The sequence below is a fragment of the Acidovorax benzenivorans genome (assembly GCF_028680575.1).
Classification (GTDB): Bacteria; Pseudomonadota; Gammaproteobacteria; order Burkholderiales; family Burkholderiaceae_C; genus Acidovorax; species Acidovorax benzenivorans.
The window spans coordinates 1-57,095 of record NZ_JAPCKI010000022.1 but is presented as its reverse complement, the minus strand read 5'-3'; the positions used below and the strand labels follow the sequence as shown (position 1 = coordinate 57,095).

At 64.0% G+C, this 57,095-nt stretch carries 51 protein-coding genes (1 of these 51 running past the window's edge); 34 read left to right on the top strand and 17 right to left on the bottom strand.

Going from position 1 to position 57,095, the window contains the following annotated elements; translation table 11 throughout:
* The 6 genes in view from cyoB to OIN59_RS23500 are tightly spaced (at most 4 nt apart) and all read left to right on the top strand, a layout consistent with a single transcriptional unit that may run on beyond the window.
* Positions 1-734: the 3' end of a cytochrome o ubiquinol oxidase subunit I gene (gene cyoB, locus OIN59_RS23525; RefSeq protein WP_274114424.1), read on the top strand. It extends 1,270 nt beyond the left edge of the window; 734 of the gene's 2,004 nt are visible here — the last part of the coding sequence; its start codon lies beyond the left edge, outside the window; the stop codon is at positions 732-734.
* The gene (gene cyoC, locus OIN59_RS23520; RefSeq protein ID WP_274114422.1) at positions 727-1,362 is read left to right on the top strand and encodes a cytochrome o ubiquinol oxidase subunit III; all 636 of its coding nucleotides are present in this window, start codon (positions 727-729) and stop codon (positions 1,360-1,362) included. The genes cyoB and cyoC overlap by 8 nt, the downstream gene beginning before the upstream one ends.
* Positions 1,363-1,803, top strand: a complete 441-nt coding sequence (cyoD, locus tag OIN59_RS23515; RefSeq protein WP_274114421.1) for a cytochrome o ubiquinol oxidase subunit IV — start codon at positions 1,363-1,365, stop codon at positions 1,801-1,803.
* The gene (locus tag OIN59_RS23510) at positions 1,803-2,621 is read left to right on the top strand and encodes an SURF1 family protein (protein ID WP_274114420.1); all 819 of its coding nucleotides are present in this window, start codon (positions 1,803-1,805) and stop codon (positions 2,619-2,621) included. Before cyoD ends, OIN59_RS23510 begins: the two co-directional genes overlap by 1 nt.
* Positions 2,596-3,927 carry an ATP-binding protein gene (locus OIN59_RS23505; protein WP_274114419.1) on the top strand — a complete coding sequence of 444 codons (1,332 nt, stop codon included), beginning with the start codon at positions 2,596-2,598 and terminating at the stop codon, positions 3,925-3,927. Before OIN59_RS23510 ends, OIN59_RS23505 begins: the two co-directional genes overlap by 26 nt.
* 4 nt (positions 3,928-3,931) lie before the next feature.
* On the top strand, positions 3,932-4,492 hold the full coding sequence (locus tag OIN59_RS23500; protein WP_274114418.1) for a response regulator transcription factor: 561 nt from the start codon (positions 3,932-3,934) through the stop codon (positions 4,490-4,492).
* A gap of 108 nt (positions 4,493-4,600) precedes the next feature.
* On the opposite strand, the gene OIN59_RS23495 is transcribed toward OIN59_RS23500, so the two are convergent.
* From OIN59_RS23495 to OIN59_RS23475, 5 genes are all read right to left on the bottom strand, one after another.
* Entirely contained in the window at positions 4,601-5,590 is a 990-nt protein-coding gene (locus OIN59_RS23495; RefSeq protein WP_274114417.1) for a putative transporter, read from the bottom strand.
* Between the two features lie 249 nt (positions 5,591-5,839).
* Positions 5,840-8,431 carry a bifunctional aconitate hydratase 2/2-methylisocitrate dehydratase gene (acnB, locus tag OIN59_RS23490; RefSeq protein WP_274114416.1) on the bottom strand — a complete coding sequence of 864 codons (2,592 nt, stop codon included), beginning with the start codon at positions 8,429-8,431 and terminating at the stop codon, positions 5,840-5,842.
* Positions 8,432-8,538: 107 nt separating this feature from the next.
* Positions 8,539-9,180, bottom strand: coding sequence for a hypothetical protein (locus OIN59_RS23485; RefSeq protein WP_274114415.1), 642 nt, complete (start codon positions 9,178-9,180; stop codon positions 8,539-8,541).
* A gap of 32 nt (positions 9,181-9,212) precedes the next feature.
* Positions 9,213-10,280: an HpcH/HpaI aldolase/citrate lyase family protein gene (locus OIN59_RS23480; protein WP_274114414.1), complete on the bottom strand. Its 1,068-nt coding sequence runs from the start codon at positions 10,278-10,280 to the stop codon at positions 9,213-9,215.
* 20 nt (positions 10,281-10,300) lie between these two features.
* Complete coding sequence (locus OIN59_RS23475; protein ID WP_274114413.1) at positions 10,301-11,287, bottom strand: malate dehydrogenase; 987 nt, start codon at positions 11,285-11,287, stop codon at positions 10,301-10,303.
* Positions 11,288-11,523: 236 nt separating this feature from the next.
* Here OIN59_RS23475 and OIN59_RS23470 point away from each other — a divergent pair, with 236 nt between their 5' ends.
* The 16 genes from OIN59_RS23470 (at position 11,524) to OIN59_RS23395 (ending at position 28,892) form a co-directional block, all read left to right on the top strand.
* Entirely contained in the window at positions 11,524-12,312 is a 789-nt protein-coding gene (locus OIN59_RS23470; protein WP_274114412.1) for a GntR family transcriptional regulator, read from the top strand.
* A gap of 133 nt (positions 12,313-12,445) precedes the next feature.
* Positions 12,446-12,880, top strand: coding sequence for a succinate dehydrogenase, cytochrome b556 subunit (gene sdhC / locus OIN59_RS23465; RefSeq protein ID WP_274114411.1), 435 nt, complete (start codon positions 12,446-12,448; stop codon positions 12,878-12,880).
* Between the two features lie 63 nt (positions 12,881-12,943).
* Entirely contained in the window at positions 12,944-13,309 is a 366-nt protein-coding gene (gene sdhD / locus OIN59_RS23460) for a succinate dehydrogenase, hydrophobic membrane anchor protein (RefSeq protein WP_274114410.1), read from the top strand.
* Positions 13,310-13,334: 25 nt separating this feature from the next.
* Entirely contained in the window at positions 13,335-15,143 is a 1,809-nt protein-coding gene (gene sdhA, locus OIN59_RS23455) for a succinate dehydrogenase flavoprotein subunit (protein ID WP_274114409.1), read from the top strand.
* A gap of 25 nt (positions 15,144-15,168) precedes the next feature.
* A complete protein-coding gene (locus OIN59_RS23450; protein ID WP_274114408.1) occupies positions 15,169-15,873 on the top strand; it encodes a succinate dehydrogenase iron-sulfur subunit in 705 nt (234 codons plus the stop codon).
* A gap of 18 nt (positions 15,874-15,891) precedes the next feature.
* Entirely contained in the window at positions 15,892-16,212 is a 321-nt protein-coding gene (locus tag OIN59_RS23445) for an FAD assembly factor SdhE (RefSeq protein WP_274114407.1), read from the top strand.
* Between the two features lie 78 nt (positions 16,213-16,290).
* Positions 16,291-17,601 carry a citrate synthase gene (locus tag OIN59_RS23440; protein WP_274114406.1) on the top strand — a complete coding sequence of 437 codons (1,311 nt, stop codon included), beginning with the start codon at positions 16,291-16,293 and terminating at the stop codon, positions 17,599-17,601.
* 220 nt (positions 17,602-17,821) lie between these two features.
* Positions 17,822-18,088: a metal/formaldehyde-sensitive transcriptional repressor gene (locus tag OIN59_RS23435; RefSeq protein ID WP_055402789.1), complete on the top strand. Its 267-nt coding sequence runs from the start codon at positions 17,822-17,824 to the stop codon at positions 18,086-18,088.
* A 41-nt stretch (positions 18,089-18,129) separates the two neighbouring features.
* Positions 18,130-19,245, top strand: a complete 1,116-nt coding sequence (locus tag OIN59_RS23430) for an S-(hydroxymethyl)glutathione dehydrogenase/class III alcohol dehydrogenase (protein ID WP_274114402.1) — start codon at positions 18,130-18,132, stop codon at positions 19,243-19,245.
* Positions 19,246-19,331: 86 nt separating this feature from the next.
* Positions 19,332-20,198, top strand: coding sequence for an S-formylglutathione hydrolase (gene fghA / locus OIN59_RS23425; RefSeq protein ID WP_274114400.1), 867 nt, complete (start codon positions 19,332-19,334; stop codon positions 20,196-20,198).
* A 296-nt stretch (positions 20,199-20,494) separates the two neighbouring features.
* Entirely contained in the window at positions 20,495-23,422 is a 2,928-nt protein-coding gene (locus tag OIN59_RS23420; RefSeq protein ID WP_274114398.1) for an EAL domain-containing protein, read from the top strand.
* Positions 23,419-23,604 (top strand): hypothetical protein, encoded by a 186-nt coding sequence (locus OIN59_RS23415; RefSeq protein WP_274114396.1) that lies wholly within the window; start codon positions 23,419-23,421, stop codon positions 23,602-23,604. Before OIN59_RS23420 ends, OIN59_RS23415 begins: the two co-directional genes overlap by 4 nt.
* Complete coding sequence (locus OIN59_RS23410; protein ID WP_274114394.1) at positions 23,601-24,485, top strand: HDOD domain-containing protein; 885 nt, start codon at positions 23,601-23,603, stop codon at positions 24,483-24,485. The genes OIN59_RS23415 and OIN59_RS23410 overlap by 4 nt, the downstream gene beginning before the upstream one ends.
* Positions 24,482-25,564, top strand: a complete 1,083-nt coding sequence (locus OIN59_RS23405; RefSeq protein WP_274114392.1) for an ATP-binding protein — start codon at positions 24,482-24,484, stop codon at positions 25,562-25,564. The genes OIN59_RS23410 and OIN59_RS23405 overlap by 4 nt, the downstream gene beginning before the upstream one ends.
* Positions 25,561-26,952, top strand: coding sequence for an HD domain-containing phosphohydrolase (locus tag OIN59_RS23400; protein WP_274114391.1), 1,392 nt, complete (start codon positions 25,561-25,563; stop codon positions 26,950-26,952). Before OIN59_RS23405 ends, OIN59_RS23400 begins: the two co-directional genes overlap by 4 nt.
* A 212-nt stretch (positions 26,953-27,164) precedes the next feature.
* Complete coding sequence (locus tag OIN59_RS23395; RefSeq protein ID WP_274114390.1) at positions 27,165-28,892, top strand: phosphoethanolamine transferase; 1,728 nt, start codon at positions 27,165-27,167, stop codon at positions 28,890-28,892.
* Between the two features lie 35 nt (positions 28,893-28,927).
* On the opposite strand, the gene OIN59_RS23390 is transcribed toward OIN59_RS23395, so the two are convergent.
* Positions 28,928-29,962: an NAD(P)H-quinone oxidoreductase gene (locus tag OIN59_RS23390; protein WP_274114389.1), complete on the bottom strand. Its 1,035-nt coding sequence runs from the start codon at positions 29,960-29,962 to the stop codon at positions 28,928-28,930.
* 137 nt (positions 29,963-30,099) lie between these two features.
* On the opposite strand from OIN59_RS23390, the gene OIN59_RS23385 reads away from it, so the two are divergent.
* The 4 genes from OIN59_RS23385 (at position 30,100) to OIN59_RS23370 (ending at position 33,340) form a co-directional block, all read left to right on the top strand.
* Positions 30,100-30,969, top strand: a complete 870-nt coding sequence (locus OIN59_RS23385) for a LysR family transcriptional regulator (RefSeq protein ID WP_274114388.1) — start codon at positions 30,100-30,102, stop codon at positions 30,967-30,969.
* Positions 30,970-31,124: 155 nt separating this feature from the next.
* On the top strand, positions 31,125-31,412 hold the full coding sequence (locus tag OIN59_RS23380) for a GNAT family N-acetyltransferase (protein WP_274114387.1): 288 nt from the start codon (positions 31,125-31,127) through the stop codon (positions 31,410-31,412).
* 213 nt (positions 31,413-31,625) lie between these two features.
* Positions 31,626-32,666: a DMT family transporter gene (locus tag OIN59_RS23375; protein WP_274114386.1), complete on the top strand. Its 1,041-nt coding sequence runs from the start codon at positions 31,626-31,628 to the stop codon at positions 32,664-32,666.
* Positions 32,667-32,719: 53 nt separating this feature from the next.
* Positions 32,720-33,340, top strand: a complete 621-nt coding sequence (locus tag OIN59_RS23370) for a class I SAM-dependent methyltransferase (RefSeq protein WP_274114385.1) — start codon at positions 32,720-32,722, stop codon at positions 33,338-33,340.
* A gap of 452 nt (positions 33,341-33,792) precedes the next feature.
* On the opposite strand, the gene OIN59_RS23365 is transcribed toward OIN59_RS23370, so the two are convergent.
* The 3 genes from OIN59_RS23365 to OIN59_RS23355 all read right to left on the bottom strand — a co-directional run bounded on the left by OIN59_RS23365 (position 33,793) and on the right by OIN59_RS23355 (position 36,516).
* Positions 33,793-35,136, bottom strand: coding sequence for an FAD-dependent oxidoreductase (locus OIN59_RS23365; RefSeq protein WP_274114384.1), 1,344 nt, complete (start codon positions 35,134-35,136; stop codon positions 33,793-33,795).
* A gap of 17 nt (positions 35,137-35,153) precedes the next feature.
* Positions 35,154-35,459, bottom strand: coding sequence for a c-type cytochrome (locus tag OIN59_RS23360; protein ID WP_274114383.1), 306 nt, complete (start codon positions 35,457-35,459; stop codon positions 35,154-35,156).
* Between the two features lie 157 nt (positions 35,460-35,616).
* On the bottom strand, positions 35,617-36,516 hold the full coding sequence (locus OIN59_RS23355; protein ID WP_274114382.1) for a LysR family transcriptional regulator: 900 nt from the start codon (positions 36,514-36,516) through the stop codon (positions 35,617-35,619).
* Positions 36,517-36,605: 89 nt separating this feature from the next.
* Here OIN59_RS23355 and OIN59_RS23350 point away from each other — a divergent pair, with 89 nt between their 5' ends.
* From OIN59_RS23350 to OIN59_RS23340, 3 genes are all read left to right on the top strand, one after another.
* A complete protein-coding gene (locus tag OIN59_RS23350; RefSeq protein ID WP_274114380.1) occupies positions 36,606-37,697 on the top strand; it encodes a sodium-dependent bicarbonate transport family permease in 1,092 nt (363 codons plus the stop codon).
* A 220-nt stretch (positions 37,698-37,917) separates the two neighbouring features.
* The gene (locus tag OIN59_RS23345; RefSeq protein WP_274114378.1) at positions 37,918-38,100 is read left to right on the top strand and encodes a hypothetical protein; all 183 of its coding nucleotides are present in this window, start codon (positions 37,918-37,920) and stop codon (positions 38,098-38,100) included.
* Positions 38,101-38,451: 351 nt separating this feature from the next.
* Positions 38,452-40,098 (top strand): IPTL-CTERM sorting domain-containing protein, encoded by a 1,647-nt coding sequence (locus tag OIN59_RS23340; protein ID WP_274114376.1) that lies wholly within the window; start codon positions 38,452-38,454, stop codon positions 40,096-40,098.
* Positions 40,099-40,219: 121 nt separating this feature from the next.
* On the opposite strand, the gene OIN59_RS23335 is transcribed toward OIN59_RS23340, so the two are convergent.
* Positions 40,220-41,473 (bottom strand): PA0069 family radical SAM protein, encoded by a 1,254-nt coding sequence (locus tag OIN59_RS23335; protein ID WP_274114375.1) that lies wholly within the window; start codon positions 41,471-41,473, stop codon positions 40,220-40,222.
* A 212-nt stretch (positions 41,474-41,685) separates the two neighbouring features.
* Between OIN59_RS23335 and OIN59_RS23330 the strand changes: the two genes are divergently transcribed.
* The gene (locus OIN59_RS23330) at positions 41,686-42,888 is read left to right on the top strand and encodes an ammonium transporter (protein WP_274114374.1); all 1,203 of its coding nucleotides are present in this window, start codon (positions 41,686-41,688) and stop codon (positions 42,886-42,888) included.
* A 149-nt stretch (positions 42,889-43,037) separates the two neighbouring features.
* Positions 43,038-44,969 (top strand): phospholipase D family protein, encoded by a 1,932-nt coding sequence (locus tag OIN59_RS23325; protein WP_274114373.1) that lies wholly within the window; start codon positions 43,038-43,040, stop codon positions 44,967-44,969.
* Positions 44,970-44,976: 7 nt separating this feature from the next.
* Here the strand turns inward: OIN59_RS23325 and OIN59_RS23320 are convergent, their stop codons facing one another.
* Positions 44,977-45,954: a tRNA dihydrouridine synthase gene (locus tag OIN59_RS23320; protein WP_274114372.1), complete on the bottom strand. Its 978-nt coding sequence runs from the start codon at positions 45,952-45,954 to the stop codon at positions 44,977-44,979.
* 253 nt (positions 45,955-46,207) lie between these two features.
* On the opposite strand from OIN59_RS23320, the gene OIN59_RS23315 reads away from it, so the two are divergent.
* Positions 46,208-46,741: a hypothetical protein gene (locus tag OIN59_RS23315; protein ID WP_274114370.1), complete on the top strand. Its 534-nt coding sequence runs from the start codon at positions 46,208-46,210 to the stop codon at positions 46,739-46,741.
* A 16-nt stretch (positions 46,742-46,757) separates the two neighbouring features.
* Here OIN59_RS23315 and OIN59_RS23310 read toward each other — a convergent pair whose 3' ends face one another.
* The 3 genes from OIN59_RS23310 to OIN59_RS23300 form a co-directional block, all read right to left on the bottom strand.
* On the bottom strand, positions 46,758-47,924 hold the full coding sequence (locus tag OIN59_RS23310; protein WP_274114368.1) for a class I SAM-dependent methyltransferase: 1,167 nt from the start codon (positions 47,922-47,924) through the stop codon (positions 46,758-46,760).
* Positions 47,925-48,091: 167 nt separating this feature from the next.
* Positions 48,092-48,613 carry a GNAT family N-acetyltransferase gene (locus OIN59_RS23305; RefSeq protein ID WP_056642754.1) on the bottom strand — a complete coding sequence of 174 codons (522 nt, stop codon included), beginning with the start codon at positions 48,611-48,613 and terminating at the stop codon, positions 48,092-48,094.
* Between the two features lie 339 nt (positions 48,614-48,952).
* A complete protein-coding gene (locus OIN59_RS23300) occupies positions 48,953-49,558 on the bottom strand; it encodes a hypothetical protein (RefSeq protein WP_274114365.1) in 606 nt (201 codons plus the stop codon).
* 163 nt (positions 49,559-49,721) lie between these two features.
* On the opposite strand from OIN59_RS23300, the gene OIN59_RS23295 reads away from it, so the two are divergent.
* The gene (locus tag OIN59_RS23295; RefSeq protein WP_274114363.1) at positions 49,722-50,357 is read left to right on the top strand and encodes a response regulator; all 636 of its coding nucleotides are present in this window, start codon (positions 49,722-49,724) and stop codon (positions 50,355-50,357) included.
* Positions 50,344-52,251, top strand: a complete 1,908-nt coding sequence (locus tag OIN59_RS23290; RefSeq protein WP_274114361.1) for an ATP-binding response regulator — start codon at positions 50,344-50,346, stop codon at positions 52,249-52,251. The genes OIN59_RS23295 and OIN59_RS23290 overlap by 14 nt, the downstream gene beginning before the upstream one ends.
* Here the strand turns inward: OIN59_RS23290 and OIN59_RS23285 are convergent.
* The 3 genes from OIN59_RS23285 to clpB all read right to left on the bottom strand — a co-directional run bounded on the left by OIN59_RS23285 (position 52,223) and on the right by clpB (position 56,832).
* A complete protein-coding gene (locus OIN59_RS23285) occupies positions 52,223-53,662 on the bottom strand; it encodes a coniferyl aldehyde dehydrogenase (RefSeq protein ID WP_274114359.1) in 1,440 nt (479 codons plus the stop codon). The two genes, OIN59_RS23290 and OIN59_RS23285, sit on opposite strands and share 29 nt — an antisense overlap.
* A 140-nt stretch (positions 53,663-53,802) precedes the next feature.
* On the bottom strand, positions 53,803-54,159 hold the full coding sequence (locus OIN59_RS23280; RefSeq protein WP_274114357.1) for a hypothetical protein: 357 nt from the start codon (positions 54,157-54,159) through the stop codon (positions 53,803-53,805).
* Positions 54,160-54,225: 66 nt separating this feature from the next.
* Positions 54,226-56,832: an ATP-dependent chaperone ClpB gene (gene clpB, locus OIN59_RS23275; RefSeq protein WP_274114355.1), complete on the bottom strand. Its 2,607-nt coding sequence runs from the start codon at positions 56,830-56,832 to the stop codon at positions 54,226-54,228.
* Positions 56,833-57,095 lie beyond the last annotated feature (263 nt).

Here is a 57,095-nt window from a genome sequence, read left to right as displayed (position 1 = left end):
TGTTCCTGATCGCCCACTTCCACAACGTGATCATTGGCGGCGTGGTGTTTGCCATGTTCGCGGGCATCAACTACTGGTTCCCCAAGGCGTTTGGCTACAAGCTGGACCGCACCTGGGGCGTGTACTCCTTCTGGCTGTGGCTGGTGGGCTTCTGGGTGGCGTTCACGCCGCTGTATGTGCTGGGCCTGATGGGTGTCACGCGCCGTGCCAACCACTTTGAAGACCAGTCGCTGCAAATCTGGTTCGTGATCGCTGCCATCGGTGCGGCCATGATTGCCGCAGGCATTGGCTGCTTCCTGATCCAGCTGGTGGTGAGCTACCTCAAGCGCGAGCAACTGCGCGACTGGACGGGCGACCCCTGGGACGGCCGCACGCTGGAGTGGGCCACCTCATCGCCCCCGCCCAACTACAACTTTGCCTTCACCCCCGTGGTGCACGAGATCGACGCCTGGTGGGACATGAAGAAGCACGGATACAAGCGCCCGCTGGGTGGTTTCCGGCCCATTCACATGCCCGCCAATACCGGCGCCGGTGTGGTGATCTCGGGGCTGTCGTTGGTGTTCGGCTTTGCGCTGATCTGGCACATGTGGCTGCTGGCAGGCGTGTCGTTTGCCACGCTGCTGCTGGCCGCCATCGTCCACACGTTCAATTACCAGCGTGACTTCTACATCCCGACATCCGAAGTGATCTCCACCGAAGAAGCCCGCACACTCCAACTGGCCCGCCATGTCTGATATCCGCATCCACGCTGGCGCCGCAGCAGGCGCCCTGGCCCCGCGCGCGTACCACCTCGCGCACGAGCCCCATCCCGAAAACGGCACCGCCCTGGGCTTCTGGCTGTACCTGATGAGCGACTGCCTCATCTTTGCCGCCCTGTTTGCCACCTACGGCGTGCTGGGCCGCAGCTATGCGGCAGGCCCTACCGGCGCCCAGCTGTTTGACCTGCCTTTGGTGGCCATCAACACGGCCTTCCTGCTGCTGTCCTCCATCACCTTCGGCTTTGCCATGCTGCGCAAGCAGCTGGGCGACGTCAAAGGCACGCTGCTGTGGCTGGGCATCACGGGCCTGTTTGGTCTGTGCTTCCTGGGGCTGGAGCTGTACGAGTTTCAGCATCTGATCCACCAAGGCGCTGGCCCTCAGCGCAGCGCCTTCCTGTCTGCCTTCTTCACGCTGGTGGGCACCCACGGCTTGCACGTCACCTTCGGCCTGGTCTGGCTGGTGGTGCTGATGCTGCAGATCAACAAGCACGGCCTGATCCCCGAGAACAACCGCCGCCTGATGTGCCTGTCCATGTTCTGGCACTTCTTGGACGTGGTCTGGATCGGCGTATTCACCTTTGTGTACCTGATGGGGGTGCTGTAAATGAGCGCACAACACGCAACACACGCGCACGATGCGCACGGGCACGACGATCACCACCATGACGCGGGTCCCCACAGCACCTTCTCCGGCTACATGATCGGGTTTGTGCTGTCCGTCATCCTCACAGCCATCCCCTTCTGGCTGGTGATGGCCAAGGTGATTGCCGACCGCAACACCGCCGTGCTGGTGCTGGGCGGCTTTGCCGTGATCCAGATCCTGGTGCACATGGTGTTCTTCCTGCACATGAACGGCAAGGTCGAAGGCGGCTGGACTCTGCTGTCCACCATCTTCACGGGAGTGTTCGTGGCCATCGCCATTGCGGGCACCTTGTGGGTGATGTTCCACATGAACGCCAACATGATGCCGGAGCACCCCACCCCCACGCCTCCCACGCCTCCCACGCCTCCCACGCACGAAGCATCAGGGCACGCCACACCTTGATGCCTGCAGCCCACGCCACCATGGCCCTACCGCGCCGGGGGTTGCGCCGCGTGGTCCTGCTGGTGCTGGGCATTGCCTTGTTCCTGGGCTTTGTGTCACTGGGTACCTGGCAGGTTCAGCGCCGTACCTGGAAGCTGGACCTCATCGAGAGGGTGGACCAACGGGTGCATGCCGCTCCGGTCGCCCTGCCCCCCGTGGAGCAATGGCCGGACATCAACGCCGCCCGGCATGAGTACCTGCCCGTGGTCTTTCAGGGCCACTGGTTGCCCGGCAAGACGGTGCTGACGCAGGCAGTCACCGAGCTGGGCGCGGGGTTCTGGGTGATCACCGCTCTGCAACGGGGTGACGGAACCCAGGTGCTGGTGAACCAGGGCTTTGTGCCCCAAGAGCAGCGCGCCCAATGGCTGGAAGCCCCGCCCTCTGCCGGTAGCCCGGCCTCCGTGCAGGGGCTACTGCGCATGTCCGAGCCGGGCGGTGGCTTTCTGCGCACCAACGACCCGGCGCAGCAGCGCTGGTACTCACGCGACGTGGCGGCCATCAGCCGCGCGCTGGATCTACCTCAGGCCGCTCCGTTTTTTGTAGACGCCGGACTTCCGGCTGCAACAGCGGCTGCCTCAGCCGCCCCTAGCTGGCCCCGCGCGGGCATGACCGTCATCCGGTTTCACAACAGCCATCTGGTGTACGCCCTGACCTGGTATGGTCTTGCGCTCATGGTTGTGGTGGCGAGCTGGTATGTGGCACGCTACGAGCGCCGCATGGGCGCGCAGGCTGCCAGCCGCCTACCGACCAACGATGAACACCCTCCCACAACGCCCTGACCCCGTCCCGCCCCCCGCGCAGCGCAATGCGCGTTCAGCCGACGCGGCTGCCGGTATCAAGAACCTGCAGCAACTGATCGAGCTGCGCTGGATTGCAGTGGTGGGCCAGGTGTTCACCATCGAAATGGCGCACTACAGCCTGGGGTTGAAACTGCCGCTGCAGGAGATGCTGCTTGTCGTCGGCTGCCTGGCGGTCTTCAATGTGGTGAGCTTGCTGCGCCTGCGCACGGGCCGCGTGGTGCGCAACGTAGAGCTGTTCCTGGCGCTGCTGATTGATGTGGCAGTGCTCACCGTGCAGCTGTACCTGAGCGGCGGCACCAGCAACCCCTTTGTGTTTCTGTACCTGCTGCAGATCACGCTCGGCGCCGTGCTGCTGCGCGGTGCCTACATCTGGTCCATCGTGATCATCACGGCCCTGTGCTTTGCGGCGCTGGCAGACCATCACCTGCCGCTGGCCCTGCCCCAAGACCTGCACCAGGGCCTGTCGAGTCTGTATGTGCTGGGCCTGCTGGTGTGCTTTGTGCTCAACGCCACGCTGGTCATGGTGTTCATCACCCGCATCAACCGCAACCTGCGCGAGCGTGATGCCCGCCTGGCAGCAGCGCGCCGCCGCCGCGTCGAAGAGGAACACATCGTGCGCATGGGCCTGCTGGCGTCTGGCGCCGCGCACGAGCTGGGCACACCGCTGTCCACTCTGGCAGTGATCCTGGGCGACTGGCAGCATGACAAGCGGATGGCCACCAACGCAGCGCTCAAGGAAGACATTGCCGAGATGCAGACCCAGGTACAGCGGTGCAAAAGCATCGTGAGCGGCATCCTGCTCTCAGCCGGTGAAACGCGCGGCGAGGCATCGGTGCAGACCACCGTGCGCACGTTTGTGGATGCGCTGGCGCAGGAATGGCGCAGCACCCGCACCATTCCCCAGTTTGACTATGACAACGACTTTGGTGCCGACACCCCCATGGTGTCGGACACCACCCTCAAACAAATGGTTTTCAATGTGCTGGACAATGCACGTGACGCTTCACCTGGCTGGGTGCGGTTGACCGTCACGCGCAATGCAGACGCCTTGCGCATGACCGTGACCGATGCAGGCCCCGGTTTTGCACCCGACATGTTGTCCAAGTTGGGTACCCCGTACCAGTCTTCCAAAAACCGCCCCGGCGGTGGTCTGGGTCTGTACCTGGTGCTCAATGTGGCCCGAACCCTGGGAGGCAGCGTCGCAGCACACAACCGCCCCGAAGGGGGCGCGCAGGTGACCATCGAGCTACCCCTGGCCGCCATTGCGCTGCCCGAGAAGGTATGAATGAATGAAAGAACCCGCCGTGGACACTGAAGAAGCGCAACGACAGCTGCTGATCGTCGAAGACGACGAAGCCTTTGCGCGCACGTTGACACGCTCGTTTGAGCGGCGCGGGTACAGCGTGTTGCAGGCCGCGAGCTTTGCCGATGTGGAGGCACTGCTGACGCAGCACCAGCCCGGCTATGCGGTGGTGGACCTCAAGCTCAAGGGCGAGGCCTCCGGCCTGGCCTGCGTGCAGACGCTGCACGCCGCTGACGACGAGATGCTGATCGTGGTGTTGACCGGTTTTGCCAGCATTGCCACGGCCGTAGAGGCGGTGAAACTGGGTGCCTGCCACTATCTGGCCAAGCCCTCCAACACCGACGACATCGAAGCTGCTTTTGGTCTGAAAGCAGGCAATGCCGAGGTGGAGCTGACCAACCGCTCCAGCTCCATCAAAACCCTGGAATGGGAACGCATCAACGAGGTGCTGGCAGAGACGGGCTTCAATCTGTCAGAAGCCGCGCGGCGCCTGGGCATGCACCGCCGCACGCTCACGCGCAAGCTCGAAAAAAAGCAGGTGCGTTAGCGCCAAGGGCCCACGCGCCCGTGTACAGCGGGGCAGGCGCGGAGCGCACCGCTGCTGAACAGCAGCATGCACCGCTATCGCGCGCTCCGGCCGGCTCCGTCACGGCGCTCAAGCAACCTCCGGCACCGCCTTCAGCATCTGCTGCTCAAAAGCGCGCAGGCGCTTGTAGATCGAGATCTGCTCCACCACCGTGCTCCAGTTCAGCACCAAAAACTGGAAGGACTCCAGCACCTTGTCAAAGGCCCGTGCAATCTGCTGCATCACGCCCAGGGTGATCACGCCCGCAATCAGTGTCGGGCCCAGAGCCACCAGGGGCACCAACACGCTGACCTGCAGGTAAGACCACTTCACCACATCGAAATACAGGTAGTGAAAAAACAGCCGGAAGTAGTTGCGGCGCACGCCCGCGAACAGCTCGGCTGCGGTGGGTGGCGAGGCACGGTTCGGATCGTCCTCACCCAACACCAGCTCCTTGCGGTACGCCGCCTCCACGCGCTGGTTATGAAACTCCAGCCCCGGCAGCTTCACGCCCACGCAGGCCAGCACCAGCGTGCCGCCCAGTGACCAAGCCAGTGCCACCCAGACCAGAGAGTGCGGAACGGCACCGATCAAAGGCAATGCCGTGACTTTGTCGGAGAGCGTCCACAGCACCGGTAAAAAGGCCCCCAGCGTCATGAGGCTGCGCATGAAGCTCAGGCCCAGGTCCTCCATGGTGCGGGCGAAACGCATGGTGTCTTCCTGCACACGCTGGGCCGCGCCCTCGATATGGCGCAGGCGTGGCCAGGCCGCCATGTAGTGTTCGTTCATCGCCTGGCGCCAGCGAAAGATGTAGTGTTTGCTGAAAAAATCCACCAGCACCGCCGTCGTCACATAGATCATGGCAATGCGCGCAAAGGTCGAAAGCTGTCCCCAGAATTGCTCTGCGGTGATGCTGCCAGGTTTGCCCAGAGCCTCCTGAATGAGATCGTAAAAGCTGCCAAACCAGTCGTTGATCTGCACGTCCAGTTGCACACGGTATGCCGTGGCCAAAAGAATGACGACAGAACCCAGGAGAGACCAAGCCCACCAGCGGCGAGCAAAGAAGAATGACTTGAACATCGTGATGCCGTGTTGGTATGGTTCTTCGGAATCTGAGTGCAACACGGAATGAACGTTCCGCGAAGAGCTCAACCTGGTAGCGAGTGATCTGTGATCAGGCACTGCCGACTCATTCGCCATGGCCATCCACTGCATTGGGGCATAACAACCCAGATTCGCAGTGCACAGCGCCACTGATTTGGGCGGCGACAAAAAAAAGCGGCCCCGAGGGGGCCGCTTTGCGCACCTGCATCAACGATGCAAATGCAATCAGGCAGCGACGCCCTTGGCCACGTCCGCGTACTCTTCGATCTGGTCGAAGTTCAGGTACTTGTAGATCGAAGCACCATCCTTGTTCACGATGCCCATGGCGTCGTGGTACTCGGCCACCGTGGGGATCTTGCCCAGCTTGGACGCGATGGCGGCCAGCTCAGCCGAGGCCAGGAACACGTTGGTGTTCTTGCCCAGGCGGTTGGGGAAGTTGCGGGTGGAGGTAGACACCACCGTAGCGCCTTCGCGCACCTGGGCCTGGTTGCCCATGCACAGCGAGCAGCCGGGCATTTCGGTACGGGCGCCGGCGGCGCCAAAGTTGGCGTAGTGGCCTTCCTTGATCAGCTCGCTCTCGTCCATCTTGGTCGGTGGTGCCACCCACAGCTTGACGGGGATGTCACGGCTGCCGCCCAGCAGCTTGGCTGCAGCGCGGAAGTGACCGATGTTGGTCATGCACGAACCGATGAAGGCTTCGTCGATCTTGGTGCCAGCCACATCCGACAGGGTCTTGGCATCATCAGGGTCGTTCGGGCAGCACAGGATGGGTTCCTTGATGTCGGCCAGATCGATCTCGATAACGGCAGCGTATTCGGCGTCCTTGTCGGCTTCGAGCAGGTTGGGGTTGGCCAGCCAGGCTTCCACCTTTTCGATGCGGCGCTGCAGCGTGCGCGCATCGGCGTAGCCATCAGCGATCATGTTCTTCATCAGCACGACGTTGCTGGTGAGGTATTCCTTGACGGGCGCGGGGTTGAGCTTGATGGTGCAACCGGCAGCAGAACGCTCTGCGGACGCGTCAGACAGCTCAAACGCTTGCTCGACCTTCAGGTCTGGCAGGCCTTCGATTTCAAGGATGCGGCCGGAGAACACGTTCTTTTTGCCAGCCTTGGCCACCGTGAGCAGACCCGCCTTGATGGCATACAGAGGAATGGCGTGCACGAGGTCGCGCAGCGTCACGCCAGGCTGCATTTCGCCCTTGAAACGCACCAACACCGATTCAGGCATATCCAGGGGCATCACGCCCGTCGCAGCGCCGAAAGCCACCAGACCGGAGCCAGCAGGGAACGAAATGCCGATGGGGAAACGGGTGTGCGAGTCGCCACCAGTGCCGACCGTGTCAGGCAACAGCAGGCGGTTGAGCCAGCTGTGGATCACGCCATCACCAGGACGCAGGGCCACGCCGCCACGGTTGCTGATGAACGCAGGCAGTTCGCGGTGGGTCTTCACGTCCACAGGCTTGGGGTAAGCGGCCGTGTGGCAGAACGATTGCATGACCAGATCGGCCGAGAAGCCCAGGCAGGCCAGGTCCTTCAGCTCGTCGCGGGTCATGGGGCCGGTGGTGTCTTGCGAGCCCACGGTGGTCATCTTGGGTTCGCAGTAGGTACCGGGGCGCACGCCCTGGCCTTCCGGCAGGCCGACGGCGCGGCCGACCATCTTCTGCGCCAGCGTGAAGCCTGCGGTTGTGGCCACAGGCGCGGTAGGCAGGCGGAACAGGGTGGAAACGGGCAGGCCCAGGAATTCGCGGGCCTTGGCGGTCAGCGAGCGGCCAATGATCAGGTTGATACGGCCACCAGCGCGCACTTCGTCAAACAACACGTCGCTCTTGAGCTTGAACTCGACCACGGTCTCGCCGTTTTTCACGATCTTGCCGTCGTAAGGCAGGATGTCGACCACGTCGCCCATTTCGAGCTTGGACACATCCACTTCGATGGGCAGTGAGCCAGAGTCTTCTTGCGTGTTGAAGAAGATGGGGGCAATCTTGCCGCCCAGCGTCACACCACCAAAGCGCTTGTTAGGCACAAACGGAATGTCCTGGCCCGTGGCCCAGATGACGCTGTTGGTGGCCGACTTGCGGCTCGAGCCCGTGCCCACCACGTCGCCCACATAAGCCACGAGGTGGCCCTTCTTCTTGAGGTCTTCGATGAACTGCATCGGACCGCGCTTGCCATCTTCTTCAGGCTTGAACGCCGCGCCTTCGCGGGTGTTCTTGAGCATGGCCAGGTAATGCAGCGGGATGTCGGGGCGGCTCCAGGCATCAGGCGCTGGCGACAGGTCGTCGGTGTTGGTTTCTCCGGGCACCTTGAACACGGTGACGGTGATCTTCTTTTCGACTTCAGGGCGGGTGGTGAACCACTCGGCATCGGCCCAGCTCTTGATAACTTCCTGTGCCTTGGCATTGCCAGCCTTGGCCTTGGTCGCGACGTCGTTGAAGAAGTCGAACATCAGCAGGGTCTTCTTCAGGCCTTCAGCGGCCACACCGGCCACCTCTGCGTCGTCCAGCAATTCAATCAGCGGATGCACGTTGTAGCCACCGACCATGGTGCCCAGCAGCTCAGTGGCCTTGGCCTTGGAGATCAGGCCCACCTTGATGTCGCCGTGCGCCACAGCGGCCAAAAAGCTGGCCTTGACCTTGGCAGCATCGTCCACGCCGGGCGGTACGCGGTGGGTCAGCAAATCGAGCAAAAAGGCGTCTTCACCGGCAGGTGGGTTCTTGATCAGCTCGATCAGTTCAGCAACCTGCTTGGCTTCCAGGGGTAGCGGGGGAATGCCCAGGGCGGCGCGCTCGGCTACGTGGTCACGGTAGGCTTTCAACATGGTTTTCTCCGGTTGTTTTCTAAAGTGGGGCGTCGTGTGTTTCGAAGGGTTCGGCACCAGGGCCTGCGAACTCCGCACACACTGAGTCGTTGGTTTATCCGTGCGGTTTATTTGGCGACGGGCAAGGGTTCCAGCACGCTCACGGGCGGGTTTTTCTTGATGGCTTCTGCCACCACCACCTGCTCGGGGCTCATGCACTCGTCGGCAAGGCGCTGGCCTGCACGCTGGTTCATCAGCATGGACTTGTTGGCGATCTGCAGCCACACGGCACCACCCTTGGTGTCCTCCAGGCGCACCGTGCCCGTGGTCGTGGCCACTGGCGACATGTAGTACTTGAAGCCCTTGCCTTCCACATGGAAGTGACCTGGGGTTGCGGAGTCAGCCGTCACAGTGACAAAGGCTCCCAGCTCGCAGGGCATGCGCCCCACATGCACGCGCTCGGCAATGGCCAGTTCGGCGGGCGACAGCGCAGCCTCGGCGGCGATGATGCCAGCCGCCACCTGGTTGGTGGCGCTCTTGAGCTGCGTGCGGCTGCTGGTGGGTTCGGACTTGGCGACGGTGCGGCTCTTGGCTGGAGCCTTGGCCGCAGTCTTGGCGTCTGCTGGCTTGGCAGCCGACTTGGCTGCGGGCTTGGCCGCAGGTTTGGCGGAGGCCTTGGTGTCAGACTTGGCCGCTGGCTGGGCCGATGTTTGAGCCAAGGCGAAGGCCGGAGCCAGCAGCATGAGGGCGGAGGCAATGACGAATTTCATGGGAAGTCCTGCGTGGAAATATCCAAGGGTGTTCACGGTGGAACGAGAGCCGATGCGTCAAACCAGTGACGCACCGCAAAGGGTAGCGCGCGCCCCGTACTGTGGGCACGCGCCAGAATCTGCCAATAAAAGCGGTAGCTGGCGCGGTCATGCAGCACGCCATCCACACTGATGGGAGCCCAGTCTGCCAAGGCGGCTGCTGAAATGATCCGGGACGCGGCATCGATATCGTCCTGCTGAGGCGCAAAGGCCTGCAAGATGGTGCGGATCTGTGCCGGATGAATGCTCCACATCCGCGTGTAGCCCAGTTCACGCGATGCGCGGCCAGCAGCACCTTGCAGGGCCGCCATGTCCGAAAACTCGGTAACGACGCAATGGGAAGGCACCTTGCCATGTGCGTGGCAGGCCGAGGCGATTTCGAGCTTGGCGCGCACCACCAGCGGGTGCGCAAACTGCCCAACAGAGGTCATGGCTTGCGCGGGAATGGCGCCCCCATGGGCCGACACAAAGTCCATGAGGCCAAAACTCAGGCTCTGCACGCGGGGATGGGCAGCGATTTCGAAGGCACGCTGCACGGCGGCAGGGGATTCGATCAGCACATGCAGAGGCACATGGGCCGCCGACGCGCGCTCCAGCGCACGCTCGGCCAGCAGCACATCGTCCACTGACTCGACCTTGGGCACCATGAGGTGGCACAGCCTGTGCCCTGCCTCGCCCGCAATGGTGGCGACATCATTGGCAAACGCGGGGTGGTCCACTGCATGAACGCGGGCCGCTACCCGAGCCTCTGGCGCCGCAGTGGCTGCCAGGCTTGCCACCAGGGCCGCATGCGCAGACTCCAGCCCAACGGGCGCGCCATCTTCGCAATCAAGGGTGACATCAAAAACGCAGGTGCCAAACTCCTGCGTCATCTCGGCCTGCAACTGCAGGCTTTTGCGCATGCGCACTTCCACGCCACTGTAGTGGTCGCAGACCGGCAAAAAACCGGTCTGCGCCTGTGCGCCAAGCAACACATCGCGCGGATGGACGGACGCAGCGCCCCGCCCCAGTGCGGGGGCTTGGGCGGCCCGAAGGCCCGATGCCACAGGCGTCGGCTGCATTGCGTCGTTCACCGGCTTGCTTACAGCAGGTGCTTGACGCCGTCTTGCTCGCCTTGCAGTTCGGCCAGCGTGATGTTGATGCGCTCTTGCGAGAACGCGTCGATTTCCAGACCTTCAACGATCTTGTACTCGCCGTTTTCGCATGTCACGGGGAAGCCGAACATCGTGTCCTTGGGAATACCGTATTGGCCGTCCGAAGGAATACCCATGGTGACCCACTTGCCGTTGGTGCCCAGGGCCCAGTCGCGCATGTGGTCGATGGCAGCGTTGGCGGCCGAAGCTGCCGACGACAGACCACGGGCTTCAATGATGGCGGCACCACGCTTGCCCACGGTGGGCAGGAAGGTGTTGGCGTTCCATTCCTGGTCGTTGATCATCTTGGCGACGCTTTCGCCGTTGATGGTGGCAAAGCGGTAGTCGGCGTACATCGTGGGCGAGTGGTTGCCCCAGACGGTCAGCTTTTCGATGTCAGCCACAGCCTTGCCGGTCTTGGCAGCGATCTGGCTGGCAGCGCGGTTGTGGTCCAGGCGCAGCATGGCCGTGAAGTTCTTGCGTGGCAGATCAGGGGCCGACTTCATGGCGATGTAGGCGTTGGTATTGGCAGGGTTACCCACCACGAGCACCTTCACGTTGCGCGAAGCCACGGCATTCAGGGCCTTGCCTTGTGCCGTGAAGATGGCGCCATTGACAGCCAGCAACTCGGCACGCTCCATGCCGGGGCCACGTGGGCGCGAACCAACCAGCAGTGCGTAGTCGGCATCCTTGAAGGCAGTCATGGGGTCGCTGTGCGCGGTCATCTCGACGAGCAACGGGAAGGCGCAGTCGTCCAGTTCCATCATCACGCCCTTGAGCGCTTTTTGAGGACCTTCGACAGGGACTTCGAGCAATTGCAGGATGACCGGCTGGTCCTTGCCCAGCATTTCGCCGGAGGCGATACGGAACAACAGTGCGTAACCGATTTGGCCAGCGGCGCCGGTGACAGCTACGCGAACGGGCTTCTTGCTCATGGTGAAAACTCCAGGAAGTGAGGAAAACAGGTGTGAGTGCAACGCAAGCACCAGCGCCTGTCACCAGTAGCCCGTGCCCCGCAAAACAGCATTGGAGTTTACCCCTGATTGGACGCCTCGGTCAATTTGTCTTATGTCTTATATAAGATATGATTGCACCCCGTTTGTCGTCCGATTGTCATGTGGCAACCGCACCGCCACAGCACAACCCACGCACAACCAACAGACCTCACACCATGTCATCGCTTCCGTTCGCAGCCGACAACCCCGCCGCCCCGCAAGGCACGGCGGGGGTCGCCACGCCAGCGTTCAGCCCGCTGTACCAGCAGATCAAGGGACTGATCCTGCAGAGCCTGCAGCAAGGCGAATGGAAGCCTGGCGAGGCCATTCCGAGCGAAATGGAACTGGCAGCGCGCTTTCGCGTGAGCCAGGGCACGGTGCGCAAGGCCATTGATGAGCTGGCGGCCGAAAACCTGGTGATGCGTCGGCAGGGCAAAGGCACCTTTGTGTCCACCCACGCCGAGCAACATGTGCAGTACCGCTTCCTGAAGCTGCTGCCCGACACCGGAGACGCCCGCGTGGAGGGCCCTGCGCAGCGCCGCGTGATCGACTGCCGCCGCGTGCGCGCCAATGCCGATGTTGCCCGCGCCCTGGCGCTGCGCAGCGGCGATGCTGTGACACAGGCCCGACGCATCCTGTCGTTTGCCGGGGTGCCCACCATTCTCGAAGACATCTGGCTGCCGGGGCAGGCCTTCAAGGGCCTCACGGCCGAGCAGCTCGCCAACTACCAGGGCCCCACCTACGCCATGTTCGAACTCGACTTTGGCGTGCGGATGGTGCGGGCCGAAGAAAAAATCCGCGCCGTGCTGCCCGACGAGGAGCAAGCCCAACTGCTGCAGATCACCCCCGTGACCCCGCTGCTGAGCGTGGAGCGGATTGCTTACACCTATAACGATGTTCCCATGGAGTTACGCCGTGGGCTGTATCGCACGGATACCCACCATTACCGCAATGAATTGAGCTGACAACAGGCTGGCACCCGAGCATTAACGTCGAAAATTTCAAGCCCGGCGAAACCCTTGTGTTGCGTTGCAATAGAATTTTGCGTTCTTTGCATCTTCAAATTACAAAGCAGTTACATCCACGAAAGCACCAGAAATGACAGAACTAGCCAAAAAACGGCCTGAATTCCGCAACATCAATGCCTTCAAGGACTTGACCACCTACCGCATGCCACCTGCAGCGTGGGTTTCGATCTTGCACCGCGCCAGCGGACTGATCATGTTCCTGCTGCTGCCTTTCATCATCTGGATGTTCGACACCTCGGTGTCCTCCGAAATCTCGTTTGCCAAATTCTCGGCGGCCTTCAACATCGGCCTCGGCTTCGTGCCCGGCTGGTTCATCAAGCTGGTCGCCCTGGCTCTGATCTGGGCCTACCTGCACCACTTCACTGCCGGCCTGCGCCACCTGTGGATGGACGTGAGCCACAGCGCTGTGAACAAACAATTCGGCAAGTCCTCGGCCTTTGTCGTCCTGGCCATCAGCATCTCGCTGGCTCTGGTGCTGGGCGCCAAGCTTTTCGGCCTGTACTGATCAACCCACAAAACCAGCGGGCTCTGCCAGCCAGTGCCCGCTGAAGAACGAGAGGAAATTTCCATGTCCGTCAATTACGGTTCCAAGCGCGTCGTCGTCGGCGCCCACTATGGCCTGCGCGACTGGCTCAGCCAGCGCGTCACGGCAGTCCTGATGGCCCTGTTCACCCTGGCCTTGCTGGCCCAGGTCATTTTTTCCAAGGGCCCCATCGGCTACGACAAATGGGCCGGCATCTTCTCGGCCCAGTGGATGAAGGTGCTGACCTTCTCCGTGATCATTGCGCTGGCCTGGCACGCCTGGATCGGCCTGCGCGAAATCCTGATGGACTACATCAAGCCCGTAGTCCTGCGCCTGGCGCTGCAAGTGTTCAGCATTGTCTGGCTGGTCGGCTGCGCCGGCTGGGGTATCCAGGTTCTGTGGCGTCTCTGAATCCCGCGACTGAAGGCAAAAAATAATGAGCTACACCAACGCTAACATCACCAAGCGCAAGTTCGACGTCGTCATCGTCGGCGCAGGCGGCTCCGGCATGCGTGCCGCGCTTGAACTCTCCCGCGCGGGCCTGAACGTGGCCTCGCTGTCCAAAGTGTTCCCCACCCGCTCGCACACCGTGGCGGCACAAGGCGGCGTGAGCGCATCGCTGGGCAACATGTCCGAGGACAACTGGCACTATCACTTCTACGACACCATCAAGGGCTCCGACTGGCTGGGCGACCAGGACGCCATCGAGTTCATGTGCCGCGAAGCACCCAAGGTGGTGTATGAGCTGGAGCACTTCGGCATGCCGTTCGACCGCAACCCCGACGGCACCATCTACCAGCGCCCCTTCGGCGGCCACACAGCCAACTATGGCGAAAAGCCCGTGCAACGCGCCTGCGCCGCTGCCGACCGCACCGGCCACGCCATGCTGCACACGCTGTACCAACAGAACGTGAAGGCCAAGACCAATTTCTTTGTCGAATGGATGGCTCTGGACCTGATCCGCGACGCCGACGGCGACGTGGTGGGCGTGACCGCCCTGGAAATGGAAACCGGCGACCTGTACATCCTGGAAGCCAAGACCGTGCTGCTGGCCACCGGTGGCGCAGGCCGCATCTTTGCGGCATCGACCAATGCCTTCATCAACACCGGTGACGGCCTGGGCATGGCGGCACGCGCCGGCATCGCGCTGCAGGACATGGAGTTCTGGCAGTTCCACCCCACCGGCGTGGCCGGTGCTGGCGTGCTGCTGACCGAAGGCTGCCGCGGCGAAGGCGCCATCTTGCTCAACAGCAATGGCGAGCGCTTCATGGAGCGCTACGCGCCCACGCTGAAAGACCTGGCACCGCGCGACTTCGTGTCCCGCTCGATGGACCAGGAAATCAAGGAAGGCCGTGGCTGTGGCCCCAACAAGGACTACGTGCTGCTCAAGCTCGACCATCTGGGCGCAGACACCATCCACAAACGCTTGCCCTCGGTGTACGAAATCGGCGTCAACTTCGCCAACGTGGACATCACCAAGGAACCGATTCCTGTGGTGCCCACCATTCACTACCAGATGGGCGGCGTACCGACCAACATCAATGGCCAGGTGGTGACGCAGGCCAACGGCATCAACAACTCCGTGGTGAACGGCCTGTACGCGGTGGGCGAATGTGCCTGCGTGTCGGTACATGGCGCCAACCGCCTGGGCACCAACTCGCTGCTGGACCTGCTGGTGTTTGGCAAGGCCGCTGGCCGCCACATCGTCGAGTTCAACAACAAGAACAAGGAGCACAAGCCCCTGCCCAAGGACGCGGCCGACCGCACGCTGGAGCGCCTGAACCAGCTCGACCAATCGAGCGAAGGCATCTACGCGCAAAACCTGGCAGGCGACATCCGCTCCACCATGCAGCAGCATGCCGGCGTGTTCCGCACCCAGGCCAGCATGGATGAAGGCGTCAAGAAGATCGCCGACATCCGCAGCCGCGTGGGCAGCGTGACCCTCAAGGACAAGTCCAAGGTGTTCAACACCGCCCGCATCGAAGCCCTGGAAGTGGACAACCTGATCGAAGTAGCGCAAGCCACCATGGTGTCGGCCGCTGCCCGCAAGGAATGCCGTGGCGCCCACACCGTGTACGACTACGAGCACCCGGCCGACCACGCCGAGTTCCCGCTGGGCCGCAACGACCAGGAATGGATGAAGCACACCCTGTGGTACAGCGAAGGCAACCGCCTCGACTACAAGCCGGTCAACCTCAAGCCCCTGACGGTGGACAGCGTGCCCCCCAAGGTCCGCACGTTCTAAACAGTAGCCCCACGAGAGAAGAAACATGCAAAAGCGCACATTCCAAATCTACCGCTACGACCCGGACAAGGACGCCAAGCCTTACATGCAGACCATCGAGATCCAACTCGACGGCCATGAACGCATGCTGCTGGACGCGCTGGTCAAGCTCAAGGAACAAGACCCAACGCTGTCGTTCCGCCGCTCGTGCCGCGAAGGCGTCTGCGGTTCGGACGCCATGAACATCAATGGCAAAAACGGCCTGGCTTGCCTCACGAACATGAACACCCTCCAGGGCACCATCGTTCTGAAGCCCCTGCCCGGCCTGCCGGTGATCCGCGACCTGATCGTGGACATGACGCAGTTCTTCAAGCAGTACAACTCGATCAAGCCTTACCTGATCAACGAAGAACTGGCCCCCGACCGCGAGCGCCTGCAGTCGCCCGAAGAGCGCGAAGAGCTCAACGGCCTGTACGAGTGCATCCTGTGCGCCAGCTGCTCCACGAGCTGCCCCAGCTTCTGGTGGAACCCCGACAAGTTCGTGGGCCCTGCCGGTCTGCTGCAGGCCTACCGCTTCATCGCCGACAGCCGCGATGACGCCACCGCCCAACGCCTCGACAATCTCGAAGACCCGTACCGCCTGTTCCGCTGCCACACCATCATGAACTGCGTGGACGTGTGCCCCAAGGGCCTGAACCCCACGAAGGCCATCGGCAAGATCAAGGAACTGATGGTGCGTCGCGCCATCTGACCAGGGTCCAGGACCGTCATGGGTGCAACCGCCATCACCGCCCCCTCGGCAGCCTCTGTGCTGCTGACGGAACGCGAACTCAGCAAGCTGCACTGGCGCTGCCGGCGCGGCCTGCTGGAAAACGATTTGTTCATCGAACAGTTCTTTACCCGTTTCGAGCCAGAGCTGAACCAACGCCACGCCCAGGGCCTTGCGGCCCTGATGGACCTCGCCGACAACGACCTCCTGGACCTGCTGCTTTGCCGCAAGGAACCCAGCGAGACGCTGGATGCGCCCGAGGTGCATGAAGTGCTGGGCATGCTGCGGCAAAGCGGCGGCGCCCCCGTGCTGGGAACCTGACGAGCGGGCTTTCTCACTCTGAATGGCTCCCAGCCCCACCAGACCGGATGATCATCGGCAAACCAAAGGAAAGTAACAATGAAGCTAGCTGACAACAAAGCCACCCTGTCGTTCAGTAACGGCAGCCCCAGCGTGGACCTGCCGGTCTATCAGGGCAGCATCGGCCCGGACGTCATCGACATCCGCAAGCTGTATGCGCAGACGGGCATGTTCACCTATGACCCGGGCTTCCTGTCCACAGCAGCCACCCAGTCGGCCATCACCTACATCGATGGCGACAAGGGCGAACTGCTGTACCGCGGCTACCCCATTGAGCAGTTGGCTGAGAACTGCGACTTCCTGGAAACCTGCCACCTGCTGCTGTACGGTGACCTGCCCAACGCAGCCCAGAAGACCGACTTCACCAGCCGCGTGACCAACCACACCATGGTCAACGAGCAGATGCAGTTCTTCCTGCGTGGCTTCCGCCGTGACGCGCACCCCATGGCCGTGCTGACCGGCCTGGTGGGCGCCCTGTCGGCCTTCTACCACGACAGCACGGACATCAACAATCCGCAGCACCGTGAGATCGCCGCGATCCGCCTGATCGCCAAGATGCCCACGCTGGTCGCCATGGCCTACAAGTACGGCATGGGCCAGCCCTACATGTACCCGCAGAACCACCTGAGCTACGCAGGCAACTTCCTGCACATGATGTTCGGCACGCCCTGCGAAGAGTACAAGGTCAACCCCGTGCTGGAACGCGCGCTGGACCGCATCTTCATCCTGCACGCTGACCACGAGCAAAACGCCTCGACCTCCACCGTGCGCCTGTGCGGCTCGTCGGGCACGAACCCGTTTGCCGCCATCGCCGCTGGCGTGGCCTGCCTGTGGGGCCCCGCACACGGTGGCGCCAACGAAGCTGCGCTGAACATGCTGTACGACATCCAGGCCCAAGGCGGCGTGGAAAAGATCGGCGACTTCATCAAGCAGGTCAAGGACAAGAACTCCGGCGTCAAGCTCATGGGCTTTGGCCACCGCGTGTACAAGAACTACGACCCCCGCGCCAAGCTCATGCAAGAGACTTGCAATGAAGTGCTGGCCGAGCTGGGCCTGGAAAACGACCCGCTGTTCAAGCTGGCCAAGGAACTGGAAAAGATCGCCCTGGAAGACGACTACTTCGTGCAGCGCAAGCTCTACCCGAACGTGGACTTCTACTCCGGCATCGTGCAGCGCGCCATCGGCATCCCTGTGAACCTGTTCACCGGCATCTTCAGCCTGGCCCGCACCGTGGGCTGGATCGCCCAACTGAACGAAATGATCGGCGACCCCGAGTACAAGATCGGCCGCCCACGCCAGCTGTTCACCGGCTCCGTGCGCCGCGACGTGCCACCACTGGCCAACCGCTGATCGGTACGGCGCCCCGCGCCGTCCGCTCGCAACCATCAAGCCCGCAGGCAGTGCCTGCGGGCTTTTTTCATGGTCTATCGGTAGTGGTTGCCAGCAGAAAGGCCAGATACTCCCCCTGAGTAATAGGCCTTTTACCGCCCATAGTGCAATAGGAATGTGCGCTTGTCTTTTATACTACTACCCAGTACACCGTTGATCACTGGCCATCCATCGCCCGCTCATGCCCCACACGCCCGAAGACAAGCAACGCGCCATCACCCGCCTGCGCCGTATCAAAGGCCAGGCCGAGGCGCTGGAACGCGCTGTGGAAGCCGGCAGCGACTGCGCGCCCATCCTGCAGCAGTTGGCCGCCATGCGCGGCGCCGTGCACGGGCTGATGGCCGACCTGCTCGACAGCCATGTGCGCGAGACGCTGGCGGAAAAACCGGCACCGTCGCAGCAAGCCATTGACGAGACTCTCGCCTTGCTACGGTCGTACCTCAAATAAACCACCCCACACCCCACCCGATTGACCGAAAGGACCACCCCATGAAATCCCGCGCCGCCGTTGCCTTCAAAGCCGGAGAACCCCTGCAGATCGTCGAAATCGACGTGGCCCCGCCCAAAAAGGGCGAGGTGCTCATCAAGATCACCGACACCGGTGTGTGCCACACCGACGCATTCACACTGAGCGGTGACGACCCCGAAGGCCTGTTCCCCGTGGTGCTGGGCCATGAAGGCGCGGGCATCGTGGTGGAAGTGGGCGAAGGCGTGACCAGCGTGAAGCCTGGCGATCACGTCATCCCGCTCTACACCGCCGAATGCGGCGAATGCCTGTTCTGCAAGAGCGGCAAGACCAACCTGTGCGTCGCCGTACGCGCCACACAGGGCAAGGGCGTCATGCCCGACGGCACCACACGCTTCAGCTACAACGGCCAGCCCATCTACCACTACATGGGCTGCAGCACCTTCAGCGAATACACCGTGGTGGCCGAGGTGTCGCTGGCCAAGGTCAACCCCAACGCCAACCCCGAGCAGGTCTGCCTGCTGGGCTGCGGCGTGACCACCGGCCTGGGCGCGGTGAAGAACACGGCCAAGGTGCAAGAGGGCGACACCGTGGCCGTATTCGGCCTGGGCGGCATCGGCCTGGCGGTCATTCAAGGTGCCAAGCTGGCCAAGGCGGGCCGCATCATCGCCGTGGACACCAACTCATCCAAGTTCGACCTGGCACGCACCTTCGGTGCCACCGACTGCGTGAACCCCAAGGACTTCGACAAGCCTATTCAGCAGGTCATCGTGGAGATGACGACCTGGGGCGTGGACCACAGCTTTGAATGCATTGGCAACGTGAACGTGATGCGCGCCGCGCTGGAATGCGCACACCGGGGCTGGGGCCAGAGCGTGATCATCGGCGTGGCCGGTGCGGGGCAAGAGATCAGCACCCGCCCCTTCCAGCTCGTCACTGGCCGCAAGTGGCTGGGCACGGCGTTTGGCGGCGTCAAGGGCCGCAGCGAGCTGCCCGGCATGGTCGAAGACGCGATGGCCGGCAAGATCCAACTCGCGCCGTTTGTCACGCACACCATGGGCCTGAAGGACATCAACGAAGCGTTTGATTTGATGCACGAAGGCAAGTCGATCCGCTCGGTCGTCAAGTACGCCGCTTGATCCTGGCGGAGATGCGCTGAAGGTCAAATCAACCTCCAGCGCCCTTCCATCAAGCGCTACTAGCTATTATTTTAAGAGCATTCGACATGACCACTCCCCTGGACCTGCTCAGCCAGCACGCCTGTTTTGGCGGCGAGCAGCGCTTTTACCAGCACGCCTCCACCACCATCGGCCTGCCGATGAAGTTCTCGGTGTACCTGCCGCCCCAGGCGCAGCAGGGCCCTGTGCCCGCCATGTTGTACCTGGCCGGGCTGACCTGCACCGAGGAGACCTTTGCCATCAAGGCCGGAGCCCAGCGCCTAGCCGCCGAACTGGGCCTGGCCCTGATCGCGCCCGACACCAGCCCGCGCGGCGAGGCCGTGTTGGCCCTGCCTAGCGCCACGGCCAGCTGGGACTTTGGCGTGGGCGCGGGCTTTTACCTCGACGCCACGCGGAGCCCCTGGGACACCCACTGGCGCATGGAGAGCTACCTGCTGCAAGAGCTGCTGCCCCTGGTGGGCCAGCACCTGCCCATCGACCTGCAGCGCCTGGGCATCTTCGGCCACAGCATGGGCGGCCATGGCGCGCTCACGCTGGCCCTGCGCCACCCCGGCCGGTTCAAGACGGTGTCGGCCTTTGCGCCCATCTGCGCCCCCACCCAGTGCCCCTGGGGCGAAAAAGCCTTCACCGGCTACCTGGGCCCCGACCGCACCACCTGGCTGGAACATGACGCCACGGTGCTGATGCAGCACCAGCCCATCGCGCCCTACCCTGCGGGCATCCTCATCGACCAGGGGCTGGACGATAAATTCCTGCCCGACCAGTTGCACCCCCACCTGTTCGAGGCCGCGTGCCAGGCCATCGGCCAGCCGCTCACGCTGCGCCGCCACGCTGGCTACGACCACGGCTACTACTTTGTACAGAGCTTTGTGGCCGACCACCTCCGCCACCATGCCCAGGTGCTAGCCCCATGAATCTGGGAAATCGGGGGTATGCCGGTGCTGCACTGGACCAGGGCGTAGCACCGTGCAATGGCCCCAGGCAAGAACGGAAAGGTGACCGGCTCTTGCACCCCCTAGCCGCCTGTTGAGGCCAGCCAACGAGGTCGAGGTTTTCGCTGGATGGTTGAGGCCTCGCCTTAAAAATCACATATTTATCAATTTCAATGCTAAATATGATTGATAAAAACCACTGAAAGCGCATAATCGGGGGCATGCGCGGTCTATCCCGAAGGCGGGTGCGACGAGTTACCGCGCGGGGAGAACCCGACATGCCCACCGTTCCGCTCTTGAGCGCCCCCTCAGCGCCGCAAGATTCCGGGGATATCGCCAAGGCACTCAAGAGCCGGGTTTTCGATGCCGTGCCCTTCGGGCTTTGCCTGATGGTGGATGGCCAGCCGCAGATCATCAACCGGCAATTTGCGCAACTGATGGGAAGCGTGGACGACGATCTGGCCATTGCGCGACTTGCCCCGACGGCACTGGCCGGGCATTGGCCCGAGCTGTGGCCACAGTTGCAGGGCGTAGGCCGGACACCCCGACATGTCACTGCGCGCCGCCCCTCGGGCGGTGTCTTCAACGGCCGCGCCTATGCACGCCCTCTGCTGGCACTGGGGCCTGCGGCCGAGCTGGTCACGCTGGTAGACGACCCGCACCGGGCGCAGATTGCGTTTTCATCGCAGTGGAAGGCCCGCATGCTGGAGCAGATCGAAAGCATGGGCCGCAGCGGCTCAGCGGAGATCGATCTGCAGGCGGGCAAGGCCGTGCTGTCCAAGGGCATGCACACGCTGCTAGGCACCCCCTTCCACCCTGAGCCCCGCCTCAGCTGGCGTCTTCTGCGCTGGGTGCCAGCCAAAGAAAGGGGATACGTAGCCTCGATCTGGCGCGGTGCGCTCGCTGACGAGCCTTTCGAGTTTCAGCACCGGCTGGTGCGCGCTGATGGCACCCGGCTGGAGGTACTGCAACGTGGCATGGTCGAGACCGACGCCTCCGGGCGGCGGCATGGCTACCTGATCGTGCAGGACATTACCGTGCAGCGCGACGCCGAGCAACGGATTCAAGAGCTGGCCAACCAAGATGAAGTCACAGGGCTGGCCAACCGCACCCACTTGCTCGACAAGATCGACGCGGCGGTGCACAGCGCTCGCTGGAATCCGCAAACCTTCCTTCTGCTCTCCATCCAGGTAGACCAGGTGGACCACCTCAAGCAGGCCATGGGCTATGGCGCGGGCGACGCCATGGCGATGGCCGTGGCAGCACGCCTGAGCGCGCTGGCCGAGCCTGGCGACGCGGTGGCGCGCATTGATGGCGGCGAGTTCGCCATCCTCGTGTCGCCGGATGGCTGCGCCCAAGACCCCATGGGCTTGCAGCACGCCCGCGCCGTGGTGCAAGCCCTGGCCAAGGCTGAGCGCCTGGGGGCGGCCGAGATCGTGCCTGGCGCCCGAGTCGGCGTGGCGCGTTTTCCAGCCGATGCCGACAACGCGGGCCAGCTTCTGGAAGCCGCACAAACGGCCCGTCTGGGCATTCGCACCGGGGGGGAGCCCGTCGCCATATTCACCCCTCAGACCCGCTTGGCCAGCTTGCGCCGACTGGCCATCGAGTCGGGCCTGCGCCATGCGGTCGAGCGCGCTGAACTGCGTCTGGTCTTTCAACCACAGGCCGACCTGAACACGGGGGCTGCCGTGGGCGCCCAGATCAGCCTGCGCTGGCACAGTGCTGAGCTGGGCGCGGTGGACGAAACCGAATACCTGCCCGTGGCGCTGCAGACAGGGCTGATCGTGATGTTGGGCGACTGGCAACGCGACGCCGCCTGCCGACAACTGGGCGACTGGGCAAAGGCCGCCCTGCGGCCGCCCCGCGCGTGCCTGAAAGTCTCTCCCCTGGAGCTGCAGCAGCCCGAGTTCGTGGACAAGCTGCACCGCAGCCTGTCCAGCAACGGGCTCACGCCCCAGGCACTGGGGGTCGAGATCAGCGATCAGGCCCTGGCACAGATCACCCCACAGCTGGCCCGCACATTGGCCCAACTGCGGGCGATGGGCATTGAGCTGTCGCTGGGAGACTTTGGCGCAGGCGCGACCAACCTCAGGCTGCTGGGCACCCGTCCGGTGGATGTCATCAAGATCCACCCGTCCTGCGTGCCCGACGTGACGGCCGCCACGGGCGATGTGTCGCTGACACGCGCCATCATCACCATGGCACACAGCCTGCAGATGAAGGTACTGGCCGAGGGTGTGGAAACCACCGGCCAGTTGGCGTTACTGATCGCCAATGGCTGCGACCGCATGGAAGGCCCCGTGTTTGCCGCACCCGCAGAGGCCTCGTCGCTGGAGCAAATGCTGAGCCAACAGCTCCGTCTACCCGAAAATTTGCTGACGCGCCGACGGGAGCGGACCCTGCTGCTGGTGGACGACGAGCCCAACATCGTGTCCGCTTTGCGCCGTCTGTTCCGCCGTGCGGGCTATCGCATAGTCACAGCCGGCAGCGGCCACGAGGGCTTGCAGCGCATGGCCGAATACGAGGTCGATGTCGTGCTGTCCGACCAGCGCATGCCCGGCATGACCGGGGTTGAGTTCCTGCGACGCGCCAAGGAGCTGTATCCCGACACCGTGCGCATGGTGCTGTCTGGCTACACCGAACTACAGTCCATCACCGACGCGGTGAACGAAGGTGCCATCTACCGGTTCCTGACCAAGCCGTGGGACGACGAGCGACTGCTGGAGCATGTACAAGAGGCCTTCGCCCACAAGGAGCTGGGGGATGACAACAAGCGCCTGGCCACCGAGGTCATCGCGGCCAGCGAAGCACTGGCCCACGCCAACGAACGACTGGAGCAAGTGCTGGGTAGCCAGCAGCAACAGATCGACCTCGAAACTGCGCGGGCCGATGCAGCACGCGACATTCTTGAAGCCCTGCCCACAGCGGTTCTGGGGGTCGACCCGGACGGCACCATCGTGCTGGCCAACCGCGAGGCCGAGCGCCTGCTGCAGCGCGGCGCTCCCCTGCTGGGCGAGGCCGCTCACAGGGTGCTGGGCCTGCCCGAGCCACTGCTGCAGACCATCACGACAGCCACTCCACCCGTCCATCTGTCAGGCCACCTGGCCGCCTGGCAGATCCGTGCACGCGCCATAGGTGGCACGCCTGCGCGCGGGCTGTTACTCACCCTGAACCCCATCGCAGATACACAGGAGGGCCCCCTATGACCCACCTTCCAAACCCATCCCGAGCCGTGGCAGCCGCCACTGCGCCTGCTGCGCCTGCTGCGCGCACGCAGCCCATGCCAGAACAGCAAGCCGATCTGGTTCACCACCAGGGTGTGCGGTCCCACCACGGCAACAACACCTTGCAGCGCGCCATCTACCGCCATCGCGGGGTGACCCCATGACCACACTGGCACAAGCACCCAGCGCCCTGCTTCTGAACCGGGAAGCGCTGGCCCGCGACATCCGTGCGCTACCGTCCCTGCCGCCTGTGGTCATGGAGCTTCTGTCGCTGATGCAGAAGTCCGACACCGCACTCGACCACTTTGCCGACACACTGCGCCTGGACCAGGCACTCTCCGTCATCGTGCTGCAACTCGCCAACTCGCCCTTTTATGGCCTGTCGGGCCGCATCAGCTCGGTGCGCGACGCGATCAATGTGTTGGGCCTGCGTCAGCTAGGCACCCTGGTGGTGGCAGCGGCCCTGAACGCACAGCTCGGTACGCTCGGCGCCCGCTCGCGGGAGATGCAGGTGTTCTGGCGCCATTCCATCGCCTGCGGGGTCGCTGCACGCCACCTGGCGCGACTGCAGGGGTGGAACGAGGCGGTGGCCTTCACGGCCGGTCTGCTGCATGACATCGGGCGCCTCGTGGTAGACAGCCACTATCCAGATCGGGCCGCACAGGTCATGGCTTGGGCAAAAACCCACGACATGTCCCACAGCGAGGCGGAACGCCAGCTTACCGGCGTCGACCACACCGAGCTGGGGCAGTGGGTGTGCGAGCACTGGCGGTTTCCTACAGAAATCACCCAGGCAATTGCCCAACACCACTGCCCGCCGGAGAACGGCCCAGCCACCCTGGCCGACGTAGTGCACGTGGCCGATGCCATGGCCCATACCCTGGATCTGACCGGGCAGGACCATGAGGCCGAACCACCAGCACGGCCCTGGTCCTGGCAGCGGTTGAAGCTGTCCGAAGAAATCTTGTCAACCTTGCTGCAAAGCGCGGAAGAGGAATTTCACCAGCTTGAGGCTGTACTGCAGCCTGCAAAGGAAACCCCATGAGCACCGCCCACAACACACCCACAGACCAGTCGTTGGAAGCCCATCCGTCCGCCCGCGCTCGCAGCGCAGCCCACGCCCCTGGCGAGCTCACGCTGGCGGAGATGTCGGACGCGCAGATCAGAGCCATCGTGGGCGAGCTTTTGCAGGCGAACAGAGATCTCAAGATGCTCAATGGCAAACTGTCCGACACCCAGAACAAGCTGGTGCAGTCGGAGAAGCTTGCCTCCATCGGGCAGCTGGCGGCCGGGGTGGCGCACGAGATCAACAACCCCATCGGATTCATCTTCTCCAACTTCGGCACGCTGGAGCAATATCTGCAGGACCTCTTCGAGATGCTGGATGCGTACGAGGCCGCCGAACCCAGCCTGAAGCAGGACGAAGGAACACTCCAGCGGCTGCAGCAGTTGCGCAAGGACCTGGACATTGACTATCTCAAGCAGGACATTCCGAACCTGATGCGCGAATCGCGGGACGGTATCCAGCGTGTGCGCAAGATCGTGCAAGACCTCAAGGACTTCTCGCGCGTTGATGCGCGCCAGGAATGGGAATGCGTCAACCTGCATCACGGCCTCGAATCGACGCTCAACATCGTCAACAACGAAATCAAATACAAAGCCGACGTTGTCAAGCAGTACGGCGACCTGCCGGAGGTGCAGTGCCTGCCCTCCGAGATGAACCAGGTCTTCATGAATCTGCTGGTCAATGCCGCCCATGCCATCACCGCTGAACGGGGCACCATCACCATTCGCACCGGCGTGCAAGACCCTCACGTGTGGGTCGAGATCGCAGACAACGGCCAAGGCATTGCACCGGAGAACCTGCAGCGCATCTTCGACCCCTTCTTCACCACCAAGCCCGTCGGCCAGGGCACGGGGCTGGGCCTTTCGCTGTCATACGGCATCGTGCAAAAGCACCACGGACGCATGGAGGTAGACAGCGCGCCAGGGCGCGGCACCACCTTTCGCATCACCCTGCCCATACAGCACGCACCCGAGCCACAGGCGCAGACACCCCCACGGACCGACACGACGGTAGCCACACCATCCCCGAACGGCTCCACCTCGCCCATCGCACCATGACCGCCACCATCCCGCCCTCCGATCAGGCAACACAGGGGCAGTCGCCCCCGCCCGCCGAATCAGACGCACCACCGCAGCCTTCGCCCCCCCAGCTCACCTGGACGGTGTTATGCGTGGACGATGAGCCCAGTATCTTGTCCGCACTGCGGCGCGTGCTGCGTGCAGAAGACTGCCAAGTGCTGCAAGCGGGGAGCGGCGCCGAGGCCCTGGCCCTGTTGGCTGAGCACCCGGTGGACGTGGTGCTCAGCGACATGCGCATGCCGTGCATGGACGGCGCGCAGTTGCTGGCGCAAGTGCACCAGCGCTGGCCGGATACCGCCCGCGTGCTCCTGACCGGCTACGCGGACATGAACGCCACCGTCGCCGCAATCAACGAAGGCCAGATCTACCGCTACATCCACAAGCCCTGGGACGAAACCGAGCTGCGCCTGACCGTGCGGCAGGCTGCCGAGCGGCGCATCCTGCAAACTGAACGCGCGCGGCTGCAGGCGTTGACCACCACGCAGAACGAAGAGTTGCGCACCCTCAATACGACCTTGGAGCAACGCGTTCTGGAGCGCACCAGCGCCCTGCAGGAGGCCAACGAGCAGCTACGCCGCAACTACCTCACCAGCATCAGAATCTTCTCCAGCCTCATGGAGCTGCGCAGCGGCGTGCTGGCCGGGCACGGCAAGCGCACCGCCAGCCTGGCCCGCAAGGTCGCACAGGCCATGGGCCTGGCCGAGGACGTTCTACAGGACGTGTTCGTAGCCGGTCTGCTGCACGACGTGGGTTTTTTGGCTTTGCCCGACAGCATCCTGAACAAGCCGGTCGGCAAACTGAGCGCCGAGGAAATGGTCAGCTACCAGCGCCACCCGGTGCTCGGTGCGCAGTCCTTCATGGCCCTGGACGAACACCAGCCGGTGGCCAGCATCATCCGCTCGCACCACGAGCGGGCTGACGGAAGCGGCTTTCCAGACCAGTTGCAGGGTTCGCAGATCCCGGTGGGGGCACGCATCCTTGCCGTGGTGGACGCCTTCGATGACCTGACCCATGGCCACCTGACCGGAGCCCCGCTCACCGAAGCAGAGGCCCGCACCATCCTGCAGCGGGGACGGGGAACGCAGTTTGATGCCGAAATCATGGACGTCTTTCTGCACATCACCCAGGTGGTCAAGCCTCCTGCCGTGCGGCTGGAGTCGGTGGGCACAGATTTGCTGAAACCTGGCATGACACTTGGCAAAGACCTGTTGTCCCAAGAGGGTGTTCTGCTCCTGTCGGCCGGCCATGTGCTGACCGCAGAGCTGATCGGACGCATAAGCCGCTACGCCAAGGTGGAGGGGCTGCTGCTGAAGCTGGACATTCGCATGCCCCCCGGCCCCGCCGGGGGCGACCCGGACGGTCGCTAAGAGCATGTTGACGATCTCGCAGGGGTCAGGCAGCGGGCTGGCGGGTGGTCTGCGGCGTTGCAGCGTTTGCAGCGCTTGCAGATCGCCTGGGGCACCAATCGGCCCTTGGGTGCGATGTCCTGTACGGCACAGCATGTTTTAGCCCAACCAGTACAGGGTTAAGCTAGGACGGGTTAATGCACGCTTAAGCCACCCTAGGCAAACTCCTGTTCATGCTTTTGTCACTGCGGCGCCTGCTGCCCTTTGTTTCTGCCCCCCGTATGCAGCCTCCCGCTGCGCCTTCTAACGCTTCTGAACCCCGTCCCCTTCATCCTGCCTGGGTGGTGGTGCTCGTCAGCACCTGGCTGGCCACGGCCTGCAACGTGCCGCTGTGGCAAGAAGTGGCCCAGTTGCCTGGCCAGGGCAGTCTGCGCGGCTGGGGGTTTGCGCTGGCATTTGCGCTCATCGTCGCGGCGGGCAACGCAGCACTGCTGAGCCTGCTGGCTTGGCGCTGGACGCTCAAGCCCGCCGTGCTGGTGCTGGTGCTGATGGCCGCGTTTGGCGCGTACTTCATGCTCGCCTACGGCATTGCCATCGACGCCAGCATGCTGGTCAATGTGATGCAGACCGACGTAAAGGAAGCGGGCGACCTGCTCAACCTGCGCATGCTGGGCACCGTGCTCATCCTGGCCGCACCGCCGCTGCTGTGGCTGTACCGCCGCCCGGTGCAGCGCCTGACCGCGCTGCGCCACGTGGCGCACAACGGGCTGCTGCTGGTGGGCTCCATCGCGGTCATCGTGGTGTGCCTGCTGCTGGTGTTCCAGGACTTTGCATCGACCATGCGCAACCACACCAAGCTGCGCTACCTGATCAACCCGCTCAACAGCGTGTACGCACTGGGCAACATCGCCACCAAGCCCCTGCGCATGGACACCAGCAAGATCATGCCGCTGGGCCGCGACGCCCAGTTGGGCGCCAGTTACACCGGCCAGGCCAAGCCCCCGCTGCTGGTGCTGGTGCTGGGCGAGACGGGCCGCAGCGGCAACTTTGGCCTGAACGGTTATGAGCGCGACACCACTCCCCGCCTGTCGGCCCGCAAGGACCTGGTGAGCGCACGCAATGCCTGGTCTTGCGGCACGAGCACCGCCGCATCGGTGCCCTGCATGTATTCGCACCTGGGCCGCACGGGCTACGAGGGCCGCTCGGCCAACTATGAAAGCCTGATCGATGTGCTGCACCATGCAGGCCTGGCCGTGCTGTGGGTGGACAACCAGTCGGGATGCAAAGGCGTGTGCGACCGCGTCGGCGAGACCATCACCAGCACCCAGAAAGACCCCGCGCTGTGCGCCGACGGCGAGTGCCTGGACCGCGTGATGCTCAAGGACCTGGACGCCCGGATCGCCGCCCTGCCCGCCGAGCAGCGCCAGCGCGGCACCGTGGTGGTGATGCACCAGATGGGCAGCCACGGCCCCGCGTACTACAAACGCTCTGCCCCCGAGAACAAGAAGTTTGGCCCCGAGTGCACCTCCACGGCCCTGCAGGAATGCCAGCGCGAGCAGGTGGTCAATGCCTACGACAACAGCATCGTCGAGACCGACCATTTCCTCGATTCAGTGCTCCAGTGGCTGGGAGCGCAGGAGCAATCTACCCAGACAGCTATGATTTACGTAGCAGACCATGGCGAGTCGCTGGGCGAGAACAACATCTACCTGCACGGCCTGCCCTACTCCATTGCGCCCGACGTGCAAAAGCACGTGCCCTGGATCACCTGGCTGTCGCCCGCCATGCAGGCCCGCACCCACCTCACCACGGGCTGCCTGCAGCAAGACCTGGGCGAGCGGCGCATCACGCACGACCACTACTTCCACTCGGTGCTGAGCCTGATGGATGTGAAGACCGAGGCGTACAGCGCAGAGCTGGACATGTTTGCCGGGTGCCGCAAGCCTGCGGCTGCGGGCTAAGGCGGGCCGAAAGCCGGGCGCAGGGCCCTGCCAGCTCAACGGGCCTCGGGCAGCAGCAGGATCTTGCCAACACTGGCGCCAGACTCCATGCGCCGATGGGCCTGCGCGGCATCGGCCAGTGCAAACGTGCTGTCGATCACCGGCCGGATCACCCCGGCGGCCAAGGCTGGCAGCCACTGCCGGGCAAACCGCTGCACCATGGCCTGCTTGACCTCGGGAGGGCGGGACTTCATCACGGTGCCAAAGATCTGCAGGTGGCGGTACAGCACCACATCCATGGGCAGCTCCGCACCCTGCGCACCACCCAGCAGCCCCACCGACACCAAGCGCCCGCCGTCAGCCAGCGACCGCACGTTGCGCTCCAAGTACGGAGCCCCGATGAAGTCGATCACCACATCCACGCCCTGGCCCTGCGTTTCCTGCGCCACTACCGACTGAAAGTCTTCGCTGCGGTAGTCGATGAACACATCGGCTCCACAGGCCAGCACGGCGCTGCGCTTGTCGCCACCCGCTGTGGCAAACACGCAGGCTCCCGCCGCATGGGCCAATTGCACGGCGGCAGAGCCCACGCCGCCCGCAGCGGCATGAATCAGTACCGACTCGCCAGCGTGCAGGCGGGCCAGGTGGAACAGCGCCTCGTGCGCAGTCACAAACACCTCTGCCACGGCGCCTGCGGCCACCAGGTCCATGCCATCAGGCACCTGCATGGCCATGCGGTGGTCGATGCGCGACAGCTCGGCGTAGGCACCGCCGCCCACGATGCCCATCACACGGTCGCCCACGGCAAAGCCTTGCACCTCGGGCCCCATGGCGACCACCGTGCCCGCAATCTCCAGCCCCATGGTGTCGGCATCGCCAAAGTAAGCGCGGCCATAAGCCCCCTTGCGGTGCAACAGGTCGGCACGGTTGACGCCGATGGCAGCGTTGCGCACCAGCAGGTCGTGCGGGCGCACCTCGGGGGTCGGGATCTCGCGGGCCACCAGCACTTCGGGCCCACCGAAGTCATCGAACACGATGGCTTGCATGGTGCGTCGGATGGTTGCAGGTTGTTCGGCCGCTGGTGTGGACATGGGTGTTGCTCCTCAAGCATTGATTTCAGTGCCTTGAAGGATAGGGCGCCACGCAGTGTTTTAAATGCAGCAATTTCGCTCTACAGCGATGCAAATTTGCATCACACTCATCCCTCATCCGCAAACTCCATACAGCCATGAACTGGGACGACACCCGCATCTTTCTCGCCCTGACCCGCGCCCCCTCCTTGCGCGCCGCCGCGCGCAGCCTGGGCGTGGACCAGGCCACGGTCGGGCGGCGCCTGAACGCGCTGGAGGCCGAACTGGGCACCAAGCTGTTTCTGCGCGCCAAGGACGGATACCTGCTCACCGCAGCGGGCGAGACGGCGCTGGCCGCCGCCCGGCGCATGGAAAGCGCGGCCCTGGACCTGCGCACCCGCATCGAGGGCCAGGACACCAGCCCCGGCGGCCTGGTGCGCGTGACCAGCACCGACTCGATTGCCATCGACCTGCTGATGCCCGCCATCGGGCGCCTGCAGCAGCACTGGCCCCACATTCGCGTGGACCTGGAGGTCTCCACCCAGTTGCTCAGCCTCAGCCGCCGCCAGGTGGACATCGCGTTCCGCAACGTCCGGCCCGAAACGCCCGATCTGGTGGTGCGCCGCGTGGTGTCGTGGCCCGTGGGCCTGTTTGCCAGCACGGGCTATGTCGAGCGCTTTGGCATGCCCGTACCGGAGGACGAACTGCGCGGCCACCACCTGGTGGCCTACGCCCCCTACCTGGAGCAAAGCCCGTTTTTGACCATGGCGGGCGTGCCCGCCCGCCAGGCCCGAATCGCGCTGGCCGTGCGCTCCAGCCTGCTGGTGCGCAAGGGTGTGGCAGCGGGCATTGGCCTGGGTGAAATGCCGGTGTGGATGGGCGAGCGCGAAGGCCTGGTGCGCATCTGGCCCGAACGCCGCCGGACGACCGACTACGAAGTCTGGCAAGTCATGCACCCCGACCTGCAGCGCACGGCCCGGGTGCGTGCCACGGCAGAGTTCCTCTCCGAAGCATTCCAGGTTCAGTAGGTGCTACAAGCCGATGAAGCCGCCCCGCCAGGCTGCAGCATCAGCATCAGCATCAGCATCAGCATCAGCATCAGCATCAGCATCAGCATCAGCATCAGCATCAGCATCAGATGCACCATACTCTGACGCAGACCTATTCACCCTTGTGACCCGCCATGCCACACACCATTCACCACCAGGAACAGGACGCCAAAGGCGCGTTCTATATCGAGCACACCGGCCAGCGCTTGGCCGAGATGACCTACAGCCGCACCAACGCCACGATGGTCATCGTGGACCACACCGAGGTGAGCACGTCGCTCGGCGGCCAGGGTGTAGGGCGCGCGCTGCTCGGCGCGCTGGTGCAATGGGCGCGGGCCACCAACACCAAGGTGGTCCCGCTGTGCCCGTTTGCCAAGGCGCAGTTCGACAAGGACACGTCTTTGAGCGACGTGCTGGCATAAGCGAGCCCGCAGACCGGCGCGCCCGTGAAGGGAGATCAGCTCCAGGCAATGGCAAAGAGCGCCATTTGCTATTAATTCGATAGCTGATTGTGCGACCCCATATGCGCCAGGGATAGGCTGCACAACCCTCGCGCGTCGGTGGTGGTGTGATCTCTGCTGCGGCAGCCAGCAGCGATTGAAGACGCCAAGCACCTTCAGGTAGAAAATCCCTTCATGAATCAAAGCGTCATTTACGCCCTGGGCGCGGCTGTGCTGTTTGGCGCAAGCACCCCTTTTGCCAAGCTGCTGACCGGAGACCTGCCACCGGTGCTGCTGGCGGGCCTTCTGTATTTGGGCAGTGGCCTGGGTCTGGCTCTGGTGCGTGTTGTGCGCGATGGCGGGCTCAAGCCCTCTGGCGTTCCCTTGAATGAATGGCCTTGGCTCCTGGGCGCCATTGTGTTTGGAGGCGTGATGGGGCCTGTGGCCCTGATGTTTGGATTGCACTCCACCAGCGGCGCCACGGCTTCGCTTTTGTTGAATCTGGAAGCGGTGCTGACTGCGGTCATTGCCTGGGCGGTGTTCAAAGAAAACGCCGACCGGCGCATCGTAGGGGGCATGCTTGCCATCGTGGCCGGAGGCGTCGCATTGGGCTGGCAGACTGGTTCTTCGTTGCAACCCAGTGGCACGGGCCCCTTGCTGGTGGGCCTTGCCTGCTTGTGCTGGGCCATAGACAACAACCTCACACGCAAGGTTTCTGCCTCAGACGCGCTCTTCATTGCAGGTATCAAGGGCCTGATGGCGGGGTCGGTGAACACCGCGCTGGCTATCAGCATGGGCGCTGCCCTGCCCCCCCTGGCAACACTGTCTGCCACGATGGCTGTCGGGCTGTTGGGCTACGGCATCAGCCTGGTGTTGTTTGTGCTGGCATTGCGCGGCCTAGGCACAGCCCGAACGGGGGCCTACTTCTCCACCGCGCCCTTCATTGGGGTGGTTGTGTCCTTGTTGGTGTTCTCGGAAACCACGTCCTGGGTGTTTTGGATGGCCGCTGCGCTGATGGGCCTGGGTGTGTGGCTGCACCTCACTGAGCGCCATATCCATGAGCACCTGCATGAAGCGCTGGAACACGAGCACGAACACGAACATGACGAGCACCACCAGCACGCGCATGATGCGGGGCACAGCGGCAACGGCAAACACAGCCACCGCCATACGCACATCCCCCTGCAGCACACGCACCCCCATTACCCGGACATTCACCATCGGCATGTCCATTGAGTTTCGTTCGCCCCCTCCGGCTCTGGCCGGTACCCCACGCAAGGAGTCAGCCCATGCAGAACCCCAAGGAACACTGGGAAAAGGTGTATCAGACCAAGCAACCAGATGCCGTGAGCTGGTTCCAGGAGCATGCAACACGGTCACTTGAACTCATACGTTCGGTGGGACCGTCGTTGCAAGCGAACGTGATGGATGTCGGTGGCGGCGCGTCAACCCTGGTGGATGACCTGCTGAGCAACGGCTTCCACAACGTGTCGGTGTTGGACTTGTCGGCCAGTGCCCTGGAGATCGCTCACCAACGACTTGGCGCCGCAGGCGACTGCGTCACTTGGCTTGCAGGGGACATTTGCACCGTGGACCTTCCAGATCACGCGTATGACATTTGGCATGACCGCGCCGTCTTTCATTTCCTGACCGACCCGGCTGACCGTGCTGCTTATGTTCGGCAGGTCATGAAGGCTGTCAAACCCGGCGGGCATGTCATCGTTGCGACCTTCGCACCCGACGGCCCCGAACAATGCAGCGGTCTGCCCGTGGCCCGATACGCCCCTGGAGAGCTGCACCAGGAGTTTGGGCCTTCCTTTGAGCTGCTGGAACACATGAGTGAAGAACACAAAACGCCGTGGGGGGCCGTGCAGCATTTTGTCTACTGCCACTGCCTTAAGCCTCATTGAACGTCGCTGAGCGTCATTGAACGCCACTGAACGCCCGCTTCTGGTGGCGCCATCCCTTGCCTATAAGCAGCATTCTGCGTTCAGTGGCCCATTCAGCAGGCATCACGAGGCCACAGAGTCACCTGGAGCCACGCCCCACAAGCCAGCCCGCAGGCCACGCAACGACCGCCGTCCCATCCCCCCCTCCACCGACTCCTTGATGGCTTCGTTGCTGCCCAGCTCCAGCACGGCGCTGCCCCAGCAGCACGAACGGGCAACGCACCGCAGCCCGACGGCAAGGCATAAAGGTCCCTGACCAGGGAGCCTTGTGCTTGCTGTGGGAACCTCGGGCTCGTCCGGCCTTCAGCTGTAGCCCCGAGGAGCGCTGCCTGGCGAGCTCCCGCACGACGGCAGGTCTGGCGATACTGCGACGGCCGCAAGCCAGGGCCCAGGCCTCCAGCCAGCGAGCAAGATCAGGCAAACGAATCCGCCATCAGCGCCTTGAACCACGTGGACATTTCACCGAAGTTGCGCTTGTCCCATCCCGCAGAAGCCGCAGAAGACGCCGGAACCACCTTCATCGCCTGCGTGGCAGCGTCGTACTGGAACGCCGCAGTCAGCCACGACGCCTGCGTCATCGTGATGGTCGAGTAGCACGCCGAATTGGTCACCGGTGCGACGTCGGGCGTCATGCCGGACAGCAGGCGACTGATCGCATCGGCACACACCTTGGCCTCTTGGTTGGCAATGTGGCCTGCCTTGGGCTGCGTGGTGGCACTGCTGTCGCCAATGATGTGCACCTTGTCCGCGCCAGCCACCGTGCTGGCATAGCTGAGCACATTGACCCCGGCAAAGCGCCCCTCCGTGGCGTTGGCCAGGCCGCTGCCGACAATGAGCTTGCCCGCCTTCTGGCGCGGGATGAGGTTGACCACATCGCCGCGAAAAACGCCCTGCGTGGTGCTCACTCGCATGCTGGCCGGGTCCACCTGGGTAACGCTGGCATTGGTGACGTACTCGATCACGCCGCCATGCAGCCCATGGAAGGCGCTGGAAAAATTGTCTTTCTCTGCCACGAAGTCGGGATTGGCGTCCAGCACCACCAGCTTGCCGCCGGGGCTCTTGGCCTTGATCCAGTCGGCCATCAGGCACGCTCGCTCGTAAGGCCCCGGCGGGCAGCGGTAGGGCACCTGCGGAATGGTGAGAATGACCGTGCCATTGCGGGGCAGGGCCGCCAACTGGCTGGCAAGCAATGCCGTCTGCGGGCCCGCACTCCAGGCATGGGGCATCTTGTTGGAGGCCCCCATGCCGGGCACGTCGTCAAAGTCGATACCCGGCGACAACACAATGCGGTCAGCGCTCAACACCGTGCCCGTGCTCAACGTGACTTTGACGCCCACGGGGTCGATGTGAACCACATCGCCCAACATCACCTTCACGCCGTACTTGCGGATCAGGGTGTCGTATCTGAAGTCCTGACTGGCCAGAGTGCGCTGCCCTGTCAGCACCAGGCTGCTCATGATGTTCGAGGTGTACGAGCTGGCCCGCTCCACCAGTGTGACCTCGACTCCGTCACCCCACAGGCGCAGGTACTTGGCCACCGTCGCGCCGCCCATGCCACCGCCCACCACGATCACCCGGGACTTGACGGGCCCGTTGGGCACGGTCACGGGCCGCTCCGGCGAATCGTGGGCCGAATCCGAACCGTCACCTCGTTGTTCAGCTTGTGTCTCCTCCCCCCCGCCGCCACCACCACAAGCTGCCAGCATGCCGGCCGTCACACTCGCAGCCGTGGCGTTCAAGAAATTGCGTCTTTTCATGGTGTTCTCCTGTGTGATCATTTCTGCGCAGCAAACCACACCGAGATCAGGCGGAGCTGTTCATCGGTGTACGCCATGGCGTGTTTGGCCATGATCCCGTTGCCCTCTTTCCCCGCCTGGAACTGCTTGAGTTCTTTGTAGATTTCGGCAGTTGATTCACCCGCTAGGCGATCAAACCCCGGCCCTTTGCCATTGGTGCCGTGGCACTGGAAGCAGTTAGACGCCAGCAAGCGGCCAGGCTGGGCGACCTGGGCCTGGGCAATCTGTCCGGATGACAGCGCCAACCCAGCCAAGGCTGCTGTTGCGGCAATACATTTCCACATCTGAGTCTCCTTTGAAACGTCACGCGTCGTCGAGGGAGTCGAATCGTTCGCGGACAGTCCAGACAGTAGGAGCCCAAGATGAAGAATGGCTGAAGAAGGCGAGAACGCGTTGTCGTGGCCGCCGCAACCACCGCGCGGTTCGATGCGACCTGCCCACTCACTCCCGCAGGGCCCATCCCTGCGCCTGCGCCACCAAATGCCCTCGGAACACCTCGGCAATGGGTAACAGCTGCTTGCCCTTGGGCCAGACCAGGTGCCATTGCGACTGGATGGGAAAGCCCTGCACGTTGAGCACGGCAAGCCCCTCGTGGCGCGGGCCCAGGGCGTGGCGGGAGACGATGGAGACGCCTAGCTGGCCCTCCACCGACTCCTTGATGGCTTCGTTGCTACCCAGCTCCAGCACGGCGCCGGGGGCAAAGCCCAGCTGGCGCAGGTGGGCGTCGGTGGCCATGCGGGTGCCGGAGCCTTTTTCACGCAGGATGAAGCGCTCTGTCTGCAATTGCGCGAGCTGGACGCGCTTTTTGGCGGCCAGGGGGTGGCCTGCGGGGGCGATGACAACCAACGGGTTGGGCATGAGGATCTGGTCCTCCAGCGGCAAATCCGCAGGCGGCATGGACATGACGTAAAGGTCGTCCAGGTTGCTGCGCAGGCGAGTGATCACGTGGTCGCGGTTGAGCACCTCCAGCGAGATATCGATCTGCGGGTGCAACTTGCAGAAGCTGCCCAGCAGGCGGGGCACAAAGTATTTGGCAGTGCTGACCACGGCGACCTTGAGGCGCCCGCTGGTAAGGCCCTTGGCGCCCGACACACGCTGCTCGAACGCATCCCACTCGCCCGCAATGGCACGTGCAGTGCGGGCCAGGGCCTGGCCCGCCTCGGTGATGTGCACGCGGCGCGAGACCACTTCATACAGCGGCAGGCCCACGGCCTGGGTCACCTCGCGCAACTGCATGGAGGCGGTGGGCTGCGTGACATGCATGACCTTGGCGGCGGCGCTGACGCTGCCCGTCTCGGCCAACGCCAGGAACAGGCGCAGCTGGCGAAAGGTGATGTTCATAGGTTTTTATCTATAGATAACCACATTCGAATCGATTTTACTTAGCAGACACACATCCCTAGCATCGCCCCCCAACAAGGAGTTGAATGATGCAAAGCTTGCTGGACCCTGCGATTTTGTTTTTTGCCCTGGGGGTGTTTGCGGGCCTGGTCCGATCCAACCTGGAGATGCCCGCGGCGATCTCGAAGTTCTTGTCCATCTACCTGCTGATGGCGCTAGGCCTCAAGGGTGGGTTTGCGCTGGCGGCCTCGGGCCTGACGCCCAGCGTGGCCAGCAGTCTGGGGCTGGCGGTGCTGCTGGCCGTGGTGGTACCGCTGGTGGGCTATGCGCTGCTGCGGCGGGTGCTGTCGGGCTTCAACGCGGCGGCGGTGGCGGCCACGTACGGATCGGTCAGCGCGGTGACCTTTGTGACGGCCACGCAGTACCTGGAATCGCAGCACATGGCCTACGGTGGCTATATGGCGGCGGCGATGGCGCTGATGGAGTCGCCCGCCATCATCCTGGCGGTGATGCTGGCCAATGCGATACGGCAGCGGCAGGCGGTGGCACAGTCGGTGGCAGTCACTGCCTCAAGCTCCCTGCTGCGCGTGCCACCGACAGTGGCCATGGCATCGGCTGGGGGCCCCGTGCTGCATGGCAGCAGCGCAGGTGGCGCAGGCGGCGCACCTGGCCAGCCGGGACCACACCTGTCGGTGGGCAAGGTCCTGCACGAGTCGTTCACCGACGGCACCCAGCTGCTGCTGCTCGGCGCCATGGTGATCGGCATGGTGACCGGCGACGCAGGCAAGGCAGCCATGCAGCCGTTCTCGGGCGACCTGTTCAAGGGCATGTTGTGCCTGTTCTTGCTGGACATGGGCCTGTCCACCGCGCGCAACCTGCCTGCGGTACGCAAGCAGTCGCCCTGGCTGCTGGCCTATGCGGTGCTGGGGCCGCTGACGCACGCCAGCCTGGCCCTGGCGCTGGCCTGGCTGCTGCAGGTACCCACGGGGGACGCGGTGCTGCTCATGGTGCTGGCCGCCAGCGCCTCATACATCGCGGTGCCTGCGGTGGTGCGCTACGCCATCCCCGAAGCCGACCCATCGCTGTACGTGAGCCTCTCGCTGGGGGTGACGTTTCCGCTGAACATCCTGCTGGGCATTCCGCTGTACACGCAGGTGGTGCAGCGGGTGTGGGTGGTTTGAGGGAGCGCAAGGAACAACCCGCACCTTGTCTCCGTACATGCCACAAATAGCTACCAATTTAATAGCTACTAGCGCTTGATTTATAAGCGCCACAGCCCCATTTGCACAATATTCTTACGCCATAGGCCACCGACCCACCGGTGCATGCCCGCGTGCCTACGGACATTAAAACAAGCTGCTTTTCCCGCGCAGCGCCCCGGACCGAAACAGCGAGAGGTCCATGCGAGAGGTCCAGCTCCATACGCTCGCAATTCATGGCGAATCGCTGGGCGAGTACAACCTGTACCTGCACAGTTTGTTCTACACCTACAGCATCGCCCCGACGTGCAAAAGCATGTGCCTGGATAACCTGGCTGTCGCGCGCCATGCAAAACGCGCGCGGGCGCACAAATCACCTGCTTGAAAAGCGCAGTCCCAGAGGACGGCAACCCTTCGGGATGTGCGCCGCATTTGCCCCCCTCTCCGGTAGGACCGCAGCATTGGCGAGTGTGGGCTCCTCCGTTCACCGCCCTCTCGCTCCTTGATTGGCAGGCCACAGGGCTCAAACGCGGGCATTTATAAGTTGCAAGAATCTTTTCCTGCAGATAACTTCAATGCCCAGCAAGTTGCTTTCGGCAACCCGTCTGAGTTCAGTTCAACCCCCGTCCCGCGCACATCTTGCCGCCCAGCTCTCCGGCAAAGCGCTGCCGTGCGTGCTCTTCCACTTCCTCACTTGACGACTGATCACATGTCTCGAATTTCAGGACTCCCGCTTGTGCTCACCACACTCCTCGGCTTTGCCGCTCAGAGCCAGGCTCAAACCATCCTTTATCAGGAAAATTTCGGCACTGCCTGCTCTTCTTCCCCGGCAGCCGTGCCAGCGCCTTTGATCACGCACAACGTCGATGGACGCACACCGGCGGCCAACGTTTCCTATGTCAACAATGCGTGGATCGTGCGCGATGATTTCGCACGCGATGCTGGTAACTGCGCGGCTTTCAGCACCTCCTGGTACACCTCGCCCGGCAATGCGGACGACTGGTTGGTCCTTCCCCCGGTCACCGCTGCGGCGGGAACGCGCCTGTCTTGGAGAGCCGTCGCTTACGACCCCGACTTCCGCGACGGCTATGAAGTTCGCCTCTCTACTGGAGGTAGCAACCCGAGCGACTTCACTACCGTGCTGCTGACTGTTGGGCAAGAAGCAACTGCCTGGACCCCACACGAGTTGTCACTGGCTGCATATGCTGGGCAGACAGTCCGCATCGCATTTCGCAACAACTCCAATGACAAGTTTCTGTTGCTGCTGGACGATCTGCTGATTCAGGACCTTCCGGTAGGGGCCTGCGGTGCGGCTCAAGGCGGGCTCTTTTCATCGGCTCCCGCAGCGGGTCTCTGCAGCGCGGGGACGGCATCCGTAGTCACAACAAACCTGGCGACCTATAGCTGGACCTGTGGTGGCTCTGGGGTGATCTCGACTGCGAATTGCTCCGCAGACAAGGGCTATGACGTAGTTTTGACCGCATCGCCGCCCGGCGGCGGTTCTGCTGCCTGTACAAACAACCCGGTCATCCACGGCGGCAATACGACCTGTACACCCACGGCATCCACAGGCTATTCGTTCACCAACTGGTCGGGCGACTGCACCGGAGCCTCCTGCGTGCTTGGCAACGTCACCAGTTCGCGCAGCGCCCAGGCCAACTTCGCGCTGAACGCTTATGGCATCGGCACCCAAGTGCTTCCTCCTGGGGCAGGCACCGTGAGTTGCACAAACAACCCAGTGAATCATGGAGATAGCACGTTATGTACCTACACCACGAATCCGGGCTACACGTTCATGAACTGGAGCGGGGATTGCTCAGGTGCCACATGCAACATTGCCGCAGTGACCAGTCCCAAATCAGTGGCTGCCAACTTCAGCTCCCAGTCACAAACCATCAGCACCCCAAGGGGGAACGTCGTACTGGCGGTCGGTGGAACATGGGGTATCACCAGCACCAACCAGACACCTGCGGCCACCCCTCTGCCTAGCGATAGTTCCTATCCATATGGACAAATGGGGTTCCGGGCTGCGGGCCCGGCAGGCGGGTCGTTGACAGTGACGCTCACCTTCCCATCACCGATCCCAGCGGGGTCGAAGTTGCTCAAGTACACGGGGAGCGCCTGGGTGGAATGGCCAACGACTTCTGCAGGGCCTAATGCGCTGAGCTTTACCGTCAGCGATGCACAGAATTTGGGCTCCACAGGAGCCGCCACAGGAGACCTCAACGCAACTCCGGGAATCATTGATGATCCGGTGGCGCTGGCAGCGCCATTGGGAGCAGGGGCGGCGGCGATCCCTGCGTTGTCTCAGTGGGCCCTCATTGGTCTTTCTTCTCTTGTTGGGGTTTTCGGATTTGCTTGGATGCGACGACGCGAAGCCTGATCAAGTAAACGGTCTGTTGGTCGTTGGTGCATGCGGCCAGGGCATGCATTGCTTGACGACCTCGACGGCTACTGCATGAAGCAGCGCATTGTGGCGCAGCGCGCCCGGACACTGAGGGGGGTCAAAACAAGCTGCTCTGCCCCCGCAACAGCCCCGGCCGAAATTGCGACAGATCCAGCTCAACCCGCTCGCGGTTCAGGCCCAGGCGGCGGCAGGTGGTGGAAAACCGCTGGCGCAGCAGATCTGCCCACAGGCCGCTGCCTTTCATGCGGGAGGCAAAGTCGCTGTGGTAAACCTTGCCCGCACCACGCTGTGCATCCGTGAGTTGATGCAGGTCTTGCACGCGCGCCATCACGCGGGCGGCGCGCTGCGGGTAGTGCACCGCGAGCCATTCGCGAAACAGCGCATCCAGCTCCCACGGCAGGCGCAGCACGGTGTAGAACGCGGTGCGCGCACCGGCATCGCGCGCAGCCTCCAGCACATGCTCCATGTCTTCGGTGATGAACGGGATCTGGGGCGCCACGCTCACGCCCACAGGCACACCGGCCTCGGCCAATGCGCGAATGGTGCGCAGCCGCCGGTGGGGCGCTGCCGCGCGTGGCTCCATGCGGCGGGCCAGCGTGGCATCAAGCGTGGTGATGGTGACATACACCGCCGTCAGGCGCTGCGCTGCCAGCGGAGCGAGCAGATCGAGGTCACGCTCCACGCCGCTGGATTTGGTGATCAGCGAAAACGGGTGGCGAGCCTCGCGCATCACCTCAATCACGCTGCGCGTGAGCTTCAGGTCGCGCTCCACGGGCTGGTAGCAGTCGGTGGCGGAGCCGATGTTGAGCAAGCGCGGCACATAACGTGGCTGCGCAAGCTCCTGGCGCAACACCTGCGCAACGTTGTGCTTGGCCACGATCTGCGTCTCAAAGTCGAGCCCAGGCGAAAAATTGAGGTAGCTGTGCGTAGGCCGGGCGTAGCAGTAGATGCAGCCGTGCTCACAGCCCCGGTAGGGGTTGACCGAGAGTTCAAAGAAGATATCTGGCGAGTCGTTGGCGCACAGGGCGCTGCGTGCCGTCTCGAAGTGCACGCGGGTGGCGGGTGAGGGGCTGGCACAAGCGTCTTCGCCTTCGTCATCCGCATCCCATCCAGCGCCCGCGCCGCTCGACCCGTCATCCCACGCTGCCACCATACCGCCAAGCCCCAGGCCCTCTGCCCCGCCAGGGGCCCGAAGGTGGCTCCACCCATCATCCGCACGTTCGCGCTGGTCTTTGGCAAACCGGTGCGCCATGGCCGTAGCTGCGCCTCGCCCACGGATGGCCTGCAGCGGGATGCGGATTTCCTGAGGCTGCTCGGGCAGGTCGTCGTCGGGGGCGAGAGGTGGACTCATGGCGAGCAGGGGGTGGAATGGGACGCGCGACAAAAACTGTTTATTTATACAGTATTTATCTACCACCAAAAAACCCACCCATTCAACAAAGCCCCAATTCAGTGCAAAGTATTGCACCAACTATTGGCGCACTTCTTGCTTCATGTTGGTGCAAATCTGTGGCGTCGGATAAAAACGCACCAGAGTCGATCAATCACTATCGCGAGGACGTTATGGAAGCACTCAAACAGGGCACAGATGCCTTGTTCATCTTGCTCGGGGCGATCATGGTCTTGGCCATGCACGCCGGGTTTGCGTTTTTGGAGCTGGGCACTGTCCGCAAAAAGAACCAGGTGAATGCGCTGGTCAAGATCCTGGTGGACTTCTCGGTGTCCACCGTGGTTTATTTTGTGGTGGGCTACACCGTGGCCTACGGCACACATTTCTTCATCGGGGCAGAGTCGCTGGTGCAGCAAAGCGGCTATGCACTGGTCAAGTTCTTCTTCTTGCTCACGTTTGCGGCGGCCATTCCGGCCATTGTGTCGGGCGGCATTGCCGAGCGCGCCAAGTTCTGGCCTCAACTGCTGGCAACGGCGGTCATTGTGGGCTTTGTGTACCCGTTTTTTGAGGGTATCGCCTGGAACCAGCATTTTGGTGTGCAGGGCTGGATCAAGGCGCTGACGGGCGAAGAGTTTCACGACTTTGCGGGCTCGGTGGTGGTGCATGCCATGGGTGGCTGGATTGCGCTGCCGGCGGTGATCCTGCTGGGCTCTCGCGCCAACCGCTACCGCAAGGACGGTGCGATTTCGGCCCACCCACCGTCGAACATTCCATTCCTGGCGCTGGGCGCCTGGGTGCTGGTGGTGGGCTGGTTCGGCTTCAATGTGATGAGCGCGCAGACCGTGGACAAGCTCTCGGGCCTGGTCGCGGTGAACTCGCTGATGGCCATGGTGGGCGGCACGCTGGCCGCCCTGGTGCTGGGCAAGAACGACCCCGGCTTTGTGCACAACGGCCCGCTGGCGGGTTTGGTGGCCGTGTGTGCGGGCTCGGACCTCATGCACCCGTTGGGTGCGCTGGTGGTGGGCGCAGTGGCCGGTGCCATCTTTGTGCTGATGTTCACCCTGACGCAGAACAAATGGAAGATCGACGACGTGCTGGGCGTGTGGCCGCTGCACGGGCTGTGCGGCACCTGGGGTGGCTTGGCTGCGGGCATCTTTGGCAGCAAGGCATTGGGAGGACTGGGCGGGGTCAGCCTGTCGGCCCAGCTCATCGGCACGGGCCTGGGCGTGGTGTGGGCCCTGGTCGGCGGCGTGGTGGTGTACGGCATCCTCAAGCAGACGGTGGGCATCCGCCTGACGCAGGAAGAAGAATTTGACGGTGCCGACCTCAGCATCCACAAGATCAGCGCCACGCCTGACCGCGAAGTGAGCTGGTGACCGGCTGACCCGGCGACGGCCTATCGCCAAAACTGGGCCCTGACGCGGGCCCAGGCCGTCGCTTTGGCGCGCTGTCCGACATCGCATGGACCGGCACGCGGCTATACCTGAGCCCTGCGCCCCAGCGGTTCCACGATCACAATCGCGCCATGTTTTCTTTACCCCCCACGTCCCCCACCCTGCCCCGGCGGGCCCGCCCTGGCTGGCTGGGCATGGCACTGGTGGTGGTCGCCATGGCCCTTACAGGCTGCACGGGGCTACCCAAGGACGTGGACCGACCGGTGTCGGCAGCCTGGTCGGCCCCTGGCGATACCCCCTTGGGCCAGCTCGTGGCAGCACGCAGGGCCGCCGAGGGTGCGCGGCACGCGTCGGGGTTTGCACTGCTCAGTGGCCCACAAGCCGCCTACAGCAGCCGACTGGCACTGGTGGATGCCGCCCAGAAAACCCTGGACCTGCAGTATTACGCGATTCACGCAGACGCCAGCAGCGAACGCCTGCTGCTCAGCGTGGTGGAGGCGGCCCAGCGTGGCGTGCGCGTGCGCGTGCTGCTGGACGACTTTCACAGCACCGGGCGCGATGCGCAGGTAATGCGGCTGGCATTTGTGCCCAACATTGAAATGCGCATGTTCAACCCCCTCACAGGCGCAAGGGGGTCGTCCATCGGCCGCATGCTGGGCCTGCTGGGCGACTTCTCGCGCGTGCAGCAGCGCATGCACAACAAGCTGTTCATTGCCGACAACGCCATGGCCGTGACGGGTGGGCGCAACCTGGGCGACGCCTATTTCGGCAATGCCGATTCGGGCAACTTTGTGGACCTGGACGTGCTGGCTGCTGGCCCCATCGTGCGGGACCTGTCGCGCAGCTTTGACAGCTACTGGAACAACGAGCGCGCCTACCCCGTGCAGTCGCTCATCACCCAGAGCGAGCTTGACCACCTGCGCGACAGCATCCGCGCGGCAGACGCGGGGCGACGAGGCCGCCCCGCAGGCCAGGGCAACACTACGGCCCCCGACCGCCAGCCACCACCCACAGGACCGGGCACCACGGCAGCGCAGCGCGCACGCATCTGGAACTACGAGCCCATGGACCTGGAGCGCACGCCCTTCGTCTGGGCCGCTGCGGCGGTGCTGGTGGACCAACCGGCCAAGATCCCAGCCGACAGCGCCGGGGCGGGCAACGGTGCGGCAACAGCACCGGCGCCACTGACTCTCCCCGGGGCACACGCCAGTACCGCAGCAGACACCAACAACGGCCCCAAGGCCGCAGCAGCCGCCTTGGCCTCGCGCTCCCGAGTGGCACCGGTGGCTGACCACACGGTGGTCACTTCGCACCGCGTGTTGCCGGGGGGCGCCAACACCTCAACCGACACCCCCACGGACAGCCCCCGCGCGAGCCCCGAGGCCACCGAGGCGCAGACCGACACCGTGGTGGACGGGCTGCTGCAGCTCATGAGCCAGGCGCGGCGCGACCTGCTCATCATCTCGCCCTACTTTGTGCCGGGACCGGATATGGAAGCCGCCTTTGCGGCGGCAAGGGCACGCGGCGTGCGGGTGCGGGTGCTGACCAACTCGCTGGCCTCCAACGACGCGCCCATTGCCCACGCGGGCTACGCGCGCCACCGGCCTCAGTTGCTGGCCATGGGGGTGGAGCTGTATGAGATGCACAGCGAACTGCCAGGCGTTCTGCGGGGGGCGCTGGGCGTATCGGGCAGCATGGGCGGCAGCGCGGGTGCCGTAGGTTCGCAAGGCAGCTCGCGTGCCATGTTGCACTCCAAACTGCTGATCGTGGATGGCCGACTGCTGGCCGTGGGGTCGATGAACCTGGACATGCGCTCGCAGCGGCAGAACACCGAGGTGGCGCTGCTGATTCGCAGCTCGGAGCTATCACGCCGAGCCACCGCACAGATTGACACGGCACTGAAAGAATCCGCCTGGCAGGTGCAGGCCACCGACCAAGGCCTGCGCTGGCGCGCGCCGCAGGGCAGCGGACTGCCCGATGCCACGACCGAGCCCGACGCCAGCGCCCCGCTGCGGCTGATGCTGCAGCTACTGGGCCCCCTGGCGCCCGACCACTTGCTGTAGCGGTGGCCTAAGCGCCTTTGGCGCTATGGGCTCGCGCCTGCAAGTCCACCACCCACACGGTGATCGCCCGTTGGTCCGTCATGGTGCGCACATGCTGGTACGCCACTTCGGCCTCGGCAAACCGGCGGCGCAGCAGGTTGAGCCACTGCTTGAGGCGCCCCGCGCGCTGGCGCGGCTCCAGGTCGTCGCACACCAGTTGCCAGAAGGCGGCCAGGTGCGGCACAAGATCGGCCCACACCACCGTGTCAGCGCCCGGCTGGCCTGCATCGGCGGCGCGGATGGCGCGTGCGAGGCCTGGGTCCGCCACGATGCCGCGCCCCAGCATCAGCGCGTCGCAGCCTGACACTTCACGGCAGCGCTGCGCGTCGGCCACCGTCCAGATCTCACCATTGGCCACCACCGGGATGGACACGGCGGCACGGACGGTGGGGATGTGCTCCCAGTAAGCGGGCGGGCGGTAGCCGTCGGCCTTGGTGCGCGCGTGCACCACCAGCTCGGTGGCGCCGCCTGCCTGCATGGCCTGGGCACATTCGCGCATCAGGTGGGTGTCGTTGAACCCCAGGCGCATCTTGGCCGACACCGGCAGGTGCGCTGGCACGGCCCGGCGCACCGCTGCCACCACGGCCGCGATGTGCTCGGGTTCCTGCAGCAGGGCCGCACCGCCGCCGTGGCGGTTGACCACCTTGGCCGGGCAGCCGAAGTTCAAGTCGATGCCTTCGGGGCCCAGCGCAGCCAGGCGCGCGGCGTTCTCGGCCATGCAGACGGGGTCTGACCCCAGCAGCTGCGCACGCACCGGCACGCCCGCCAGCGTGCGGCTGCCGTGCTGCAGCTCGGGCACATAACGCAGGAACACCTTGTCGGGCAACAGGGTTCCCGTGATGCGGATGAACTCCGACACGCAGCGGTCCACGCCGCCCACGCGGGTCAACACGTCGCGCAGCACAAAATCAAGAAGCCCTTCCATCGGGGCGAGCAACAGGGTCATCACAGTGAGGCTGCCAGCACGACGTGCCCCCAAAAGAGCTTGCACAGGCATGCAGCAGAAAAAATCAAACAAAACCGAACCAAGCGCATGTGCAATATGCGTCAGCAGCTATCAAATAAGGAGCATATAGACAGGCATACGGTGCCGCTGCCCGCAACAGGCCAGCCCACGATTGTGCGGCAAGGGGTCATCACGGCGTCATGCCCGGCTGGTGCAATGCTCGCTCCAGAGACCGACCGCCACGGAGACCCCCATGCTGCTGCAGAAAACCGAAAAAGCCCGCCTGGAACTCTCGCCCGGTGTACGCACCCTGAGCCTGCGCGAACGCTCCCTGCTCCTGCTGGCCGACGGCAAGCCGTTGTCAGACCTGCAGGCCATGTACAACGGCATTGGCGCGCAGATTGTCGAGAACCTGATGCGCCAGGGCTACCTGACCGGGCCTGCAGAGCTGCCGCCCACACCAGAACCTGCCGCACCCTCCATTGAACGCCCGACACCCGGTGAATCCCTGCGCTCGCTGGCCGGTGCCCGCATGTACCTGTTTGACACCTGCGAGCGCCTGTTTGCGCGCCGCGACCCGGTGCTGGCGCAGCACTTTCGCGAGGCATTGCGCGCAGCCAAGGACCGCACCAGCATGCTGGATGTGGGCGAAGCCATGTTTGAAGAAGTGGCGCTCGCGGCAGGTGCCGAGCGTGCCGCCAGCCTGCGCGAGCGACTGGACCAGCTGCTGCCGACGAGCCCGGTTACTGAAACCTTTGCCTTGACGCAGCCCGCGCTGCTGGGTTGAGCAGTTCGACGCGGGCTCAGGCAGCGGCAAGCCGCCACAGGGACGTGACCTCTGCCGCGCGCGCGGCATGCAGCGCGTCCTGTACATCTACAGCTTTGGCATGCACCGGCTTCACATCGTGGCGGCCACGCACCACCAGGCCCGCCTCGGCAATCCAGGCCAGCAACTGTTCGCGCGGGCGCAGGCCCAGGTGCTCAGCCAGGTCCGACAAGATCAGCCAGCCCTCACCGCCGGGCTCCAGGTGCTCAGGCAGCCCCGCCAGAAAGCCCTTGAGCATGCGGCTGCCTTCGTCGTACACAGCATGTTCGATGGGCGAGTTGGCGCGCGCAGGCACCCAGGGCGGGTTGCACACCACCAGCGGGGCGCGGCCCGGCGGAAACAGGTTGGCCTGTTGCAGCTCCACGCGGTCGAGCAGCTGCAGGCGCTGCAGGTTCTCGCGAGCACAGGCCAGCGCCCGGGGATCCTGGTCGGTGGCCACCACACGCTGCACACCACGGCGCGCCAGCACGGCCGACAACACCCCAGTGCCCACACCGATGTCAAACGCCAGGGTCTTGCTGGGAAGCGCAGCGGTAGCCACCAGGCCCACATATTCGCCACGCACTGGCGAGAACACGCCATAGTGCGGGTGAATACGGTTGAGCGGTGGGGCGCCCAGCGCAGGGATTTCGACCCCTTTCTTGCGCCACTCGTGCGCGCCCACCAGCCCCAGCAGCTCACGCAGCGTGGCCACAGAGCGCTCGCCCGTCGCTGGCCCCCAGGCCTCGGTACAGGCCTGGCGCCAGTCGGGTGCGCGGCGCAGATCGATACCGTAGTCGCCTTCCAGCGGAATCAGCACCGACGCCAGCACCCGTGCGCGCTGCGCTTGCGCCTGGCGGTGCAGGTGAAACGCCTCGGCCGCAGTGGCAGCCGCCAGCTTCTGGGACGCCTTCGCTGCTGCCTTGCGAGGCTTCTTGTCAGCCCGGCGCATCAGCGCCTGCAAAAGATGCCGTGCGTTCTGAAAATCGCCCTGCCACAACAACCCCGTGCCCTCACAGGCCATGCGGTAAGCCGTATCGGCAGCCAGCGTGTCGTCAGCCGTCTCAACCCGGCGCGGTGCCAAAGCGCCACTTTCGGAGCGCCACAGGGCTTGCTGGGGTTGGCCCTGATGGGACCAGTGGATGGAGGGAGTGTGTGTGAGCATCGAATGGGCGTAACGCCCTCTATTACCGGAAGCCTATGAAACCGGCGCGGCCTATACCAGGGCCGCCGCGCGAGGTCCGCCCCGCCGCGCTGGCGGCGTCCCCCTTCCCGCGCGCAGCGCGAGAGAAGGGGGAAGCGACGAAGTCGCTCAGGGGGTTGTCGTTCATCTCATGCGTTGATGGGGCGCTTCAGGCGCACTTCTTCGATCTTCACGCCACCGATCACGGCCGTCTTGGCGGTGGACAGTTCGCGCTTGAAGCCAGCCAGCTCATGAAAGCGCAGCGCGCGCTCGTTGCGCAGCGGCACCCAGGCCGTGACGTTGGTGCAGCCTTCTTCGTGCAGGCCGTCACGGGCGGCGTCCCACAGGGCCAGGCCTACGCCCTGGTTCCAATGGGTGGGCGCGGCGTAGATGGCCCAGATTTCACCGGTGGTGGGGCGGGACTTTTCATCGCGCGAGCGGTCGTAGCCGACAAAGCCGACGATCTTCTCGCCATCGACCGCCACCTGGACCTGTGGCTCGCAATATTCAATGGCCTCGCGCCAGTAAGCCTGGCGCTTTTCGACCGACATGGATTTCAACTGCTCGTCTGGCACCAGCCCTTTGTAAGCCTCTTGGGCAGAGACAGTGTGGATCTGGGCAATGGCTTTGGCATCGCGAAGCGTAGCGGGACGAACCTGGATACTTGACATGAAAAAACCGAACGAAAACGGGGAATGAAAAAACAAAAGGACCGGCATTGTCGCCGCAAACGGTTTTTCTACCCTGACAGGTGGGTAGCGCAGCCCTGTAGGTCACGCCTCCCAACCCCGTTTTTCGCCCCATCGAGCCCCCTGCACGCGTTGGTGTGCAGGCAGCCCAACACCCCCTCAGAAGGTGTGAATGAATCCGGCGTGGCCGAGCGATCCACACAAACACGCCCCATCAAGGCACAAAGCGCAGCCAAAGCTCGGGCTATGGCGAGCATTTGCAACGCCGAAGGGGTGCGTCTTTGCGGAACGAGCGGGCATAGAGGGTTCGTTCACACCTTCTCAGGCCATGGCCATGGCGCCCGACAGGGCGCTGCCCGCAGCCGCTGTGGCCGCTGCTGCTGCGCGCTGCACCATCGCGCGCTTGTTGCGTGGGCGGGGCACATGCACGGCCGGCGGCGCGCCATTGACGGCCGCGAGGCTGAGCACCAGAGTGACGGTGCGCGAACCACCATCGCGGTCTTCGCTGGCATACGCGCGGTAGCTGCCGTTGCCCTGCCCATGGCTACGCTGCACGGTATGAAACGCCACCCGCGCACCCGTCACCCGGTGTCCACCAAAGGGCAGCACCCGCAGGCGCGCATCACGGTCCAGCGCCAGGCCCAGGTTGCCGGGCCGGTTAATGAGGTCGGTGCGGACGGCACGCCAAGTCTGCCCTGCATCGGCAGAGAACTGCCAGGTCCCGGCCTGGGCGTCCAGGTGCTCAATCACCACCCCCTCGGCTGCGAGCATGTCAGGGCAATGCTCTTGCACGATGTGCGCCACGGTATTGCCCCCCAGGCCCGTGCCCGCATGGGCTGCGCCAGGGGTGACGGTCGGTGGTCGTTCGCTATGGTGCAGGCCTGCTGCGGAGGTGCTGGCGCCATGGGTGTGTGCATTGATCGTCATGGGAACCCTTTGAAAACGGAAAATGGTTACGAAGGTTTGCGCATTGGTGCGCACCCCAAGTGCTTTTCAATGCTTGACGGAAAGTCTAGAAAGTGCACATCCGTGCGTCCATCGCACAAATGGACTAGCCCGCAACACCCGGTTGTGCGCAATACTTGCCTGTATGACTGCCCGCCTTTTGCTTGTGGATGACCACACCTTGTTCCGCACAGGGCTGCGCCTGATCGTGCAGGACCACCCCAGCGTGGGCAGCATTGCCGAGGCCGGATCGATAGCCGAGGCCTGCGCACTGCAGCAGGCCGAGACCGACCTGGTACTGCTGGACATCCAGTTGCCCGGCATGAGCGGCCTGGACGGCCTGCGACTGCTACGGCACGCCTGCCCCCAGGCGCGCATCGTTCTGGTGTCAGCCAGCGTGGCGCCCGATGCCATCCACGAAGCGCGCGCGCGAGGGGCTGATGGGTTTTTGCCCAAGTCCGCTAGCGCCGAGGACATCCTGGAGGCCATCACTTGCGCGCTGTCCGGTCGGCCGTGTTTTCCGATCAACAGCGGTAACAGCGCCACGGTACGGGGGCCTGACACGCCATCGCTCACGGCGCGGCAGCTTGACGTGCTGTCGCTGCTGTGCACGGGCAGGCCCAACAAGGTGATTGCCCGCGACCTGGGGCTGAGCGAGAACACGGTGCGTGTGCATGTGGCCGCCATCTTTGCGCAGCTGGGTGTTAACAGCCGCAGCGCTGCGCTGCTGGCGGCCCAGCGGCTGGGCCTGTCCACCCCGCAGCTCCATGACTCCCTCTGAGAGCAGTCCGCTGCCTTTCGACCCAGTGATTCCGCCCACGCGCTGGGGCTGGCCGGTGTGGGAGCGCGACGAGGTCCTGCGCGAGCAGGTGGCCCTGTTGCGGCAGAACTTTCCGATGACGCTGCTGGCATCGCTGGCCACGGCCCTGGGCACCCTCTGGGTCATGGCCCGCGTGGCGGACACACAGGCCACTACGGTGTGGCTGCTGTCGCATACGCTGGTGGTGGCTGGGGTGTACCTCACCCTGCGCAGCATTGCCCCGTTTGTGGACCCCGCGCCACAGGCCGCGCGCAAGCTCATTGCCTGCATGGCGGCCATGGGCCTGAGCTGGGGCAGTCTGGGCTATGTGGTGCTGTACTGGGGTACGTCCGACAGCGTCATCTACGCCATCGGCATCATCAGCACCGTGTCGTCGGGAGCGCTCGGGCTGGGCGCGCCGCTGTACCGGGCTTACGTCACCTACCTCACCAGCGCCATCGGGGGCGTGATGCTGTCGGTGGCACTGGCGGGCGGGCCTGTGATGTGGCCTGCGCTGTTCTTGACCGGGGTGTACTACGCACTCACCTGCCTGCAGGCACGCACGGCCGACCGGGCCACGCGGCGCAGCATTGCGCTCAAGCTCGAAAACGAACGCTTGGTCAGCCAGTTGCGGGCCGAGTCGCAGCGGGCCCTGGCGGCGCAAGAGGCCGCCGAACAGGCCGACCGCGACAAATCCCGCTTTCTGGCAGCCGCCAGCCACGACCTGCGCCAGCCCTTGCATGCCATGGGGCTTTTTCTAGAATCGCTGCACCGCAGCCCGCTCAACGACCACCAGCGCACCGTGCTCAAGCACGCACATGCAGCATCAGGTGCCGCAGCCGAGATGCTCACCACATTGCTCGACTACTCCCGGCTGGAGGCTGGCGTGGTCAAGATGCGGCCTGCCGCCTTTGCCGTGCAGCCCCTGCTCACGGCCCTGGAGCAGGAGTTTGGCGCGCAGGCGGACACGGCCGGGCTGGTGTACCGCACCCGCGAGACCTCTGCCGCCGCGTTTGCCGACCGCTCTCTGGTCGGCCTGGTGATGCACAACTTCATCTCCAACGCGCTGCGCTACACAGCCAAAGGCGGTGTTCTGATTGCCTGCCGCACACGCGGCAAGCGGCTGGCGCTGGAGGTGTGGGACACCGGTGCAGGCATCCCCGAGCACCAGTGGGAAGACATCTTCAAGGAGTTCCATCAACTCGGCAATCCAGAGCGTGACCGCCGAAAGGGCCTGGGCCTGGGCCTGGCCATCGTGCAGCGCCTGGCGCGTGAAATGCGCACATCCGTAGAGCTGCGCTCGCAACCGGGCCGTGGGTCCGTCTTCAGGCTGTGGCTGGACCGCTGGCAGGGTGCACTGGAGGACGATGCCACCGTGCCCCAGGACGCCCACAGCCTGCTGGGCCTGAAGGTGCTGGCCATCGATGATGACGAGGCTGTGCGACTGGGCATGCAATCACTGCTGCAAAGCTGGGGCTGCCAGTGCATGACGGCTGAGTCCAGCGCGGACGCCCTGGAAGCGCTGGACGATGTAACGCCCGACATCATCATCACCGACTTCCGCCTGCGGCACGAAGAGACCGGCAAGCAGGTGCTGCAGGCGCTGCGCGCCTATCTAGGCACCAACGTGCCCGCGATCATCATGACGGGCGACACCTCGCCCCAGCGCCTGCGGGACGCGCAGACCACCTCCGCCCTGCTGCTGCACAAGCCGGTCTCCACCGGCCAGTTGCGCGATGCGATGGTGCAGCTCATCACCCAACCGCCTCTCCTCGCCATCGTGGCCGACGACGAGCACGATGGCGTACATGAACCGCTCGCGCAGTCCGCGCAGTCGCAGCGAAGCACTACAACCAGCGGCGCAGCAGCCCCATAACCTGGTCGAACTTGGCCCCATAGGGCGGGTAGAACAGCGACCCCATGGCCCAGCGCGACTGCACCAGCACCGACTTCTGGTGGCAAAAGCGCAAAAAGCCCTGCTCACCGTGGTAAGCCCCCCAACCACTGTCGCCCACACCACCAAACGGCAGATTGTCATGGGCAATGTGCATCAGCGTGTCGTTCACCGTCACGCCGCCGCTCACGGTGCGGCGCAGTACGTCGTCACGCACAGCCTCGCTCTGGCCAAACCAGTACAGCGCCAGCGGGCGCGGCCCGGCATTGATGTGGGCGATGGCATCGTCCAGCCGTTCGTAAGAGATCACCGGCAGGATGGGACCAAAAATCTCTTCCTGCATGAGCTGCATCTGCGACGTAGCGCCAAACACCAGCGTGGGCAGCATCTGGCGGCTGGCGCCGTCGCCCAGGGTGCCCACCGTGTTCACAACGGGCTTGCCAGCAGCGGGGTCAATGGTCTGCACTTCGGCCCCCTGCGTCTGTGCCTGCTGCAGCATGGTGCGCAGGCGGGCGTGGTGGCGCGGCGTGATGATGGATGCGTAGTCGGCGTTGCCCTCGATGGTGGGGAACAGCCGCGCTACCGCGGCCCGGTAGGCCTGCGCAAACTCGCCCTCGCGGCCGCGCGGCAGCAGCACATAGTCGGGAGCAATGCAGGTTTGCCCCGCATTGAGAAGCTTGCCGTGCGCAATCTTGAGTGCCGCATCCGCCATGTCGCAGTGACCATCGATGATGCAGGGCGACTTGCCACCCAGCTCCAGCGTGGTGGGTGTCAGGTTCTGCGCCGCCGCCTGCGCCACCTTGCGGCCCACGGCGGTGGAGCCGGTAAACAGTAGGTGGTCGAACGGCAACGAGGCAAACAGGGCCGACAGATTGGCGTCGCCCTGCACCACACAGAATTCGTCGGGGGCAAAGAACTGCGCCACCAGCAACGCCAATTGGGCCGAGGTATGGGGCGTCAACTCGCTGGGCTTGAGCATCACGCGGTTGCCCGCAGCCAGCGCGGTGATGGCGGGTGCCAGGGCCAGTTGCACCGGGTAGTTCCACGGGGCAATCACGCCCACCACGCCCAATGGCTGGCGCTGGATGTGTGCACTGGCGGGCTGCAGGAAGATGGGGGTGTGCACCTTGCGAGGCTTCATCCACTTCGCCAGATGGCTCAATGTGTGCGACAGCAGGGTACGCAGCACGAAGAAGTCTGCCACCTCAGTCAGGCGGGGCGAACGCATCCCAAAATCCGCCTGCACGGCCGCGGCCAGGACCGGGCCGTGCTCGTCGAGCATTTTGGAGATGCGCAGAAGCCGCTCACGGCGCACAAGCAGCGGCACATCCACATGTGCGCGGCTGGCTTGGCGTTGAAGATCAAAATGGGCGTGGATGTCGGCTGGTGTCATGGTCGGATCATAGGAGACACCCCGACGGGCGCGTCACGAAAAAAGCAGAGGCGACACCGGTCTAGGCTCCCTGTGGCTCCGCGCTGGATGGGGCATGGTGCGGGGCAGCGCCCGGTCAGAAGCGCCCCTTCAGCGCCCCCTCAGCGCACCTCGCGCGCCTCGACGTCTGTGACCTCAGCGGCGCCAGGCAGGATGCCACCTCGGCGCGATGCTGCGGTCTCTTCGCTGGCGTCAGGCGCCGCTGGCGCGGCGCCACGGCGGCCTGCGGACCAGCGCTCGGTAGAGCGAAACACCGTGCTGAAGCCCGTGCGCGGGTCCATGCGCATGACCCACGGGGTCACGGGGCGGCCAGTCAGTCGAGCCCAGCCCGCGCGCAATGCCCAGACCAGCGCGAGCACCATCACCGCCACCAGCAGGCTGGCAAACAGCACCAAGCCCATGGCGACGACCACTACCTGCAGCAAAAGGCGCACAACGCCCGCAACAAAATCATTCAAACGTCACCTCTCCTTCACATCTGGGAAGAGGGAAAAAGGGGTTACCCCCTTTTCCCCTGGTCCCGATCAACCCTGAGGCGCAGCGCTGAACTGGAACACCCCCGGTTCCAGCACTGGGTTCACGCTCACTGCGATCACGCTCTTGGGAGGGAACTGTCCTTCCAAGAGCAGCTTGGACAGCGGGTTCTCAATGCGCTGCTGGATCGCCCGCTTGAGCGGCCGCGCACCAAACACCGGGTCGAACCCCACCTTGGCCAATTCTGCCAAGACAGCATCGGACACCTGCAACTCCAAATCCATCTTCGCCAGCCGGGTTTGCAGCAGTTGCAGCTGGATCTTGGCGATGGAGGCGATGTGCTGCGCATCGAGCGCGTGGAACACCACGGTCTCGTCGATGCGGTTCAAAAACTCGGGTCGGAAGTGGTTCTTGAGCTCGCCCCACACTGCTTCCTTGATGTCGTCAGAGTCCCGCCCCACCATGGCCTGGATCAGGTGCGAGCCGATGTTGCTCGTCATCACAATCACCGTGTTCTTGAAGTCCACGGTGCGGCCCTGTCCGTCCGTCAGGCGGCCATCGTCCAGCACCTGCAGCAGCACGTTGAACACGTCGGGGTGGGCCTTTTCCACCTCGTCGAGCAGCAGCACGCTGTAGGGCTTGCGGCGCACGGCCTCGGTCAGGTAACCGCCCTCTTCATAGCCCACGTAACCCGGCGGCGCGCCGATCAGGCGGGCCACGGAGTGCTTCTCCATGAACTCGCTCATGTCGATGCGGATCAGGTGGTCCTCGCTGTCGAACAGAAAGCCCGCCAGCGCCTTGCACAGCTCGGTCTTGCCCACGCCCGTGGGGCCGAGGAACAGGAACGAGCCCGTGGGCCGGTTGGGATCGGACAGGCCCGAGCGCGAGCGGCGGATGGCGTTGGCCACGGCGGCAATCGCCTCTTGCTGACCCACCACACGCTCGTGCAGCTTGTCTTCCATCTGCAACAGCTTGTCTTTTTCTCCCTGCATCATCTTGGCCACCGGAATACCCGTGGCGCGGCTCACCACCTCGGCGATTTCTTCGGCACCGACCTGCGTGCGCAGCAGGCGGCGCGCGGCAGGGGCGCCGTCTTTGCCAGCCTCTTGGGCCTGCGCTTCCTTGAGCTGCTTTTCCAGCTCAGGCAGCTTGCCGTATTGCAGCTCGGCCACCTTGTTGAAGTCGCCCTTGCGGGTGAATTCTTCGATCTGGAACTTGAGCTTGTCGATGGCCTCGCGCACATGCGCGCTGCCTTGCGCCTGGGCCTTTTCGGACTGCCAGATTTCGTCGTAATCGGCGATTTCCTTTTGCAGCTTCGTGATCTCTTCCTCAATGAGCGCAAAGCGCTTTTGCGAGGACTCGTCCTTCTCGCGGCGCACGGCCTCGCGCTCGATCTGCAGCTGGATTAGGCGGCGGTCGAGCTTGTCCATCACCTCGGGCTTGGAGTCCATTTCGATCTTGATCTTGGACGCAGCCTCGTCGATGAGGTCAATCGCCTTGTCGGGCAAAAAGCGGTCAGTGATATAGCGGTGGCTCAGCTCGGCCGCCGCCACGATGGCCGGGTCGGTGATGTCCACGCCGTGGTGTACTTCGTACTTTTCCTGCAGGCCGCGTAGGATGGCGATGGTGGCCTCCACCGTGGGCTCACCCACCAGGATCTTCTGAAAGCGGCGCTCCAGTGCGGCGTCTTTTTCGATGTATTTGCGGTACTCGTCGAGCGTGGTTGCGCCCACGCAATGCAGCTCGCCACGGGCCAGCGCAGGCTTGAGCATGTTGCCTGCGTCCATCGCGCCTTCGCCCTTGCCCGCGCCCACCATGGTGTGCAGCTCGTCGATGAAGACGATGGTCTGGCCTTCGTCCTTGGCCAGTTCGTTGAGCACGCTTTTCAGGCGCTCTTCAAACTCGCCCCGGAACTTGGCACCCGCCAGCAGCGCGGCCATGTCGAGGCTGAGCACGCGCTTGCCCTTGAGGCTCTCGGGCACCTCCCCCGCCACAATGCGCTGAGCCAGGCCTTCTACGATGGCGGTCTTGCCCACGCCGGGCTCGCCGATGAGCACGGGGTTGTTCTTGGTGCGGCGCTGCAGCACCTGGATGGCGCGGCGGATTTCATCGTCGCGGCCGATCACGGGGTCGAGCTTGCCCATGCGGGCGCGCTCGGTCAGGTCCAAACAGTATTTGGCCAGGGCGCCGCGCTGCCCTTCGGCCTCGGCGCTGTCCATCTTCTGGCCACCGCGCACGGCATCAATAGCAGCCTCCAAGCTCTTGCGGGTCAGGCCATTGTCCTTGGCAATTTTTGCGGCCTCGCCTTTGCTGTCGATCACAGCCAACAAAAACAGCTCGCTGGCAATGAACTGGTCGCCGCGCTTGATGGCCTCTTTCTCCGTCGCTTGCAGCACACGGCCCAGCTCGGGGCCGCCCTGCACCTGGTCGTTGCCCTGTACCTGGGGCAGACGCTTGACGGCGGCTTCCGCCGCTGCCAGCAGGCCGGGCACGTTGGCGCCCGCACGCTGCAGCAGTGCCTTGGGTCCGTCGTCCTGCTTGAGCATGGCCACGAGCATGTGCACAGGCTCGATGTAGGCGTGGTCGTTGCCCAGTGCAATGCTCTGGGCATCGCTCAGGGCTTCTTGAAACTTGGTGGTGAATTTGTCGAGACGCATGGTCTATGTCCTCCGAATTGCACTGAACTTGAGGCAGAAAGTGCCTGATTTCAAGACAGTACATATGACGGAGAATTGATTTGGCGCAGCAATGAGCCACAAGGGAGCAAGTAGCAATGACCCGCATGACCACAACGTGAATCGCCCCGGTTTTCGCGGAGGCTCAACACTCTGAGAGGATTGAGCCATGAAGAAGACGAACAAGTTCTCGCCGGAGGTGCGTGAGCGCGCAGTGAGGATGGTTCAGGAGCAGCGCGGGGAGT

Coding starts and splice junctions, on each gene's coding strand:
- OIN59_RS23485 (WP_274114415.1), bottom strand. CDS start 9,180: ATGAAATTCGTCATTGCCTCCGCCCTCATGCTGCTGGCTCCGGCCTTC.
- OIN59_RS23480 (WP_274114414.1), bottom strand. CDS start 10,280: ATGCAGCCGACGCCTGTGGCATCGGGCCTTCGGGCCGCCCAAGCCCCC.
- fghA (WP_274114400.1), top strand. CDS start 19,332: ATGACCACTCCCCTGGACCTGCTCAGCCAGCACGCCTGTTTTGGCGGC.
- OIN59_RS23345 (WP_274114378.1), top strand. CDS start 37,918: ATGCGAGAGGTCCAGCTCCATACGCTCGCAATTCATGGCGAATCGCTG.
- sdhC (WP_274114411.1), top strand. CDS start 12,446: ATGACAGAACTAGCCAAAAAACGGCCTGAATTCCGCAACATCAATGCC.
- OIN59_RS23365 (WP_274114384.1), bottom strand. CDS start 35,136: ATGAAAAGACGCAATTTCTTGAACGCCACGGCTGCGAGTGTGACGGCC.
- cyoC (WP_274114422.1), top strand. CDS start 727: ATGTCTGATATCCGCATCCACGCTGGCGCCGCAGCAGGCGCCCTGGCC.
- clpB (WP_274114355.1), bottom strand. CDS start 56,832: ATGCGTCTCGACAAATTCACCACCAAGTTTCAAGAAGCCCTGAGCGAT.
- OIN59_RS23435 (WP_055402789.1), top strand. CDS start 17,822: ATGCCCCACACGCCCGAAGACAAGCAACGCGCCATCACCCGCCTGCGC.
- OIN59_RS23400 (WP_274114391.1), top strand. CDS start 25,561: ATGACCGCCACCATCCCGCCCTCCGATCAGGCAACACAGGGGCAGTCG.
- sdhA (WP_274114409.1), top strand. CDS start 13,335: ATGAGCTACACCAACGCTAACATCACCAAGCGCAAGTTCGACGTCGTC.
- OIN59_RS23390 (WP_274114389.1), bottom strand. CDS start 29,962: ATGTCCACACCAGCGGCCGAACAACCTGCAACCATCCGACGCACCATG.
- OIN59_RS23335 (WP_274114375.1), bottom strand. CDS start 41,473: ATGAGTCCACCTCTCGCCCCCGACGACGACCTGCCCGAGCAGCCTCAG.
- cyoD (WP_274114421.1), top strand. CDS start 1,363: ATGAGCGCACAACACGCAACACACGCGCACGATGCGCACGGGCACGAC.
- OIN59_RS23325 (WP_274114373.1), top strand. CDS start 43,038: ATGTTTTCTTTACCCCCCACGTCCCCCACCCTGCCCCGGCGGGCCCGC.
- sdhD (WP_274114410.1), top strand. CDS start 12,944: ATGTCCGTCAATTACGGTTCCAAGCGCGTCGTCGTCGGCGCCCACTAT.
- OIN59_RS23350 (WP_274114380.1), top strand. CDS start 36,606: ATGCAAAGCTTGCTGGACCCTGCGATTTTGTTTTTTGCCCTGGGGGTG.
- OIN59_RS23495 (WP_274114417.1), bottom strand. CDS start 5,590: ATGTTCAAGTCATTCTTCTTTGCTCGCCGCTGGTGGGCTTGGTCTCTC.
- OIN59_RS23380 (WP_274114387.1), top strand. CDS start 31,125: ATGCCACACACCATTCACCACCAGGAACAGGACGCCAAAGGCGCGTTC.
- OIN59_RS23405 (WP_274114392.1), top strand. CDS start 24,482: ATGAGCACCGCCCACAACACACCCACAGACCAGTCGTTGGAAGCCCAT.
- OIN59_RS23310 (WP_274114368.1), bottom strand. CDS start 47,924: ATGCTCACACACACTCCCTCCATCCACTGGTCCCATCAGGGCCAACCC.
- OIN59_RS23415 (WP_274114396.1), top strand. CDS start 23,419: ATGACCCACCTTCCAAACCCATCCCGAGCCGTGGCAGCCGCCACTGCG.
- OIN59_RS23500 (WP_274114418.1), top strand. CDS start 3,932: ATGAAAGAACCCGCCGTGGACACTGAAGAAGCGCAACGACAGCTGCTG.
- OIN59_RS23510 (WP_274114420.1), top strand. CDS start 1,803: ATGCCTGCAGCCCACGCCACCATGGCCCTACCGCGCCGGGGGTTGCGC.
- OIN59_RS23355 (WP_274114382.1), bottom strand. CDS start 36,516: ATGAACATCACCTTTCGCCAGCTGCGCCTGTTCCTGGCGTTGGCCGAG.
- OIN59_RS23330 (WP_274114374.1), top strand. CDS start 41,686: ATGGAAGCACTCAAACAGGGCACAGATGCCTTGTTCATCTTGCTCGGG.
- OIN59_RS23440 (WP_274114406.1), top strand. CDS start 16,291: ATGAAGCTAGCTGACAACAAAGCCACCCTGTCGTTCAGTAACGGCAGC.
- OIN59_RS23285 (WP_274114359.1), bottom strand. CDS start 53,662: ATGACACCAGCCGACATCCACGCCCATTTTGATCTTCAACGCCAAGCC.
- OIN59_RS23410 (WP_274114394.1), top strand. CDS start 23,601: ATGACCACACTGGCACAAGCACCCAGCGCCCTGCTTCTGAACCGGGAA.
- OIN59_RS23475 (WP_274114413.1), bottom strand. CDS start 11,287: ATGAGCAAGAAGCCCGTTCGCGTAGCTGTCACCGGCGCCGCTGGCCAA.
- OIN59_RS23420 (WP_274114398.1), top strand. CDS start 20,495: ATGCCCACCGTTCCGCTCTTGAGCGCCCCCTCAGCGCCGCAAGATTCC.
- OIN59_RS23450 (WP_274114408.1), top strand. CDS start 15,169: ATGCAAAAGCGCACATTCCAAATCTACCGCTACGACCCGGACAAGGAC.
- OIN59_RS23295 (WP_274114363.1), top strand. CDS start 49,722: ATGACTGCCCGCCTTTTGCTTGTGGATGACCACACCTTGTTCCGCACA.
- OIN59_RS23385 (WP_274114388.1), top strand. CDS start 30,100: ATGAACTGGGACGACACCCGCATCTTTCTCGCCCTGACCCGCGCCCCC.
- OIN59_RS23430 (WP_274114402.1), top strand. CDS start 18,130: ATGAAATCCCGCGCCGCCGTTGCCTTCAAAGCCGGAGAACCCCTGCAG.
- OIN59_RS23445 (WP_274114407.1), top strand. CDS start 15,892: ATGGGTGCAACCGCCATCACCGCCCCCTCGGCAGCCTCTGTGCTGCTG.
- OIN59_RS23395 (WP_274114390.1), top strand. CDS start 27,165: ATGCTTTTGTCACTGCGGCGCCTGCTGCCCTTTGTTTCTGCCCCCCGT.
- OIN59_RS23470 (WP_274114412.1), top strand. CDS start 11,524: ATGTCATCGCTTCCGTTCGCAGCCGACAACCCCGCCGCCCCGCAAGGC.
- OIN59_RS23505 (WP_274114419.1), top strand. CDS start 2,596: ATGAACACCCTCCCACAACGCCCTGACCCCGTCCCGCCCCCCGCGCAG.
- OIN59_RS23305 (WP_056642754.1), bottom strand. CDS start 48,613: ATGTCAAGTATCCAGGTTCGTCCCGCTACGCTTCGCGATGCCAAAGCC.
- OIN59_RS23375 (WP_274114386.1), top strand. CDS start 31,626: ATGAATCAAAGCGTCATTTACGCCCTGGGCGCGGCTGTGCTGTTTGGC.
- OIN59_RS23290 (WP_274114361.1), top strand. CDS start 50,344: ATGACTCCCTCTGAGAGCAGTCCGCTGCCTTTCGACCCAGTGATTCCG.
- OIN59_RS23300 (WP_274114365.1), bottom strand. CDS start 49,558: ATGACGATCAATGCACACACCCATGGCGCCAGCACCTCCGCAGCAGGC.
- acnB (WP_274114416.1), bottom strand. CDS start 8,431: ATGTTGAAAGCCTACCGTGACCACGTAGCCGAGCGCGCCGCCCTGGGC.
- OIN59_RS23360 (WP_274114383.1), bottom strand. CDS start 35,459: ATGTGGAAATGTATTGCCGCAACAGCAGCCTTGGCTGGGTTGGCGCTG.
- OIN59_RS23315 (WP_274114370.1), top strand. CDS start 46,208: ATGCTGCTGCAGAAAACCGAAAAAGCCCGCCTGGAACTCTCGCCCGGT.
- OIN59_RS23370 (WP_274114385.1), top strand. CDS start 32,720: ATGCAGAACCCCAAGGAACACTGGGAAAAGGTGTATCAGACCAAGCAA.
- OIN59_RS23320 (WP_274114372.1), bottom strand. CDS start 45,954: ATGACCCTGTTGCTCGCCCCGATGGAAGGGCTTCTTGATTTTGTGCTG.